Origin of the sequence: Cohnella candidum, assembly GCF_003713065.1 — a bacterium.
GTDB classification, from domain to species: domain Bacteria; phylum Bacillota; class Bacilli; order Paenibacillales; family Paenibacillaceae; genus Cohnella; species Cohnella candidum.
The window spans coordinates 341,475-399,145 of record NZ_CP033433.1 but is presented as its reverse complement, the minus strand read 5'-3'; the positions used below and the strand labels follow the sequence as shown (position 1 = coordinate 399,145).

Sequence of the window (57,671 nt, the reverse complement as noted above, 5' to 3'; positions counted from 1 at the left end):
GCGTAATCGCGCAGGTCCTTCCGTTTTTCGGATCAGATTGTTTTCTGCACGACCATCAGACCGTTCCAATAGGTCGGATGGCAGTTGCCGTTGGTTTGGACGTCTAACAGGATTTCATAGTTCCACGGCTGCCGCCGGACGAAATCGAGCACGGCTTGCCTTTTCTCCGGCCAATTGGTATCGGCGGCCAAAATCGTGCAGCCTTCGGCGAAAAACGGCTCCGCTTGCTTCAGGCCTTCCATCTGCCCATCGTAATCCGGCAGCCCGTCGAACATATAGCAGCCGATCGGAACGTCATGTACTCGGCTGAAATAGTCTTTCGGGTCCATGTCGTAGAAACGATGGTGATCGCTTTTCACGCTGTTGAAATACAGGAGAAACGGATCCGGGGAGTGCCCGAAACGGGTAAAGTCGTCGACTCCGATGCAAACGCGGCCGGGCTGGCCGGACATGCCCGCAAGCAGGTGGAACGGATGCAGCAGGTAAGAGTTATAGTTTCCGGCATGGACGTAGGCAAGTCCCGTTTTCATCCGGGAAACCGCGTAATTGACGATCGCCCCGTTGAGGAAAGAAGATAACCGGGGAACGTGCCAGACGGACAAAACCCGGTCCCGCAACGGCTGCTCCTCAGCCGGCAAAATCGCGTTATCCATTTCCATGAGAATATTTTGCGGATATTGATTGACGTAGGGATACGGCAAGGTCACGACTGGCTGAGAGGATTCCGGAAGGATATGACGGAAACGGATTCCGCTCAGGAACTCTCGAAGCTCCATCGAAGCCTGAGCCTCCTTTCTATCAACGGATATGGTCCGGATTTAGGGGGAACCGGTTGAAAGGCAAAGTATAGACCTCCCCGCCGATCGGTCCGCCCCACTTGATTTGGTAATAGGTATGAAAATAGGCGAACGTGACGTTTTCGAACAAATACCGGCGGTAAGTGTCCGACTTGGAAGTATTCGACCCTCCGTTACAATGGGTAACGCCCAAGCTCGTGTAGACGATCTCATAGCCGGCCAGCTGAAGCCGCCGGTAGTAGTCGATGTCGGCGTGGTAATCGTAGAACACCGTGTCCCATTGGCCGACCTCTCGCACCGCTTCCATGTTGTAGGCGACGAGCACGTCGTAGTTGGTGAACGCGACGCCCCATTTTCGCCCTTCCGCTTTCATCGTTTCGAGCTCGGACAGAAACTGTTCGACGGTCCCCGGATGCACCTCCGCATCGCTGTGAAAGAACAGGATGACGTCGCAGCCCTTCTCTTTTCCCCATTTCTGCATGAGATTCATCATCTGCGGGTAACGAAGCGGAACCGGAGGTTCATAGACCGTCAAACGTTCGGAGAAAAACGGTTCCCTCCGGAAAAATTCGCTTTCCGAATTGTCGATGATCACCGCGTGTTTCCAGCAAGGCTTAACGCTATGCACGGCCCTATACAGAAGGTCGGGCCGATTCACATAGCCCGTCCCGATGATATATTTCAAGGTCATTTCTCTCCGGTCACCTCCGTTTGCTAATCTATTCACTTGCTTTCTCCCCCGACATCGGCATGCAACCATAGGAAGAGGGACAAACGCCATTTTGCTCCCCGGTGGATGTCCGTCCATGTGACGCATGAATCGGCAGCATAGCATGTTACCAGCGATTTACGTCCAAGCAGGCGTTGATCCGCCATGCAGAAGCCTGTAAGCGGAAGGAGAGATTCAGGATCAAAGCCGCGGAAACAGATAGCAAAAAGAAGGACCCGGTCAAGTCTCTCCAAAAGAGTACGGCGAAAACAGCGGCGAAGAAAGCGGCAACGAAGAAAACGCCAGCGAAGAAAGCGGCGGTTAAGAAGCCAGTGGCCAAGAAGCCGGCGGCAAAGAAAACGGCTGTGAAGAAGACAGCAGCTAAAAAACAAAGCCGAAAACGACAGCGCAGAGGACGCAGGTTGTATTCCGGAAAACCTGCAGGATTGATCGCATCGACGAAGGATTGGCTGGAAGCCTTGCACGGTAAGGACCGGGTCGGATCGTATTACCGGGAATTTCATCATGATGACGTCACGAAGCTGGCGGATAGTAAAGGAATCGACGGACAGGTCCCCGAGCACTTCCGGGCGGGTACCTTCCGGGGGCATCCCTCGTTTGCGGCCCTCCTTCGGAACGCCCGTGTCTGGGAGAAAAACGGGGCCGTGATCACGCCGGACAACAAGCTGCTCGGTGACGTTTCCCGGGATTACGATAAAGGCATGCTCCATGGCGAACGTCATCCGGCGTTCCATCGATGGCACCGGCCTCCTCTTAGGCGTATTCGGGAGCCCTCGGCGCTTCTCACCTATATCTGGAGTGGAAACTATTTCCACTGGCTGTTCGACGTGCTTCCCCGGGTCAGCCTGCTCCGGGACAGCGGGTGGAACATCCGGAAATACATCGTCCCCCGGGACAATCGGAAAATCCAAGCCGAAACGCTGAACATGATGGGAATCTCGAAGAAAATGCGCATCGAATCGGGTCATTCCTTCCATGCCAGGTTCGATAAGCTTATCGTTCCGTCCTTCGTCAAAAAAGAGCGGGAGCTCCCTTCCGAATACCCGCGATGGGCGGCCGAATTTCTGCGGAACGAATTTCTGCTGAAGCGCGCCGTGCCCCTATCATACGAATACGAACGGATATTCATCAGCCGAGCGAATGCCTGGCAACGGAAGCTGTTGAATGAAAGAGACGTCCTGGACGCGATCCGGGATTACGGCTTTCGCGTCGTCGAGCTGGAAAAGCTCACTTTCAAGGAACAAGTCCGGATATTCGCCTCCGCCAAGGTGATCCTGGCCTCCCACGGCGCCGGTCTTGCCAATCTCGTATTCAGCCGACCCGGCGCCAAGGTAATCGAGATGTTCCCTCCCTCTTACGTCCCCAACTACTTCTGGCATTTAAGCAACCAGATGGGGCTCGACCATTACTACCTGATCGGGGAACGGTCGGTGAAACCCCACCCGGGTGGGTGGGAAGGTTCCGACGATTTCGAAGTGGACGCCGGGAAATTGAAAGAGCTTCTGCGATTCGCGCAGATTTAGTCATCGGTTTCGGAAGGGGGAATACGCATGAAGAGGACCCGCTCGGCACCTCGGAGCAAAAGAACGCCGCAGCGGACGGCAGCGATGACCCGCAGGCGAACCGGAAACCGCCGTTCCAACGTTTCGAGCAAGAAAAAGAAGAGTGTTCCGGCGAGAAAACGCCGCCCGGCCGTAAGGAGCCGGAAGCCGCGTAGACTTCTGTTCTCGACCAAAAGATGGGTCGGTTTAAAACCTTCATCCCTTTCCAACGGAAACGCCTATCAGGAATTCGGACCGGCGGAAACCGTTCCCTATCTCGAGGCCAAGGGGATCGGAACGCCGGTTTCCGGCAGCTTTCAAGCCGGGACCGAACTGTCTCCGCCCGCCTTCACGGCGGTGATCAAGCACGCCCGGATCTGGGGGCCAAGCGGGGCTGTCATCACCCCGGACGGCACGGTTTTGTGCGACGTATCGTGGGAGTATCGTTGGCGTTTTCTCGCGCGCCAACGGCATTCGATCTTGAGAACATGGAAGCCCTATCCGCTCAAGAAAATCGAGGGAACGGTCGGACATTTGGCCCATATCAGCAGCAGCAACTATTTCCACTGGCTGTTCGACGTCCTGCCAAGAATCGACCTCATCCGGAAGAGCGGCCAGAGTGTCGACCTCTACTTATTCCGCAGCATGGAACGTACCGGATACCGAGATGAAATTTTGAACGCCATGGGCATACCGGCCGAGCAGCGGATTTACGCGACTCCCCGGTTTCACGTCGAAGCCGATACGCTCGTGATGCCCTCCCTGGTCAGCCGTTACCGATGGAAGGTGTACGCGCAGCCCGTGACCTACTCCAAGCGGGCGACCGAATTCGTGCGACGAGAGCTCATGGCCGCGCTCGGACCAGTCCAATCGGCGGAGAAGCCAAAACGGCTGTACATCAGCCGGGCGAATGCCGGACATCGAAGGCTGCTCAACGAACCGATGATTACGGAGATGCTGGCTTCCCAAGACTTCACCGTCATTCATCCGGAGAACATGACGGTCAAAGAGCAGATCCATACGTTCGCGTCCGCGGAAGCGGTGGTGGCCCCCCATGGGGCCGGCTTGGCAAACCTCGCTTTTTGTTCCCCCGGAACGAAGGTCATCGAGATGTTTTCCCCCGCTTATACGCCGGGCTATTATTGGATGCTGAGCAGCCACTTCGACCTGGACTACCGTTATTTGATCGGAGAAACGATCGGCAAAGTCCACCCCTGGAGAGGCGGCATGGATATCATCGTGGATCCCGGTCGATTGAGCCTGCTGCTGAAATTGGCGGGAATCGGCGACTAGGGGAAACGAAAACGGAGCCTTCGCTTGCACGGCGGAATTCGCCGGCTTGCGGAGGCTCCCTTTTGTTTTATGCGTCCTTGCGGTTACGGTACGCTTCGATCGTCCGCCGCAACCCTTCGGCCAATTCGACTTCCGGTTCCCATTCCAGCAGTTCGCGCGCTTTGCGGATCGAAGGACGGCGGCGGGTCGGATCGTCCTGGGGCAGCGGATGGAACGTGATACGGCTCGGCGAATTCGTCAGTTCCTTGACGAGATTCGCCACCTGGAGGATCGTATATTCCTTTTCGTTTCCGATATTGATGATCTGGCCGTTTGCGGCTTCTCTGTCCATCATCCGCCGCAGGCCGTTTACCGTGTCGGTGATAAAACAAAACGACCGGGTTTGGGATCCGTCGCCGTAGATCGTCATGTCCCGGCCTCCCAGCGCCTGCGTGACCAAATTGGAGATGACCCTTCCGTCGTCCTGGCGCAACCCGTCGGAGTACGTATTGAAAATTCGGGCGACCTTGACGGCCAGGCCGAACTGCTTCCAATATTCGTAGCAATACACTTCACCCAGCCGTTTCGCCTCGTCATAGCATGCTCTCGGTCCCCACGTATTGACGTTCCCCCGGTATTCCTCGTCCTGAGGGTGTACCAGCGGGTCGCCATAAGCTTCGCTGGTGCTTGCGTACACCATTTTGGCTCCGTTCCGGAGTGCCAACTGCAGCAGATTGCGGGTACCGGACGTATTGACGGCGATCGTGCCGAACGGATCCGCCTGATAAAATTTCGGCGAAGCGGCAGAGGCGAAATGAAAGATTTCCCGTACCCTCTCTAATTCCGGCCGCTCCAAAAATGATTCCTTCGATACGTCCGATTCGAGAAAAGCAAATCGCGGGCTGTCTGCCAAATCGGACAAATTGTCCAGCCTGCCCGTGGATAGGTTGTCGATCCCGATGACCTCATATCCCTCGGAAACCAAAGCTCTCGCCAGATTGGATCCGATAAATCCGGCGGCTCCCGTGATGAGGATCTTATTCACTGAAGTTCCCTCCTGTCGATGCCTGGTCAGTCGTGAAGTTCGGAAACCACTTTTTTCAGGAAGGCGCCGAACGGCTCCTTGAGCGTCCTTTCTCTTAATCCTTCCAACACTGCCGCTTGCAAGTAACCCAGCCGGTTCCCCACGTCATGCAGCCCGAATTTGCTCACGTGAGCGTAGAATGCTTGGCCGTTCGCCAACTGCTGAAGCGCGTCGGTCAATTGGATTTCGCCGCCCGCTCCGGCAGACAGGCTGCCCAAAATCGGAAAAATGTCCGGCTCCAGGATGTAGCGTCCCATAATGGCAAAGTTGGAAGGGGGATTTTCCCGGGGCTTTTCCACCAACCGATTGACGAGCATCAAACGGTCGTTCTCGAAAGAACCGTCCACGATGCCGTAGTTTCCGACTTCGGACCAATCGACCGGCTCCACGGCGATGACGGAGCATTGTTTCTCCCGGTAGACGTCGGTCAGCGGTTTGATGCCCCCCGAGGTGTCCGCACGGACCGTGTCGCCGAGCAGGACGGCAAACGGTTCTTCGCCGACGAATTCGCGTGCGCACAAAACGGCATGGCCAAGACCGAGCGGCTGCTTCTGCACCGTGAAATGGATGTTCGCAAGCCGGGCCAATTGCTCGACCGTTTGCAGAAGACTATCTTTGTTTTGGCTTCGCAGAGCGGCTTCCAATTCGGGATTGCTGCCGAAATGTTCGCCGATCGCTCCTTTCCTCTCTCCCGTCACGATCAGAATATCTTCGATGCCGGCTTCAGCGGCCTCTTCGACAATGTATTGAATTACCGGTTTGTCCACGATCGGAAACATCTCTTTGGGGATCGCTTTGGTCGCCGGAAGAAAGCGAGTTCCCCATCCTGCCGCCGGTATGACGGCTTTCGTAACCTTCTTCACGTCGATTCTCCTTTCCCTGGCAACTGAACGCTGGCGCCGATACTTACAGCATATGAAGCGAGAGGTACCCTTGTCCTAGTCGAATCCCCAACTGTTCTATTTGGCGCTCGTTTTGGGTTGATATATATGGCTTCCGCACGAAAGGGAGCATAAGATACTCAATCAAATACAAGCTTGCAAAGGCTGGGGATAAGATGAACGTTGTCTGCGTCGGCGCGGGATATGTCGGCACCGTAACGGCCGCCGCCTTCGCCGTATTGGGACATTCCGTTACCCTCATCGATATTGATCGGAACAAGCTGGAAGCGATCCGCCGGGGCGTAAGCCCGATCTACGAGCCTTACTTGTCCGAAATCATAGGACGCTGTGCCGATCGCTCACTCTTCGCCGATTCGGATTACGGTAAAGTCGCGGAAGCGGAAGCCGTGTTCATTTGCGTGGGGACGCCGTCCAAAGCCGATTCCACCGCGGATCTGGTTTACGTGCGCGGAGCCGCTGAGCAGATCGGGAAGCATCTGGATCCGAAGCGGTATACCGTCATCGTGAACAAATCGACCGTGCCCGTCGGCACCTCGGACCTCGTCGCCTCCATCCTGGAGGACGCTTCCGGACTTACGCACGGCGTGAACTTCGACGTTGTCAGCAACCCCGAGTTTCTGCGGGAAGGATACGCCGTGGAGGACGTCTTCTATCCGGACCGCATCGTGATCGGAACCGGCAGCGATCGAGCCGAGAACGTGATGAAAGCCTTGTACGCCCCGCTTCTGACGAGAGCGTCGTACGCCGAACTGGGGGATCTCCTCCCGTATTTGAAAACGGATGATAAGAAACCGCCGGTATGGCTTCGCACGACCCCGCAAAGCTCCGAACTGATCAAGTATGCTTCGAACGCCTTCCTGGCCGTGAAAATCAGCTATATCAACGAAATGGCCCGCCTCTGCGACGCGCTGGGGGCGAGCGTGAAAGAGGTCGCGGCGGGAATGGGGCTGGACAGCCGGATCGGCGGGAAGTTCCTTCAAGTATCCAGCGGTTGGAGCGGCAGCTGTTTTCCGAAGGATACGGCCGAACTGCTGGCCACGAGCCGCAAATACGGCTGCGAGCAGCAGGTCGTGGCGGCAGCCGTGGAGGCCAACTTCGACATGCACCTGTACTGCGTTCAGAAGCTGCAAGCCAGGCTGAAAACGATGCAAGGAAAACGGATCGGCGTGCTCGGACTCACGTTTAAGCCGAATACCGACGATGTGAGAAAGACGCAGGCTTCGGTTATCCTGCGAAAGCTGAGCGATATGGGATGCCATGTTAAAGCCCACGACCCTCAAGGCATGGAGTTGTTCGCGAAGCTGCATCCCGACCTTGCGATCGAATACTGCGACACTCCGGAATCAACGACTTCGGGGGCCGATGCGATCCTGCTGCTGACCGATTGGAGCCTCTACCTGGAGATGGACTGGGAAAACGCGGGTGGAGCCATGCGCAGACGCTACATCCTCGACACCCGGAACGCATTGGATGCCGGACGGATGCGCGAATGGGGATGGACGTACGAGGGATTAGGGATTTAATCTTCTTATACCAGCGGTAAACCTTCCCCGGACAGCCGCGTCCGGGGAAGGTTTGTTGTTGTAGAACGGATCTATTCACTGCACACGGTGAACTCGAACGTATTGCTCTACCGAATCCTTCAAACGAACGGTCGCTTGCGAGGTTTTGACCACTCCGTTGCTGAAGGCGGCTTTGAAAGTGAACGTATAGTAACCTTGCGGCAGCCGGTCCAGAGGGAACCCGGCATCGCTGGAACGGAGAAGCCCTCGCCAACGGACATGGCTTGAATCCGCTGCCGTAAGGGACATTCCGAGTTCCGGAGTTGCCGAAGCTTCCACCGATACGGCGTGTGTGTCCGCACCTCCCGTATCGGTGACCGCCGCTTCCAGAACGAATGCTTCCCCCGCCCAAAACCAGTCACGGGGTCTCGGACTGTCCGGAAACTTGTCGTTGTATCGCAGCCTGTTCTCCTCCCACGCATCCGTATGGAGTACGGCGCCTTGAACGCTTAGCTCGCGGACGATCAAAGTTTTCGTGACGGACGCTTCCGCTTCCGAAGGGTCTTGCACCTTCAGCGTAATTCGGTACGCGCCCGGACGATCGGCGGTTTGCGTTCCCGGCAGGGTCAGATCTTTCGAACTCCCGGACAATGAATATCCATTCGGCCCGCTAATCGTCCACGCATAGGTTAACGGGTCTCCGTCGGGATCCGAGGACCGATTCGTCAAGAAGACCGTATCTCCTTCGTAGACGGGGTTTGGCGACCACTCGAAATCCGCCGTCGGCGCGCGGTTAATGACGGTTACGGTTCGGATTGCCTGCGAACACTGGCCCTTGGAATCGCACACGGACTGCCGGATCTCCATGACGCCGATGGAATTGAACACTTTGTTCCATGTTCCCCTGCTCGTGCTTTGCAGCGTCTCCGCCCCGCCCGTGGTCAAATTCCGAATGTAATATTCGTGAGGGAGGTTGGCCGCCGGTCCGTCCTCTTTATCGGACGCCGTCGACGTGACGGTCAATGCGTCCGCGCGGGATATCGTCGTTTTGCTCAGCGTAAAGCCGGCAATCGGCGGATCGTCCGGGGCAACCGGCGCGGTGACCATGATCGTCTGCTCGTTCCAATCGCTCCATGCGCCGTAGTCGTCTTTAACGGACAGCCCAACCGTGTAGGTACCGGCTTCAGCGGGCGTCACCAGCTTCTCATTTTTGGTCGTGCCGCTTGGCGTCGTGTAGTAATATTTGCGTTCCATGATGCCGCGCGTCGTCCGGTAGTCGATCCCGGTCGGATCGGTCGAATACACGGCCGAGCTTAGCCAGCGGTCCGGATCGTAGCTGGTGTCGGTCCACTTTACCGTCCTGTCCGCATTAAAGCTGAGACTGAACGCCGCAATCGGTCTTCGATGCACAATGATAGATTGGACATAAGTATTCGAAAATGCCCGGTATCCGTCAAAAACCATACTCGGGTATGGATAACCGGAATTCGGATCGTCCGGTACTTTGTAGCTGACCTTATAGAGCCCCACTTTATCCAGACTTGCCGGAGGAGCAGCGAGCGTCATCCCGTCATAGCCGGAAAGGCCTGATTTGCCGTCACCCGCGTTCAAAAATTTATTCGGATCCACATGATCGAATTTCCATTCTCTAAGCGGCTGAATCTCAGGATCGTTTTCCGTATCGATGAAGCTTGTGCTGTATTGGATGCCGGCCGTCACCAATGCAATATTGTTCATTTTCGAGTTGGCCGCCGCGATCTCTTGAATCGAAAATGCCTTGAATTCCGTCAGCGCCGCATTCGTAAAGGGTCCGAAGGTACCTGCATCTGCAAACGTCGAATCGTTGACTTGAATGAGAGGCACGCCATTAATGTAAACCTTCAAGTTGTCGAACAAGGCGTTAACCGTAATCGTATAGTACGTACCTGCCGTCATGGCGTACGCCGTCTCGCCGAGAACCGTTCTTGCGCCGTTTACCACTTTTACCAGCTTCGTTTTCGTGCTGGAGGATTCGACGCGATACATGTTCTTGCCGCTGCCCCTGGCCGCTCTAAAGGCAAAGCCCGCTCTTTGGTCGGAATCGGAATGAATGTTGAACTTTACCTTGTAGGTTAATTTAAAATTTGCAAGATCAGGTATGGTGTTCGAATAAAAGGATCCGTAAACATCATAGTTTTTGGCAACGTCAGCTGCCGCCCCGGAAACGATAAAATATTTGGCGCTTCCGTAATACGGGTCGACTCTGAGGGAGCCGTCAGGCAACGCACTGAGCCTCAAACTAGGAGTAAAGGAAGACGAACTGATCTGGGAAAAATAAGGCGCAAAGTTCAGCCAGCTCAGCGTCCCCGTCTCCATATCGACTGCACGAAGATAGGAATCGCCCCAAACGCTTCCATAGGCGAACCCGTTCGTCGTGAGAAGCATGGAGTTGTTTCCGATGTAAGCCGACCACAGAACGGTGGCCGGACTCGTGAAACTGCGTCCTCTTAGCGTACCGGACTCATTCGTCACGATGATATTTTTATATCTTGCAATGACGAGTTCCTCGGTTCCGATCGGGGTTGAGCTCAGCACGCTCCCCGACGCTTCGTCGCGAACGATGAGTCTATAGACACGATCGCTGAAGGATTGCTTCCGGAACGTGTAGGCAATCTTTGTGCCATCCTCGCTTCCGACGACGCGCCCTCCCCAAAAGTAGCCGTCCCTCTTGTATCCGTCGTTCCAGTTATTTTGGCCCCCGTCATCATAGACGGCCATCAGGTCTCCCGTATTCCCATTCAATTTGGCCAGGTTCACGCCGTAGAAAGTCATCGACCCGCCGGGAGATCCGCTGTGCCAGCCCCAGGCTTCGTAATACAAATTCCCCTTGGAATCATAGCCGATGGGCCAATCAATCGTCTGGTCGGGGTCCGTGGCATTCTCGGGAATGTCCGCAGGTACGGTGTCCTTCTTCCCGGCTAACGTAAAAGGATTAGCATAGCTGAAATTGTTTACGTAGTCGTTCATATAGAACCATCGTTCCGGGTAATTCGCCGCCGAATAGACTTCTTTCAAATCCAAATTAAAACGAATCGGCATCTTATCCTGTATCAGGTTGTTGCCTACGATAAAACATGAGCTCGACACGCAGCCCCAGTAATGTTTGCCGTTATAGATTTTTTTGACGGGAGCTTCACCTAAGGCAAAACCCTTAAAGGTAAATTCGTAGTCGTAATTATCCCCGCCCGTAATGATCAGCACGCCCATTTCCGGGTCCGTTTGTGCCAATTGAACTTGGGACATTCTTCGCACTTCTACACCGTTACGTTTAACGATCAGGTTGGAAGCCCAATAGGCCGATTCTTGAACGAGGTAGTAGTCTTGGTACAGATTGAGCCCTAGACCCGTATCCGTTGCCGTCGTAACGGCGGCAGAGTTTAAGTAGACTCCTTTCCAATCCGAGATTAAAGGGACGCCTTCATTTTGATAAGACATGTTGAACAGGTTAACGGACGATAAAGAGCCTTCCGCCGAGTCCACGACCCACGGTTTGCCTCCGATCGTCGTACTCCATGCCGAGGTCATGAGATCCGAGGGGTTCACGTTATATGTCGTTCCAGGAGTAGGCGGGGTGCTGATGTCCCCTTGCATGCTAAAAGTTACAGTCGGATTGTCATTGATCACGTTCAAAAAGAAGTTTTTCTCCGCTTGTTTCCCCCAATCCTCGGTGACCGTTACCGTAAATTGAAAACGTCCGACCAAGGCCGGCGTGATGGAAAACTGCCTGTTCGCGTCAGGCGTGACGGCTGTGGAAGATTCCGAGAAAATTCCGTCGTTGTTGCGGTCGTATCGGTATACAATGGTTCGGGCGACGATTTGGTCACCATCCGGGCTGTACGAATCTTCCTTGAACTGAACGCTTTGTCCCCGGACGGTGGTGGGCGTGAATTGCAGCGACGGGACCGGAGGCTCGTCCGGCTTTACCGTGATCGTATGCGTCGCGGGTTGCAGCGATTTCAGACCGGAGCTGTCGAACACTTCCAAGGTGACGACTTCGGTTCCAGGCGCCGGGTAAGACGCCCGTTTGTTGGTCCAGATGTCGCGACTGTGATCGATAGAGAGTCCCAGCGGGCTGTAGCTTTGGTCGGCATGGAGTGCAGGCGTAACGGGCCGCCCCTCTACTACCGATGTCGGGCCTGTAATGATCGGCACCGGGTTTGGCGGAACAACTTCAACGCAAGCGGTACGGACGGAGTCCGCTCCGAAAACGTCCCGCATCGTCGCTTTCCCGCAGAAATATCCGGGAGTATCCATCCGGATTTGATGGTAGCCGTTCGTGTACGCCGAATATTTCAAGGGAATGTCTTTCGCCCAGGCATTGGAAGCGGAAAAGTCAAAGCCGATGAAGGTGAAGACATCGCCGTCCGGATCGTACGCCGCCGGGCTGTCGAGGTAGACGAGGTCCAGGTAGGTGCCTACCGGTACCCTGGTCTTCACGCCCGCTTTGTTCCATTGTCCGGGAATCGTCCATCCGGCCTCGAACACGGGAGGACTGTTGCCTGACGGACCGTTGATGTTCAGGGTTTTGGAAGCTATCCAGCCGGTATCGCCGCAGCTGGCGACGATTTTGAGTGATATGGTGTGGCTGCCCACTCCGATGTTATAGGGGTATGTGGAATAGTTGAAGGACAATGAACTGGTGGTTCCTACTAAGTTGCCGCTCGTCCAGGTCATACTGGCACGTTCGATTTGAAATTGATGGTATTTATAGGTGCAACCGGTGGAGAAGGAAAAGTTCTTGGGCTTGAAAGAAATGCTGTCTCGCCAGTTGATCGTGGTGGAGGGTAGGATGTCGAAGTCACCGTTGATGGATATAGGGGCTGGAGCATCGCCTTCGTAGGTAACGACGAGTTTGGCAGGTTCGTATTCATAGGTTTTGGAGGATACTTTTACGATCCAAGCAGCATGGTAAACCGTTACCTTTGCTCCAAATGATGCTAAATCATCCGATACCCCAAGAAAACTAAAATCCTGCTCATATGTTACTGTAAATTTTGTAGCACTTATCATGTCAACATGTTCAAGTGTCGTTAGATCAAAGGTTGGACCATCCAAGGTACCATCGTCTCTGGGGCCTTTAATAATAACAAAAGGATCGGTCGATTTGGCCGTTGCCGAAATCACCCCTGGTGAGTCATCGACGGCACTGTTAGGAATAACAGTTCCGTTTAACTTGTATTCATGGTTCGTAGTTCCACTTAATTTAAGGTTTTTTTCAATGCAACCCGGAGCTTTCGGCATTCCAAAAGAATCAAGTGAATTGCTGCCACTGGGGTTCGGACAAGTCCCATCATAGCCACTGTAGTACCACTTGTTTCCGTTAGGACCATCCTTGCCATATCGATACCATGCATAATAACCTTTTGCCGTATTATTTTGATCCGAAACTACGTCTTTTGCCGTGCCTGATAAACTTACCGTTCCCGACCAAGAAGAAAGACTAGCATGGTTTACAAGAGTTTGTTTTACTACACCATTTTGTACGACATCTATTTGACTGATTTTGGATCCAATTGGTGCAGAAATGGTCTTAGAAGCACTTGTTAAAGTGGATTTCTTAAAATATAGCTTCTCACCTATTTGGGATGTTCCAGGAAACGATAATAAAACATCTTGCTGAGTCGCTGCCAATGCTCTTTTAATTAAAATGGATTGGGGCAGAACGCCACCAAACAAGCCCATAAATAAAGTCAATATCAGGAGAACGGTTACCTTTCGCATAATATTCTCTCCCATGTGTCAGCGATCAAACGAAAAGCACCGAGCAATAGAGCTTTCCCTCTATTCGCGCGGTGCTTCCGACACAAATTGATTATTAAGTTGTTGTCGTATATTTACATACATTCAGAAAGAAGCCCTTTACGGCCTTCAGATATGTGAATGACCACGATTACGGTATAAAATATATATTCCCTGGACCGGCAACATCTACGATTACGTTTGTTTGTCCTTCAACACCCATATAAGAAGGTGTGAAAATTTGCAATACCAAACTATCGTATTTCACCTCAGTTTTTTTTGGTATAACACCAGCCGGAAAGTCGCTAATCCCTTTAATAAACACTCGTGCAGGTTGATTTAAGTGTCCTTCACGAAAGCCTTTCTTTTGATTAATAGTAGGTATTGCCCCGGTGACTCCGAAAGACGGCATAGAATTCGAATATAATTTTGTATCTTTATTGAATTCAAGCCGCCCATCGAAGTATAAAACATAACTATTTGTTTGAAGTTTTAGAGGAAAGCCCTCAGCTACCCCATTCTCGATAAGTCCGTTCCCATACCATTGAAGCTTGTTGATATCTCCAAGCAAGTACCGGTTCGGATCTTTCGGATCTGCCATATCAATCGCTACAACTCGATTAATCCTTCCTTTATATTTTCCGTCTTTGGGTTCGAGTGTCATGTTGCTGACGTCCCATTTGTAGATAGGATCGACTCCTTGTTTTACCTCGTAGGGATATTGGGTCCTAAAAAACTCGGGCATCACCGTAAACACGTTTGTGCGATGCCACGCGAGTTCCGCGCTGGACATGGCATACTTGTCCACCGGCAGCTTCTTCCCCTCGCTGACCCCCAGAATCCGCTCGATGATTGCCACGGCCTGCGCACGCGTGGAAGTCCCCTTGAGGTCCAGCTTCCCTGCTCCCGTCCCCGCCAAGATTCCGGATTGCGTCCCGATGAAAACCAACCAATTGTCGTCCCCGGCATTCGGCTTCGTGTCAATGCCCGCAACCGACGCGCGCACGGCCAATTTGACCATCTCGAGTCGGGACAGCGAGGAGTCGTACTGCGCGTAGAAGTCGCTTGTTTTGTGGATGCCGGATTCGACCAAAGCCGCGACGTACGGTTGGTACCACGGACTGCCCTGCTCCACATGCGGCAGCTTCAGTGCATCAGCCAGCATGCGCATGAATTGGGCACGGCTCACCTTCTCTTCCGGCTTAAAGGTGCCGTCCGGAAAACCGCTCACATATCCTTTAGCTACGGCCTGCTCGATTTGCGCTTTGGCCCAATAGCCGCTTTTCACGTCTTTAAATCCCGCCGCAGCACCCTGTTCGCCAACGGCATATGACGGTATCGCCAGCACTGTAACAACAAGCATAATCGCCATCAAAGCAATCCAATATTTCTTCATCTCGTGCACTCCCCGTTTCCGCAAATATCATGCAAAATGACCGGCGCGGGAGGAGCCAGCTTCCTTCCCTCGCCCGATGCGACGCTGCCGGCTTGTCCCGCCCATGCCGCCAAAAAAGCCATCACGATCAGCACGATCCCGTGCCACTGCCTCATTATTCGATCCGCCCTTCCCTACGAAATTTACGTTCTGTTAAAAATAAAAAAGAGAAAGCACCTCCGTCGTCGTTGTTCGCTCGCGGGTGCTTCCTCGCATTTTCCTATTCGGTTGGTATTCCCATTATATGAAAACTTGACATTTTTCGTCAACGCCTGATTTTCCATCTACTCACAATGCGGCTTTACTCTTGTTTCTCGTAAGCGAGACGATGTCCTTCTTCAAACCCTTCGGCGAAGCCGGCATCGAATCCCAACACGTATTGAGGGTCGAATCCTGATTCTTCCTCATGCTCGGTATCGTCGTTTTTCTTGCTGCTCGCATGGCGGCTGCGGGTCTGCTTCTTCGTTATTTTCGCCGTTTTTCTTGCCGCCGACCCGCGTTTTCGAACCGGATGAATGGCCAACCCGCAACGCCTCCCGACTCCGTTTTCGTATCGGGTGTATCCCGGCTCCGATCCAAGGCGGAACCGGAATTCCCCGCTTCGGCCGCTGCCAACTGAACCCGGTGACGGATCGCAGCAGAGCGGCTTGCATGCCTTCGATCGCCCTCGCATGCTCTCTTATAAGGACCGGAGACACCCCTGCTTCGGCGACTACCCCCGCCGTATTTTCCAACAAAACCGCCAGCGCCGTTTGGCTTCTGGCAATGGACTCCAATATTTGAAGCTTGATTTCCCATTCGAGATCCATCCGGTTCACCTGCCCGAATCCTCCGCCTCATTTTCCGAAGATCCCCCTGCGTCCTGTCCGTCAACTTGATCGGGATGAAGGATCAACTTCATGTTGCGGCTTAACCCGTTGCATAATTTCGCCAAACCTTCGATCACTTCGATCTGCTGTTCGTGAATCAGCATGCAAACCGAAAGGCGGTCCGTATTCGTCTCGAAAATGGGTTCCTTCAAATGATACTGCAGCCAGCCGCGCACTTTTTCGGACTCCGCCGCTTTGGCGCCAAGCACGAGGGAGATGTTTCTCTGAATGTCGGCAAGGGATTGCAATGTCGTGGCGAAAGCGCGCTCTATGATGACTCCCGGATCCTGCTCCTTGCGTCCCATCTATTCCTCGTCAACCCCCTCACTCGCCGCTTTGACGACATTGAAGAGGCTGACGGCCAAGGAATCTTCCAGTTCCGCCAACCCGTTCAGATAAGCGATTACGCTTTTGGTAACCTGCGAAGCGCCGTTCAGCACCTCTTCGGTGCCGCCCAACCCCGCATGGGCATCCGGAATTCCGCACACGAGTTCGGACGCGCGGACGGTTGCCTGCTTATTGGCTTCGAGAATTCTCGCCAATTGCGCGTAGGATTGCGACAGATGATGGATCGTTTCGGTCATCGATTTGTGCAACCCGCTCCTCCTCCAATCGCCCGCACGCTATATCTTATTCTTTTGCCTTGAGTGTGCCACACGTTACAAACGCTGCTTCAATAAGGGCAGAGAGACGATGGGGAGACCGGCGATACGGTCGGCGAGATCAGCTTTATGGACGAATTGGACGGGCTTGAGGTGCAGGTTCCATGAATGCATGGCGGGCGTGCTGACCACCCTGCGCACCGTGCTTCCCTCCAGGTAATACACGGTACCGTCCGACAGCTGCGCCACTCCTCCCCAACCGTCCGGATCATCCAAACCGCGCCATCTGACCTCCACTTCCCGGGCATGAATGGTATCCCCAACCGGCCAGCGCCGCAAATCGACCTGCGACAGCCGGACGGACGGAAACGACAACGAACCGCGGACGAGATGACGATGTCCTCCTTCGATCCAATAAACGGAGTCCCCGACTCCCTGAACGACGACCCGCTGCGGATAAAACAAAGTTCCGGCAGGTAGACCTTCCCGCTCCTCCTGAGCCTGTATGGCGGCTCTTTGCAGCCATCCGATCGCGTCGCTCCATTTGGTCGTGAAGCAGCTTTGGTCTTGAGGATCCTGCCCGGTTAACGCATTCTCGGACTCGGCCCGGTTTTCGCTTCCGGCATGGCGGACAAAAGTATCCCTCGCGATGACCAGGCGTTTGCCGGCCAAACGTACACGGATGCTGTAGTCCAGGTCATGGAGCTTTCCGGACTCGAAGCCTTCGTCGAAATACCCGATTTCTTCGAACAGTTCCCTGCGAAACAGCAAACAGAAGCTCTGGAGCGAATCGGAGTCCCGCCATTGGGTCGGCCGGCTCCGATTGTGCTCGCGCGCGAAAGCCTCCTTCTCCTCCGCCTTGAGGTTAGATATCCGAATTCGCTGCGCTCCGCCGACCGTGTCCGAGAGCGGCCCGACCATGCCGATGCGGGCATCGCTGTTCAGGCAAACCAGGAGATTCTGAAGCCAATTTCCCGTAACCCAGGTGTCGGGCTTAAGCAGAACGATCGTCCTGCCTTTCGCCATCATGAGTCCGATATTCACCGCGCCGGAAAATCCCCGGTTCTCCTCCAACACGCAGAATCGGATCCGCCCGCGGAGCGATTTCAAATACTCCGCCGTTCCGTCGGCAGAGGCGTTATCCACCACCAAGATCTCGTAAGCGGATTCCGTATGCTTCTCGACGCTTTCCAGGCATTTTTTAAGATGTGCCAGTTGGTTATGCGTCGGGATCACGATGCTGGTCCCCTCGAAAAGGATTCCGTAATGCTGCCCGCCGGCGCGGACCCCTTGACGGAAGCCTTCCTCGAAGCCTTGCCGGTAAGCGGCCCGGCCTTGGGCTTTCAGGGACGATTCGGATATGGCCGGCAAATCCATCACCTCGCATGCGGATTCGCGGCTTTCCGCCCATTCCCTTTAAGGCAGAAAACCCTTCAACTTTTTGCCCGCCGATTCCAAGGCTTCGAAGGTTCCCGCGTCCGTCCACCATCCGTGCACTTTCGCGAAGGCCAATTTCCCTTGTATGGCATAGGCATTGTTGACATCGGTAATTTCCATTTCCCCCCGCTGGGAAGGGCTGATGTTCTCGATCAAGTCGAAAACGCCGCTGTCATAAAAATATAGCCCGGTCACGCAAAAATCGGTTTGCGGACGTTCCGGCTTTTCCTCGATCCGAACGATTTTACCGTCCGTCTCGGACAATATGGGAACCCCGTATCTGCGCGGATCATCCACCTTTTTGAGCAAGACCATCGCTCCTTCGGGCTGGCGCTCGAATCGCTCCCGGAAGTGTCCCAGGTTTTCCTCGAACAAGTTATCCCCCAGCAGCACGGCGAATTTCTCGCCGGAGGCGATGACCGGGCGGGCCAATTCGAGCGCTTGCGCGATGCCCCCCGCCTCCTCCTGCACCCTGTACGTCAAGGAAACGCCCCAATCGCGCCCGCTGCCGAGCACGTCGGCAAAACCGGCAAGCGCCGTGCGCCCCGTCACGATGACAATGTCACGAATTCCGGCGTCCCGTAAGGCGGTCACCCCGTAGCAGATCATCGGGTAGGTACCCACCGGCAGCAAATGCTTGTTCGTCCAGTAGGTGAGAGGTTTCAGCCTGGAACCCGTGCCCCCTGCCAAAATGACAGCTTTCAACGCGCAACCTCCTTCATCATCCTTCCGGTAAATCATTGTATGTTTGCCGTGTCCTATCGCAACGGCATATGTACGGTTCCGCAAACGGCAAAAAAAGTACCGGACCCGCAACCGCGGAATCCGGTACTCCGTTATCTGCCCACCGCCAGCCATTGAATCGTTCCGTGCGGTTCCGGTCCCAGACGCGTGCGCACGATCTGTACCACGGCTTCGTCCGTCCGTTTGGTCCGCAGGAAACAACTGCAGGACGGATGGTCCGACATGGCGAACAGAACGTAGGAATCGTCGGAGAAAGGCCGATCGAAGACCACCGTGACTTCGATCGCCTCGCTCGCGCCCTGGAAGGCATACGGAAGGCTGCCATACGTAAGCGTCACGCCAGGCTGCTGCGCGGCTACCGGAAGGAACGCCAGGTGCTGGGGCGTTACGCTTCCCTGCGCGAGTTTGGCGCCGTCGACGCTGTCGTCCACGAGATGCCGTCCCGCGATGCTGCTATCCATCAATTCGAGCGAGATCGGCGCGCTGGCGTAGGATACGGCTTCGGCGGCGGCATGTTCCGCCCGGGCCAGCAGTTCTCTCACTTCCGGCGACAACTTCTCCTCGGTCACCGAACCTTCGGCGAGCTTCGATTCGGTGACGGAACCGTCCTCCAGCTTCGTCTCGGTCACCGAACCTTCGGCGAGCTTCGATTCGGTGACGGAACCGTCTGCCAGCTTCGCCTCGGTTACGGCGCCGTCGATCAGCTTCGCGGTGCTGACGCTCCCGTAAGCCAGTTTGCCTTCCGTGACCGAACGGTACGCCAGTTTGGCTTCGCTGATGCTGGCGTCCGCCAGCTTCGCCTCGGTTACGCTGCCGTCGGCGATCTTCGCTTCGCTAATGCTGCCTTCCGCCAGGTGCGCGTTGCCGATCGAGCCTTCCGCGATATGCGCCGCTCCGACAATGCCGGCCACGAGCTGCTCCGGTCCGATCGCGCCTGGAGCGAGTTTGCTTGCGGTTACCGACAGATCGGCCAGTTGGTCGGTGCCCACGACGCCTGCAGCCAATTTATCCGCCGTTACGGCTCCCGAGCCGAGATGGCGGGATTCGATCGCCGCATCCGCAATTTTGCTTCCGTCCGCGGCTTGGTCTTTCAGTTGCGCCGTCCCGACCGAATGCAGCGCCAATTTGCCTTCCGTGACGGAGCCGTCCGTCAGCCGGTCTTCCCCGACCGGCCGTACGGCGTCCGCGAGTGCGTTCCGCACGAACTCGCTTAACTTCTCCGCCGTCACGCTGCCGTCCTCCAGGTGCGCTTCGCTTATCGAGCCGATCGCCAGGTGGCGGGATTCGACTGCGGCATCCGCGATTTTGCTGCCGTCCACGGCTTGATCCTTCAGCTGTTCGGCGCCTACCGCATGAAGGGCGAGTTTGATATCCGTCACGGCGCCGTCCGTCAGCCTCTCTTCCCCGATCGGCCGAATGGCGTCCGCGATCGTGCTCCGCAGAAACTCGCTCAACTTCTCCGCCGTAACGCTGTTGTCCGCCAGATGCGCTTCGCTTATCAAGCCGATCGCCAGGTGGCGGGATTCGATCGCCGCGTCCGCGATTTTGCTGCCGTCCACGGCTTGATCCTTCAACTGCGCCGCGCCTATCGCTTCTAGGGCGAGTTTGCCTTCCGTGACCGCGCCGTCGGTCAGCCGTTCTTCCCCGATCGGCCGCAGAGCGTCCGCGATCGCGGCTCGCACGGCTTCATTCAGCTTCTCCGAGGTAACGCTGCCGTCCGCCAAATGCGCTTCGTTTACGGAGCCAAAACCCAAGTGACGGGATTCGATCGCCGCATCCGCGATTTTGCTTCCGTCCACCGCTTGATTCTTCAGCTGAGCGGAGCCTACCGCATGAAGGGCGAGTTTGCTTTCCGTGACCGAGCCGTCGGTCAGCCGGTCATCGCCGATCGGCCGCAAGACGTTCTCGATCGCTTGCCGCAGCTCTTCCTCCAGCTTCTCCGCCGTCACGATGCCGTCCGCCAAGTGCGGCCCTTTCACGACGCCTAAACCGAGTTGATCGGAGCCGACCGCTCCCCCCGCGATCTTCTCACCATCCACCGATCGATCTTTGAGCTGTTCGGCGCCGACCGAATGCAGCGCCAGTTTTTCTTCCGTGATCGAGCCGTTGGTCAACCGTTCGGCTCCGACAGGCTGCAGGGCGAACTCAATCGCAAGCCGCAAGGCTTCTTCCAGCTTATCCGCCGTGATGCTTCCGTCCGCCAAGTGCGGTCCTTTCACCGCGCCGAATCCGAGCTGGTTGGAGCCGACCGCTCCCCCCGCGATCTTCTCTCCGTCGACGGCCTGATCTTTCAATTGGTCCGTCCCAACCGAATGGATCGCGAGCTTGCTCTCCGTGACCGATCCGTCGGCCAACCGGTCCGCGACGATCGGCAGCAACGCGTTTTCGATCGCTTGCCGCAAAGCATCCTCCAGCTTCGCCGCCGATACGCTGCCGTCGACCAAATGCGTCGTCCCCACGACATCGGAGCCGAGCTGCCTGAAGCCCACCGCGCCATCCGCGATTTTCGCCCCGTCGACCGCTTGATCTTGCAATTGCGCCCGACCAACCGAACCGATTGCGAGCTTGCTCTCCGTGACCGATCCGTCGATCAGCCGGCCGGACCCGATCGGTTCCAGCGCGCTTTCGATGGCTTGCCGCAAACCGTCGTCCAGCTTCGCCGCCGTCACGCTGGCATCCGCCAAATGCATCTCCCTTACGGCGCCGAAAGCCAAATGCCCCGGCCCGATCGCCCGATCCCCGATCTTATTCCCGCCGACCGACTGATCCTTCAACTGATCGGCGCCAACCGATCCGGCGGCCAGTTTGCGCTCCGTCACCGAATCGTCGACCAACCGTCCGGAACCGATCGGCTCCAGCGCACTTTCGATCGCTTGCCGCAAAGCATCGTCCAGCTTTGCCGCCGTGACGCTGGCATCGGCCAGGTGGGACTCTCTCACGGCTCCGAAAGCCAATTGCCCCGAATCGACTGCGCCGACCGCGATGATTTCCCCGTCCACGGATTGATCTTTCAGTTGCGCGCGGCCGACCGAACCGGCCGCCAGCTTGCTCTGCGTGACCGCGCCGTCGATCAGCCGATCGGACCCGATCGGCTCCAGCGAGCTCTCGATCGCCTGCCGCAAAGCATCGTCCAGCTTCGCAGCCGTCACGATGGCTTCGGCCAGATGCGTCTCCCTCACCGCGCCGAAAGCCAGATGCCCCGCACCGACCGCCCCATCCGCGATGATCTCGCCGTCCACGGATTGATCCTTCAACTGCGCACGGCCGACCGATGCGATTCCGAGCTTTCTCTCCGTCACCGAGCCGTCCACGAGCCGTTCCGTTCCGATCGGCTTCAGCGCGCTATCGATGGACGCCCGAATCGATTCGTCCAGTTTCGCCGCCGAGACGCTCCCGTCGGCCAGGTGGGCTTCCGACACCGCGCCGAACGCCAACTGCTCGGAACCGACCGCTCCGCCCGCAATTTTATCGCCATCCACCGCTTGATCCCGCAATTGCGCGTTTCCGACGGAAGCCCCCGCAAGTTTGGCTCCGGTCACCGCCCCATCCTCGAGCCGCGATTCCGTAATAGGCGCCGCGGCGAAATCGAGCCGGTCCCTAAGCGCTGCTTCCAGCTTCGCTTCCGTCACGCTTCCGTCCGCCAGATGGCCTTCCGACACCGCCCCGAGTGCCAGTTGGTCGGGACCGACCGCGCTCTCTGCGATTTTGTCCCGGTCAACGGCCTGATCCTTGATCTGGGCGAATCCGACCGCATCGAACGCCAGCTTCTCCTCCGTTACCGACCTGTCGGCAAGCCGGTCTTCCGTTACCGCCCCCGCCGAAGCTTCGATCGTTTGGAGAAGCGAGGTTTCCAGCTTCGCCGCGGTAATCGCGCCGTCCGCCACGTGTTCCGTAGATACCGAACCCGCCGAGAGATGTTCCGCGCCGACTGCGCCATCCGCGATTTTCCCGCCGTCGACGGCCTGGTCCTGCAATTGGCCGCTGCCGACCGAATTGGCGGCCAGTTTGGACGACGTCACCGCGCCGTTGGCGATTTTGCCCGATTCAACGGCACCGTCACGGAGATGGAGGGCACCGACCGAATCGGTCTCCAGCCGTTCGTAGCCGACCGGACGGTCCATTTTCTTGGTCCATTCGTAGAGATCAGCCGACAGGTGGGACATCGTCACGGTGCCTTTACGAAGATGGTATCCGTGCACGGATTCCGGCTTTAGATGTTTGCCGCCGATGCTTTCGAGAGCGAAATGCTCGCTTCTCACGCTTCCCGGCTCGAGTTTGTCAGGCGTCACCGCGCCGTCGGCGAGCTTTGCCGAAGTGACCGCGCCTTTGCGCAGCTTCGCTTCGCCGATGCTGTCGTCGGCCAGATGGTCGGCGCCCACCGCGCCTTCGTCAAGATGCGAGGATTGGATGGACTTGGGCTTCAAATGATCCGGCCCCACCGCTTCTACCGCGATATGGTCGCTCTCGACAGCGCCTTCCGCCAAGTGCTGGCTCTCAACCGATTGGTTCGCGATGTGGGGCGAACGAATCGATCCTTCGTGGACGTGGATGCCGCGGACGCTTTTCTCCGCCAAATGGAAATCCTGCACCGACTGAGGCGACAAATGCCGGCTTTCGACCGCCTCCGCGGACAGCTGTTCTCCTCTGACCGAGCCCGTGGCCAAAGCCGAAGTGGTGACCGCACCCTCGGCCAGCGCTTTAGCGCTCACGCTGCCGTCCGCCAACTGGGCCGATCCGACCGATTGGGCTTTCAGATGCTCGGTTCCGACGGCGCCGGCCGCGATCGCCTTCGCCGTAACGGCACCGCCTGCCAGAGCCGAGGCGCGGACCGCGCCTTCTTCCAGTTTCGCAGAGGTGATACTGCCGTCCGCCAATTTGGACGATGTGACCGCAAAATCGGCCAGTTTGTCGGTCGACACGCTTTCCGGCGACAATTTGAGGGAAGTGATCACATGATCCGCCAGATGGTGGGTGAGAACCGACCGCACGCCGAGATGCCTTTCCCCGATCGCTCCCGAAGCGATCGCTTTATCCGTCACCGATTCCGGCTGCAGCGCTTGGGCGCTCACCGAACCGGCCGCCAGATGGTTCGACTCGACCGCGCCCGGCTTCAGGTGCCGGCTTTCCACGGATTTCTGGGCAAGCGCGCCTCCCGACACGGATTCGGCTCCGAAATGGAACGGTCGCAGCGCCCCGGCCGACAATTTCTCGGACGTGACGCTCTCGGCTGCCAGATGGTCCGTTTTCACGGAATCCGCCGCCAGATGACGGGCGCCGACCGATCCGTCCGCGATCTTCTCGCCAATCACGGCCTGTTTGGCCAAATGGGGAGTCCCGACGGATGCCTCCGACAAATGAGGGCCTTTCACGGAGCCTCGGGACAATTGGAGAGAACCGATGGATCCGTCCTGCAAATGGGCGCTGCCGACCGAGCCATCCGCCAAATGTTTGCCATCCAGCGACTTCGGCGATACGTGCCTGGACTCTATGGCGCCGTCCGCGAGCTTGTCGGCCGAAACGCTTCCCCGGGCCAAGTGCCGGGCCAGCACCGCGTCGTCGGCGATTTTGCCGGATACGATGCTCTGGTCCGCGATTTTGGTTGAGGTTACCGCATGGTCAACGAGCTTCATCGTCGTCACGGACTGCTCGCCCAGCTTGGAAGCCGTCACCGCATCGTCCGCCAGATGGCGGGGTTCGACGGCTTTTTCGGCGAGATGCCGGCCTTGCACCGACTCGGGACGCAGATGCTCCGGTACGACGGATCCGGAGGCCAGCTTGCTTGCCGTGACGGAACGGTCGGCCAGCTCGCGGCTTCCGACGGCTCCTTCGGCGAGCTGATCCGGCCCGATGGCTCGAGGGGCCAAATGTTTTCCCTGTATGATGCCGACCGCAACGTGATCGGCCAGGATCAAACCATCGGCCAGGTGCCTCGACTCGATGGCGCCTTTGGCGAGAATGTCGCCGGTGATCGAAGCATCCCGCAGCTTGGAGGTCGTCACGGCACCGTCCGCCAGCTTGGAGGTGTCGACGCTCTCGTTGGCCAAATGCTCGCTGCGGATCGTGGCGCTGCGGATTTTATCCCCGGTGATCGCCTGGTCCTGCAGCAATTCGCTGGTGATGACGGATAAGCTCAAGTGTTTCGGCTGGATCGAGCCTTCCGCGATTTTGTCCGCGCTGATCGTTCGGTCCGCCAGCTTCTCGGACGAAATGCTTCCGTCCTTCAGCTTCTCGGAAGTGATCGAACGGTCGCGGATCTTCTGTCCGGAAATGGAGTTTTTGGTCAGGTGCTCGCCTGTGACGGACTCGGGAGCCAGCTTCGTAGAAGTAACGGAGCCGTCCGCCAGCTTGATCGCCGTGACCGAGAAATCCGCGATGGCGTCGGTGCGGACCGAGCCGGAGCCCAGCTGCCGGGTGCCGATCGTATAAGGCGCGATTTTATCGCCGGTGACCGAACCGTCCGCCAGGTCGTCGGTGTACACGATAGGCGCCGGTTTGGCGGGCAGCCGTTTTTCCTCCAGCTTGGCGTGCCTCTCCTCTGCGTTAAACAGCTCATGGTCTTCGTCCGGATCCGGCTCCATGGAGAACGGAACCTCTTCCCACGCCTCCTCCACCGCATGAACCTCGGCGGATGATTCCGTTTCGACCCGGGCGGCCTCGTCGGCCGATACGGATTCGAGTTTCTGCGTCCGGCCTTCCTCATCCGAGACTGGCGCCGTCTGTTTCGTCCGACGGACGGATTTGGGCTCCGATTCCGACTTCGGCGCGGCCGGCGGCGTCGCCGATCTCCAGACACCGGCGCCCGATTTGGCGCCGGCTTTGCCGGCAACCCGTTTCTTTTTCGCATCCGCAGGCTTCGCGGCTGCGGATTTCCCCGGCGGATCCGAGACTGCCGCTTCCGCGGCCGCGCCGGTCACCGCTACCGATTTTTCATCGGCCTTGTTTATATCGTCCAGCCATTCAAGCTCGAGTTTGTTCGGATTATCGACGTAGAATAGCGGTTTGCGGCTTTTGGGCGGCCCTTTCGGTTTGTCCTTTCTCATGTCCCTCTCCTTCCCCGTAATCGAGTCTGGAGTATCATATGCATTCACCTATGGGCACGTCACGAGGATGGGCGCTTCTCTTGCGCTTTGTCCGGTCTTGTGGCACACTAAGCAGATGCAAAATATGACGGGAATAAAGGAGTGGCCGGCCTCATGAATCGCCGACTGCTGCGTGCGATGACGGAGCTCAGCTCCCGCAAATTCGTTTCGAGGATGACCGGCGCTTTCGCCAAATCGGCGTTCAGCCGCCGCTTCATCCGCCGTTTCGCCGAAACGTACCGCATCTCCGTGGAAGAAGCGGAGAAGAAGCTGGAGGACTACCGCTCGCTGAACGAATTTTTCACGCGGAGGCTGAAGCCGGGCAGCCGGACGGTCGATTCGGCCGCCGATGCGCTGGTCAGCCCGGTTGACGCCTTGATCACCGGCTGCGGCCCGATCCGCGACGGACTTCTTCTTCAAATCAAAGGGCAGGACTATACGCTGGATGAGCTGCTGAACGGCTCACCGCGCATCCCGCAATACCGAAACGGTTATTACTGGGTGCTCTATTTGAGTCCGACCGACTACCACCGCATCCATTCTCCTTGCGAAGGTGAGATCGTGGAAACGGAGCACGTGCCCGGCCGGGTCTATCCGGTGAACGATTTCGGCCTGACGTTCATGCGCAGGGTACTCTCCCGCAACGAAAGATTGGTCACGTACGTGCGGCACGGCGAAGGCGAGGTGGCCGTCGTAAAGGTCGGCGCCCTCAATGTGAGCAGCATCCGCTACGTGGAACCGCTGCCCAAAACGCTGGAACGCGGCGGCGAGCTCGCCTACTTCGAATTCGGCTCCACGGTCGTCTTGCTCACCGAGGACGGCACGCTCGATCCGCGTACGGATTTGCGCACCGGAGACAAGGTTCGCATGGGCGAACGCCTCGGCACGCTGATTCCGAAATCGTAACCCATAGTCGGGTCGCGCAACATGGTGACATGAATAGCGGGAAAAGTTCCCACTATTTTTGACCCCATCGGAGTAAATTCAAAAATAGTAGGAAAAGCTCCCACTAAATTTTGAGATTGCCTGGGGTTTCGCGTTTTTCCAAGTGAATAGTGGGAGTTTTTCCTAATAAAGCGTGAATATCTCGAATTCCTCGAAAAACAATACCAGGTTTTCCCGCTATTTTTACTCGCAGATGAAATACAGAAAAGCAGAAAAGGCCCGTAATCCTCTGGAGGATTGCGGGCCTTTGCCGTGGGTCAACGGATTTCCGACGGGCTTTTGCCCGTGTACTGCTTGAATTGCCGGCTGAAAAAGAAAATGTCCCGATAACCGAGGGCGTCGGCGACTTCCGTGACGTTCATTCCCGCGTGGACCAGCAGATGCTGCGCCCGCTCGATCCGGGTCCGGATCATGTACGTCTGCACGGACATGCCGATCATCTCCTTGAACTTGATGGAGAAGTACCGCGGCGACAATCCCGCCCTTGCCGCCAGGTCGTCCACCCGATGGGCGGTACCGGGATGCTGGCGGATGTAGTTGGCCACCTCGTGGATGCTCTCCGTCAGCTGGTTGCTGGCCTTGCGCTCCACCGGCTCTTCCCGGTCATGGCGCAGCAGGTGGATCATCAGCTGTTTCAGGATCAGCCGGGCTTCCTCCGCCGCCGCGAAGGTCTCCACGAGGAACAGTCGTACGTAACGGGACAGGAGAAACTCGAAATCGATCGGATCCTTGAGAACCCGGTAATGCTCCGGAACTTCGGTCACGGGCTCCGAGACGTCAAAATGGATATAGGTTAAGACAAGGGGCTTCTGGGGGTTATGCGTCGCCGTCGGATGGTCGCCCGGCCGAAACAGGAAGCAGCTTCCTGCGCCCACCGGATAGACCTTCCCATTCAGCGTGACTTCCCCTTCCCCGCTCCAGACGTAAAACAAATCGTAATTCGCCATCGGTTTTTCGCGTTTCTGCCACTTCCAGCCCGGTTCACAGGAGATCTTGGCGAACGAGGGCAGCAGCACGAACGAAGACGGCGCGGCGTTGAGCATCGGAGACTTCCTCCTCGACAAATTCCAACTTGCCTTTTCTATTGTACAGCATTGTGTTCCGGCCATAAATATTGGAAGCCGCAAAAAATCACGCACCACGCCCCCAAAACGGCTTGGCCCTCCGAATCTGTATATTAGGCGAGTTACTTACCATATCAGTCAAACTGGGGGAAAGCCGCAAATGAAAAAATCGTTTATCCGAAAATCCGTCTTTGGCTTAACGGCCGCCGTCATGTTTTTCCACTCTTCCGCTTTCATCCATGCAGCTGAATCGAGTTCCCAGCCTGCAGCGGTCATCACGCCGGCCGTTACCGGTCAAAACAGCGTGACGCTCGATGCCAAACAAACGGAACTGAAAAATTTAATTGAAGAGATTTTACGCCTCGGCGCCGAAGCCTCTTCTACGAATGTTTCGGAGGATGCCGCATCGGACGACGAGGACGCTAAGGCATCGAAAGGCTGGCACGCCATCTTCAAAATCATTCTGGTTCTCTACACGCATGACGCCGAGCCGGCCGTCACCGGGGACGATCAACCCGCCAAGACGGAGGACGCTGCCAAACCGGTTAAATTCGAACCTGCGGCGGAAGTCAGTCAAACGACGGCACAACCTGCCGCAACTACTCCCGCAGTGGAAGCATCGGTCGAGAAAGCACCCGCCGTCAAAGCTCCCGCTGCGGCCCAAGTTGAAATCTCGATCAAACAGAATAAAAACAAAGTCATGATCAAAGCCAAAGTGAAAGAAGACAAAAAGAGCAAAAACAATGCGGCTTATAAGGCGAAAAAGAAAAATGACGGCAATGACGATGAAGACGAAAACGACGACGACGACGATCACGGCCATGACGATAAAGACCATGAGAAGGATCACGACCATGGCGACCACGGCCATGACGAAGATGAGGGCGACGACGATTAAGGACGACGGCCGATGACCGGAAACCGGTTATCGGCTTTTTTGCGCTTCAGCGCGATCAAGGAATGACGCTCCGGGTCCGTTCGTGTATAATACCAATGACCAATCGTTTACCGAGAAATGATTACGTGGAAGGATGAAAACATGAATCCCCTCGCACAGCAGCTCAACGAGACGATCGCCAAGGAGCAGCCCCGCGTTTTCGAAATGGTTTCGAAACTCGGCAAAGCCGTTTATTTCCCGAAGGTCGGCATCCTCAGCCAATCCGCGGACGCGAAGCAGAAAGCAGGCGTCTATAACGCCACGATCGGCATTGCCACCGAGAACGGGAAGCCGATGCATCTGCAAGTGATCCAGGAGACGCTGTCCGCATACGACCCGAAGGACATATATGAATACGCGCCGCCTGCGGGCAAGCCCGAACTGCGTACCGTCTGGCGCGACAAGATGCTGGAGGAGAACCCGTCCCTGGCCGGCAAAACGTTCAGCCTGCCCGTCGTCACGAACGCTTTGACCCATGGCCTCAGCATCGTGGCGGACTTGTTCGTCGACGAGGGAGATGCCGTTATCCTTCCGGACAAAAATTGGGAAAATTACGAGCTTACGTTCGGCGTGCGCCGCGGCGCCGTCATGGTCGAATATCCGCTGTATGACGCCGACGATAAATTCAACGCCGCAGGCCTTCGCGACGCGCTGCTGTCCCAGAAAGGCCGCGGCAAAGCGATCGTGCTGCTGAACTTCCCCAACAACCCGACTGGCTACACGCCCGGCGCGGAAGAAGGCAGCGCGATCGTCGAAGCGATCCGCGAAGCGGCGGAAGCCGGCATCAACGTCGTCACGGTGACGGACGACGCGTACTTCGCGCTGTTTTTCGAAAATTCCCTGCACGAGTCCCTGTTCGGCCGGCTGTGCGGCCTGCATGAGCGGGTGCTGCCGATCAAAATCGACGGAGCCACGAAGGAAGAGTACGTGTGGGGCTTCCGCGTCGGCTTCATCACCTACGGCGGCCAATCCGAAGCTTGCCTGGCGGCATTGGAGCAGAAGACGCTGGGCATCATCCGGGCGACCATCTCGAGCGGACCCCATCCTTCGCAGACGTTCGTGCTGAAAGCCTTGAAATCTCCGGATTTCGCCGAACAGAAAGCGCAGAAATACGCGATCATGAAAGGCCGCGCCAACCGCGTGAAGCAGCTGCTGGACGGCGGCAAGTACGGCGGTGATCTGCAATACTACCCGTTCAACTCCGGCTACTTCATGTGCCTGAAGCTCGACGTCGACGCCGAAGCCGTGCGGCAGCGCCTTCTGAACGAATACGGAGTCGGCACGATCGCCCTCGGCGGGACCGACCTGCGCGTTGCGTTCTCGTGTATCGAAGAGCCGCAGCTTGAGGATCTGTTCCACCGGATCCATTCGGCCGTGCAGGACGTTAGAAACGGTAAGTAAAACGGTAAACTTTATAAAACGCCGCCTGCGCGTCATTGGACGCGGCAGGCGGCGTTTTTTGCGTTCGCGCGATGCGAACCCTGATTGGGCCCGTGCATAGTATGGCTTGAAGGGAGTGGATGACCATGGAGAACCAGATGGACCCTGGATTGTGCCGGCGTTTCGCCGACCTGCTCGGCGGACATCCCGAACCGAGAGGTACCGGCTGCTCGGTGGGCATTCCCCGCAGCCTTCCGGTCAAGGTATTAGGCCGCCCCGCCCCGTCGACGGCGATGCTGGAGTTCGCGTACGAAGCCCCCGACGCCGACGGCTTGGCCTTATGTTTGGGCGAAGTCGCCCTTCTTCAGGAAGAGGTCAACCCGTTCATTTCGGTATTGGCCCGATACCGGATCCCGGTAACCGCGCTCCATAACCATTGGCTTTATGACCAGCCGAAGCTCTATTATCTGCACTTCGCCGCGATCGACCGTCCGCTCGACTTCGCGCTCAAGGTTCGGGAAGCCTCGTATCACCTGCGGTGAGGAGGGGTGAAGTGCAGCGCGGTCAGCTTCCGATCAACCAAACCCCGTTCCGCTGCATCAGCTTCCCGTCGAGGTACAGTTCCCCGCCGTCCTTCAGGCTTTTGACCATGTCCCAATGGATGGCGGATACGTTGCCTCCCGGGCCGCCCGCCTCATAGGCCCGTCCGACGGCCAAATGCACGGAACCTCCGATTTTCTCGTCGAACAGGATGTTCTTCGTCGGACCGGCGATGCCGAAATTCACGCCGATGCCGAGCTCGCCCAAAGAACGGGACCCCTCGTCCGTATTGAGCGCCTGCTCCAGCGCGTCGCCGCCTTTCTCCGCCGAATAATCGACGATGCGACCTTCGCGGAACGTCAGGCGAATGCCGGACACTTCCTTCCCCTGATACAACGTCGGCCACTCGTAATAAATATGGCCCTCCGTCAATCCCAGGTTGGGCGTATAGTAGAATTCCCCGTCCGGCACGTTGCGGCGGCCATGGCACAGTACGGCCTTACGCCCTTCAATGTTCACCGTGAGGTCGGTTTCCTTGCCGACGATCCTCACTTCGGCCCCCGCGTCGAACAGATCCGCGATGCCGCGCATCTCGCGCTCCATTTTCCCGTAGTCGGCAATGACCGCCCCGTAGACGAAATCCTCGTACTCTTCGAGTGACATGTCCGCTTCCTGGGCATGCGACATCGTCGGGAACATCGTCAGCACCCAGCGAACCTTGCCGGACATCAAGTACTGGGACAGCGGCGCCCTTGCCCGGCTGCGGGCGGACTGTTTCGCGCCCTCGATGCCGGTCAGTTCCTTCGGATTGTCTCCTCCTAAAATCCGGAGGTAGCAATCGGCATGATGATAAAGCCAATCCAGATGTTCGGTATAAGCCAGTTGCTGCTCGTTCGATTCCTCGAAATAGATGCGCTCCAGCTCCGGCAGATTCACCTGCGTGATCGGGATGCCTCCCGCCTGCAGCACCTTCCGGTACGTCTCCCGGATGAGCGGCTCGGCCGCCGCATAGCCCGCGATCAGCACTTTATCGCCCGGCTGCACCCGAAGCGAATGATGTATCAGGATGTCCGCCAATTGGACAACTCTCGGATCCGCCATTTCGTGATGTCTCCTTTATTCAGTCGTCTTCGTCTTCCCGCGGCTTGGCGAGCCTTCTGGGGATCACCCAAACGCTCCATAGAATGCCCGCGGCCAGCAAGGCGATTCCGGTCGTTTCCCTGTACGCCCCTTGTGGAACCGCCGCGGCCAGCCAGAGCAGAACGGTTCCCGCCGTTCCGGCCGCACGCGCCGTCTTCGCCGCCGCGAAGCGCCGTTCGTCCCGCTCCAGCGGAAGCGACTCAGCCGAGAGCGCGAGCTTGAAGCCGGCCAGCTCGGTCAACTGCACGCCGCCAACGAAAGCTGCGAGGGCGAAAGCCACCCAACTGACCGCACCGTGGTCAGCTGCGAGGATAACCAGGAACGCCGCGGCGTGCCATCTGGCCCATGCGCCGAACGTCTCCCCGCGGATAAACGTTTTGCCGTAGAGATACGGCCAGGCGCGCCCGCGATTCCATGCCATCCGCTCGGGAATCCAGGCGGCCCACCGCCGCTTCGCCGGCCGGGAATCCTGGGAAGGCACGTCCACGAACCAACTGAGAAACCGGTACCACCGCCTTCTCGCCGCCGCTTCTTCCCGGATGAGCCGCTCCCACGGCAGCTTCTGTTGCCGCGTCATTCTCCAAACCAAGCCAAGGAGCAGCAGAAGCCCGGCAGTCAAGCCTGCCGCCGGCAGCGGCGCTCCGTTCAGCAACGCCCAGACGGACGCCAGCGTCGCGGCGTACCGGGCGGCTCGGAGCAGCATCCGGGCGCCCTGGCCGATCGTCTGCCTTTCACGCCAAGCCCCATAGGCATTCCAGGCCCCGACCGCCGCGAATATCAGTCCCAGCAACGCAAGAGATCTTCCGGACGCTTCCGATTCGGTGGCCGGCGCCCTGACGTATAAAGGAACGAAGATACAATAGACGGCCAACGGCCGGAATACCCCGGTCCGGACGGCGTTCATGAAAGCCGGACGTATGTAGGAGTGAAGGACGGTCATTTCCATCGGCAGCAGGAACACCGGGTCCGCCGGCATCAGATACGTTCGCATCGGCGACCATACGGCCGCTAAAGCGAGCGCCGCGGCCCCGATAATCCCGGCGGGCAAGTTCGGCGGCATGTCGCGCAGCAGATTCGCATAGCCGATGACGGCCGCGAACAGGATCGCGGACGCCGCCAGCCCGAATCCGCTTTGCAAGACGTACCGGAAATACGGAACAACCTCAGAACGGAAAGCGGCCGCCCTTTTCCCTCTCAGCGAAAGCAAAAACCGCCGCTGCTCCTCGCTTCCGTCAGGCACCCGGGGCTCCCCCTTCCGCGTCCGCCTGCCGCACCAGCGCCTCGAACGCGTCGTCCAGCGAATCGTCGGGACCGGCGAAACCCGCCTGCCGTTTCACTTCCGACGGCGTTCCCTGGGCGATGATTCTTCCCCTGTGCAGCACGACCAGCCGGTCCGCCCGCCGCTCCAGCGCGGGCAAGATATGGGAGCTGAGCAGAATCGCGCAACCGCTGGAGCGCGCTTCCTCAAGCGCGGACAGCAGCCCCCGAATCGCCAGCGGATCAAGGCCCAGCAAGGGCTCGTCGATGATCAGCAGAGCCGGCGAAACCAGCAGCGCGTTCATCAGCATCGTTTTCTGCTTCATGCCTTTGGAGAGCGTATCGGGCAAGTTATCAAGCGCATCCGTCATGCGGAATGCTTGTGCAAGCTCGGCAGAACGGCGTTCCGCCTGCTCCTTGTCGAGCCCGTATGCCATCGCCGTAAAACGCAAATGTTCCCTCACCGTCAGATGGGGAAACAGAATCGGCTGTTCCGGCACATATGCACAGGATTGCCGATATTTCGCCCGGTCTTCTTCCAATCCGACCCCCGCGATTTTCACTTCCCCCGCCTGCGGCGTCATCAAGCCGAGAACATGCCGGATGGCCGTGCTCTTGCCCGCTCCGTTCAAGCCGATCAGCCCGACGATCTCGCCGGCGCGGACCTCGAACGTGATACCGTGCAGCACCGGCCTTTTCGCGCTGTAGCCGCCCGTCAAGGCGGACACCCGCAAGGCTTCGGCCGCCATCTCGTTACGAACCACGAAATTCTCTCCTCTCGCAGCTATCCTTCCTATTATAACTTGCCGGAGGAACGACGCACAAAAAACGCGCCCGGCCGACGGGCCGAGCGCGCTTCTGGGGGAAAGGCCGATCACGTAACGATTAGCCCGTAATTTGGATTTCTTTGACGAGCGTATTCTCGCCTTTGACGATGACCACGAGGCTAGCGGCCAAAACGCCGTTTCCTCCCGTGATTTTCACGCTGGGATCCACGTTATAGACGATCGTGGACGTCGTTCCGTTCACGTCGCGGGTCAGAGACAGCGTGGCAATCTTGCCGGAAGCATCGAACGTGAAAGAGCTGATTTTGCCGGCGTCCGTAAATTGAACCGCGGCTTGTGCCGTTTTCGTCACTTCGATGAATACGGCTTTGCCTTCATAAGTGCGCACGAGAACTTCGTCGCCCGCCAGGATGGCGGATGCCGGAGATTTGATTCCGTTGCGGAATACGAATACGTTCGCGTCAAGCGGCACGGTGACCGAAGTGTTGTCCGCTTTCTTCACCGTGATCGAAGTCGAACCGTAGACGTTCGCGGTAACCGTACCCGTGATCGCTTGGGCTTGGTTGTTCTGGTTGCCTTGGTCCGGCAATTGAACGCCCAGGCGGTCGAGGATGGAAGCGAGCTCGGCGCGGGTGATCGGCTTGTTCGGCTGGAACGTATTGTCCGTATAACCGGAAACGAGTCCTTTTTCGATCGCGACGGCGACATAGCCGACGGAACCGGCCGGAATGGCATCGGCGTCCCTGAATGACAGCTCGGTGCCCATTTTCGCGCTCGCTTCCGCTTCCAGCTTCATGCTCTTCACGAGCAGAACCGATGCCCACAAGCGGGTAGCCGGTTTCTCAGCCTGGATGACGGAGTCGTTCTCGTTGAACAGGTCGTTCTTGAGCGCGACGGCGACATAACCGACGGCTTGCGGATATTTCTTCTTCAGTTGGTCGAAATCCTTGAAGTTCAGCTTGGCGTTCATGTTTTCCGGCTTCTGGGCTTCGGATTCGAGACCGAGCAGGCGGACGGCCGCCACGATCGTCTCGACGCGCGTGATTTTATTGCTCGGCTTGAAGCTGCCGTCGTCGTAGCCTTTGAATACGCCTTGGGAAACGAGGCGGATGATGTGGGCGTAAGCCCATTTGTAGTTATCCTCGCTCAGGTCTTTGAAGTTAAAGTTATATCGGATTTCGATCTTGCCTTTGTTCGAATTGCCGTGATCGTCGTTGTCCTCGTGTTTCGATTTCGCGGAAGCGACCAATCCCGTTGCGCTGCCGGCCAGCATGCTGAGCGCAAGCGTAGCGACTGCCGTTTTCTTCCATGCCTGTACCTTGTGTTGCATAAGATTTACCACTCCTTTGTCCGATTTCACGGTGTTGTACCGTACGTTAAAAGGATTCGGGAGCGGTTTTTGATTTGGGTGGGTACCGGCATTTTTTGAGTCCATTGTCCTAAAATGGAAGGTCTATGGACGGTCGGTTCCGGGACTCGACTCCCGCTTTTCCTTCAGCCAGCGCGGAGCCCCTTTGTTTTTGCGGTCGCGTTCGCGATTTTCCTTGCTTTTCGCTTTAGCGGAAGGAGCCGGAGGCGCTGACTTCGCAGCCCTCGGTTTGGCTGGCTGGCTCGGCGAGGCCGGCTTGCGCGGCGATTCGGCGGGTGCCTTGGTTACTTCCGCTTCTTGCCGGGTGTTGAACTTTCGGCGCCCGGACTCGGCCTCCTCCGGGGAAACGATTCGGCCCTCGTACAGCGTCTTCTGGGCCATGTCGAGCTTCAGCTGCTTGGAGAGCTTATCGATGATGAACCGCTCCTGCGGCGATACCAGCGTAATAGAGATGCCTTCTTTGCCCATTCGGCCGGTCCGTCCGGCCCGGTGCACGTAATGATCAGCGTCGAGCGCCGGTTCGAATTGGATGACGAGCGGCAGCCCCGGCACGTCCAGCCCGCGGGCAGCCAAGTCCGTCGCGATCAGCAAGGCGGTCCGTCCGCCGCGGAAACGCCGCAGCGCTTCGCCCCGTTCTTTGCCGGAGGTGTCCCCGTACAGAGCGTCGACCATGAAGCCTTCGTATTTCAGCTTGGCCGACAGCTCGGCGATCCTCTCGATATCGTTCAAGAACAGCAGAACGGGCCTTACCTTCGTATTCCGCATGAGCCGCCGGACGAGGTCGATTTTCTCGCGTTTCTCGCAGACGAAGTACCAATGCGAGATCGTATCCGGCAATCCGCTTCCCGCTTCCGGTCCCTGGACCGCATGCTCGGACTCCCACGGCTGATTCAGCCATAGCTTCTCTGCTTCCTTCATCGCGTCCGAACGCGTGGCGGAGACGAATACCGTCTGGCGTTCCTTGGAGCATTGCTTGATCAGCTTCTCCACGTCGTCCCGGCCGCCCAGCGAAAACACGCGGTCGGTTTCGTCCACGACGATGTGCTTCACGGCCGGCAAGGTCAGCTTCCGGAGGGATGCGACCTCGCGCACCCGTCCGGGCGTTCCGACGACAAGCGCCGGTTTCGCCTTCATGCGCTCCAATTGCCGGGACAATGCGGCGCCTCCGATCAAAGCCACCGTTTTAATGCCGAGCGCGGCTCCGTAATTTTCGGCTTCCCGCACGATCTGCATGGCCAGCTCCTGCGTAGGAGCCAGGACGATCGCTTGCGTCTCGCGCTTCGAGCCGTCCAGCCGCTGCAGAATCGGAAGAAGGTAGGCCAGCGTTTTGCCGGTGCCTGTCGGGGACACGAGCACGCCGTCCTTGCCTTCCAGGATTGCGGGAATCGATTGGATCTGGACCGGCGTCGGCGCGGCGATGCCGGCGTCGGCCAACCGCTCGGACAGCTGCGGGTTCAGCCCCAATCCTTCGAATGTATGCCCAGTTTGCGAGGTCAACGCGAATTCCCCCGTTTCATTTTTTATTCAACAGTTTTGCGGCGATGGCATCCGTCCATCTCGGAAACAAACGGCGAATCCGGACGCCGGCGGCGGCGATCCGAGGCAAGTCCTTCTCCGGAAGCCGGTGCTCCATTACCTTGACGATCGCCTTCGCGACCTTCTCCGGCGGCATGACCATCCAGCCGACGTTGCGAAGATAGGAGCCGTCCGGGTCGGCGCGGTCAAAGAAAGGCGTATCGATCGGCCCCGGATTGACGGAAGACACGAGGATGCCCGTTCCGCTCAATTCGAGCCGCAGCGACTCCGTGAAGCCCACGACCGCGTGTTTGGTGGCCGTATAGGCAGTCGATTTGGCCGTACCGATTTTGCCCGCGAGAGAGGCGACATTGACAATGTGTCCCTGCCCCGCCTTCTGCATGTATGGAAGAACCGCTTTCGTGCAGCGGACGGTCCCCAGGTAGTTCACGTCCATCATGTCGCGGAAATGCTCGATGGGCGCCTCACCGAACGGGACGAATTCCCCGTACCCGGCATTGTTCAGCAAAATGTCCAATCTCCCGAAACGTTCATGCACGCGGGCGACCGTTTCCTCCACTTGAGCCGTATCGGTCACGTCCATCGGATAGATGGCGTGGGTTCCCCGAATCCCGCGTGCCAGCTCCTCCATCTTGCCGACCGAGCGGGCGGTCAGCACGGGAATGGCTCCCTTGTCCGCCAGCAGCTTGGCCGTCAAGGCCCCGATGCCGCTGGAAGCTCCCGTAATCAGAACCACCCTGTCCTTCAAGGATATTGACATCCGTACATCCTCCTAAAGAAAAACGCCCCTTCGGGGGCGTGATTTCCGTTCTTCTATTTTAAGCGATCAAAACTTGGATTTCCATTTCTCCGATGCCGTCCATAATCAGAGGAACCGTTAAAGCGCGTTTGGCGTTAAAATGGCTGAAATCGACCATGCGGGGAGGAGTGATATCGACGTGGACGCCTTGGTTGTACAGCATCGTGCTCGCGTTGCCGCTGATCATGTTGCCCAATTCCGATATGGCGCTTCGGCCGATTTCGTCGATTTCCGTCATCACGAAACCGCCCATCATCGCCGAGATCATGCGCAGGGCAACGGTCTCGCTGAGCCCGAAAACGATGTCGCCGGTCATTTGTCCCGTCAGCCCAATCTGGATCCACACATGATTGTCCGCGAACTTGATGTCCTTCAAAGCCAGCTGGCCGGTGCTGGGACGAACCTGGACCATTTGTTCGATGACCATGCGGGCGGACTCCAAAAATGGATTGATATACTCTGCCTTCACGCGTCTGCGAGCCCCTTTCACCGACAAAGATCGCCTTACTGGTCGAAACCGCTTTCCCTCATTATACTGAAAATAGTGGTACAAGTATACAATCATTTTGGCAAAATGAGGGTCTTGAGTTCCATGCGCCTGCGCAGAAAGTCCCGGCATCCTGTATTTTTGCTACGAAAATAAAGCTGAAAGGTGAAATAATATGCCGAATATTTGGGCGCATATCCAATTCGGGCGGGAATTCGCCGCCGAGCAGTCGATGGCTCCTATCGACGAACCGGGGTGGCGCCGTGCCTTCCAACTGGGTTGCCAAGGACCCGACTTCCTGTTCTATCATCATTTTCTACCCTGGCAGGCACAGACGCCGCTGAATCGCCTCGGCAGCCAGATGCACGGCGTGCGCTGCGGCCCGTTCCTGCTTTCGTTGTTCGACCGCATGACCGGCCGGTTGGAAAGCGACCCGGCGTTCGCCTTCTCCCTCGGTTTTCTGCTCCACCATATTCTCGACCGCCATTTGCATCCGTTCGTATTCAGCCGGTCGGGCTTTCGCAAGTGGCACCACCAGCGCTTCGAGACGGCGATGGACGCGGTCGTCATGCGGCGCAGGGCCGGCATCCACACCTGCACCGTGCCGGTTGCTCCCGAGATCGACACGGACGGAAAGCTGCCGGGCGGCTTCGCGGCGGAATTCCTGGACGTCGTGCGCGAACACTACCCCGTCTTGGCGGAACAAATCGCGTCTGAGCAGTTAGACGCAGCGGTGGCGGACATGATCAAAGCCCAGCGGCTGTTCTTCGATCCGACGGGTTGGAAAGGCAAGCTGCTGTTCGGGCAAATCGCGCCCTTCTCCCCTCCGCGCGACTTGCCGGACTGGGACGTGCTGAACGACGCGCGCTGGCCTTGGGTCGATCCGTGCGACCGCACGGTTTTCCGCACGGCGAGCTCCGACGACTTGTGGGAGCAGGCGCTGCAGGATGCCCGCGACACCGGCGGCGCGGTGCTGGCCTGGCTGAGGGCCGCCAGGGGCGGTGCTGCCGCCGACGGGTTGCGGGCCGTTTTCGCCGAGCGGCTGGGCGACGTCTCCTACGAGACGGGAAGGCCCTGCGGCGCCGCGGCGATCACCTTCGCGGACTCGGTCGTGCCGGTGTAAATTCAAGTGCTCCATTTAACACGCAATTTGCGTATTACGGGAGGCCAACCCGCACATTCCCTCCATTTAACACGCGTATTGCGTATTAATGATGACAATCCGGCCACGGCGCCCACTTTAACACGGATTTTGCGTATTACGGAGATCCCGTTTTCGGCGGTCAAGCGGAATGGAGAGTTTGTCGATGCCATTCGCCGAATTAGTGTCCAAGCGCAATAACTCCCGGCTTAAACGCCGACAACCCCCGATTTCTCGCAGAACTAGTGTTCAAAAGCAATAAAACGCCGTCTCCGTGGCCTCATGCAGCCCAGTTAGTGTCCGAAAGCAATAACTCGGGAAGGGACTTCGCACCAAACTAAAAAAGGGATCCCGACCAGCCGCCAATCCGCGCGGCCAAGGGATCCCTTTTCCATTCCACTTATATCGACGCCGTCCGTCCCGAATCCGTCGACCAGCCGTCGAAAGCCCGCTCCGCCTCCCGCTCCCCTTTCGCGATGTTGACGAACGTGAGCAGCACCATCGCGGCGACGAAGAAGAAGGCGACCGCCAGAATGGCGTAACGGCTGGAATCGGTGAACACCTTCACCAAGCCGAACACCAGCGGTCCGCCGAACGAGAAAAACCGGCTCGTAAACGTCAGGAATCCGTTGAACTCCGCCGTCCGGGCCGGAGGGATCAGCCGGCTGTACGCCGCCCGCGCGGTCGCCTGCGAACCGCCCTGCACCAAGCCGACCAAGCCCGCGAGCAAATAGAAATGAAGCGCGTTTTTCATGAAAAAACCGAGAATGACGATCGCGACGTACAATGCCATGGAGCCGTAAAGCATGTTCTTGCTGCCCAGCCTGCTCGCCATGTTCCCGAACAACACCGTCGCGGGAAACCCGACGAATTGCGTAATAAGCAGCGCCGCGATCAAATCGGAATCCTTGATCCCGATCGTCGTACCGTAACTGGTTGCCATGACGATAACCGTGTTGACCCCGTCGAAGAAAAACCAATACGCAATCATGAACTTCCACAGCTCCGGATAATGCCGGATTTGCCGGAACGTTTCCCCGAGCCGGAGAATCCCCGCGCGGACTTGGCTGCCCAGCGTGCCGTCGGGCCGAACGGAAGCTTCCTTCACGTTGCGGAACAAGGGGATCGAGAATAGAATCCACCACACGCCGACCATGGCGAACGAAATTTGCGAACCCGCCGAGCCTTCCGGCAACCCGAAAGTGCCCGGCGACATGATCAGCAGCAGATTGACGGCGAGCAGCACTCCGCCGCCCAGGTATCCCATCGCGAAACCCCTGGCGCTGACCCGCTCCCGATTGGCGGGCGAAGCCACGTCGTTCAGCAGCGCATCGTAGAATGTTCCGCCGGCGCCGAAGCCGATCATGCCCAGAATGACGAGCAGCGAAGCAAAGAGAACGTCGCCTTTCCCGGGAATCGCCAGGCATAGGCTCGCCGCCGCTCCGATAAACGTAAACACCCGAAGGAACGCTTTCTTGTTGCCTGAGTGGTCGGCCATGGCGCCAAGCAGCGGAGCCAGCAGCGCGATGATGACGGCGGACGCGGTCTGGGTGAACGCCCATCCGGCGTCGGTGCCCCCGATCGCTTTCTGATAGTAAATCGGCATCACCGCAGCCATTACTGTCGTTGCGAAGGCCGAGTTGGCCCAGTCGTACATGATCCATGAACGTACGGATTTCCGATCGTCCCACATGCGCGGATTCGTCCCTTCGGTCTGGTCTGCTCTGTCCTGTCCTGTGGGAAACATTCGACGAGCCTCGGCCTTTTCCTTTCCGGGGTCGATAAGATCGCCGAAAAAACCGGCAAGCCCGAGGAAACGAAGAAGCCTTGCCTCCGGCGCGAGCCGGTGGGCAAGGCTTCTCACACATCAAGTCGTTTTCTTCGGATTCATGAGCTCCAGCAATCGATCCGGCGTCCAGCAGGCGTCCTTGAGCGCGCCCGATTCGGCGTCGGCCAGCACGTCTTTCAGCCAGTCGCGTTCCGCCTCGCTGAACCGGAGGATTCCACGCAACAGGTGTATGGACCCTCTTGGAAGCGCCTCTTCCTTCAACTGGATGACCGCCTTCATCCGCTCGATCCTCGCTTCGCAGGCGGCAATCTGCCGGGAAGCCGCCTCGGCGACCTTCTCCGGATCGCCGTGCCGCACGAATGGCAGGGTGGGGAACAGCGGATGGTAAGGAAACTGTTTTTCCTCCATCTGCCCGTACAGCATGCCGAGAAACTCGTTTTTCCCTTTGTCGGTAATCCGGTAGATCGTTTTGTCGGGACGATTCTCTCCCGGTACGGGCACGATTTCCGAAGCTTCGATCAGTCCGTCGTCCCGGAGTTGGTCCACCGCGTAATAAAGGGATCCGTCCCGGATCCGGAACGTGACATGCCAATTCCGGTCCTTGATGGTTTGCCTGATTTCATATGGATGTCTGTCCTGTTCCATCAACAATCCCAATATCAGCAGCTTTACCGACATCCGGAATCAACCTCCGTGCATGGACGTCTCCGGCTTGCCCGCATGCTCGCCTTGCGGAGGGCCGCCCGGCTGACCGGCTTGCATAGGAGCCGCGAGCCGCGCCCGTCCCATCATCAACACGAAGACGAACGCGATGATCGGCAGGATGACGGACCATTGGAACACGTAAATGATCGAATCCGCCAGCTTCGACAGAAGCAGGTTCACCGCTTCCGCGGACAATCCGATTTTCGCTTGCACGACGGGATCGAGCAGCGCCTGGCCGCCTTTGATTTGCGCCGCGAATTGGGGGTTCATGTTCGGCAGCGCCTGGATGGCCGATTGGAAATCGTGCTTCTGGAGCGTACCGAATACCGTTACGCCGATCGCGGAACCGATCGTCCGGAAGAAGGCGATCAGGGAAGAAGCGGATCCTTTGTATTGCGGCGGCACCGCGTTCAGCGTCGAAATGTTCAGCAAGGAGAAGGATACGCCCATGCCGAGCCCGACGACGACCATGTAAAGGGAGATGATACCGCGGCTCGTGGACGTATCCAAGGCGAAGCCGAGCAGCGCGAGTCCGGCGGTGAGTGTAATGGCGGAGAGAATCATGACGTTGCGGAACACGAATTTGCCCGCGACTCTGCCGCCGATCTGCGAACTGAGCACGACGCCCAGCATCATCGGGATCAAGACGGTACTCGTCTGCGTGGCCGTCTTATGAAAGACGCCCTGGATGAAAATCGGGATGTACGTGGCGCCGGCCATCATCGCCCCGCCGTACAGCATGCTGGTCATCATGCTGCTCGTGAACAGCCGGTTTTTGAACAAGCCCAGCTTCACGATCGGATCTTTGGCGTAAACTTCGGCAACGAGGAACAAGATCAGCAGGACGCCGGATCCGACGAACAGCGATACCGTCTTCCAAGAGCTCCAAGCCCAGCCGTCGGTACCGCCCAGTTCCAGGCCGAACATCAGGCACAGGATCGCTCCCGTCAGCAAGACCGCGCCGAGCCAATCGATGTTTTGCTTGCGCGTGTTTTTGGATTCGTGGTACGCCCGCAGAATGAACAGGAAAGACAGCACGCCGATCGGCACGTTAATGTAGAAAATCCACCGCCAGCTGAGATTGTCCGAGATCGAGCCGCCCAGGATCGGACCGAACACGCTCGAAATGCCGAACACCGCGCCGAACAAGCCCATCATTTTGCCGCGCTTCTCCATCGGGAACAGGTCAAAGATGATCGTGAACACGATCGGCATCAGCGCGCCGCCGCCGACCCCTTGGATCGCCCGGTAGATGATGAGTTGGTCCATGTTCGTCGCCGTGCCGCACAGAATGGAACCGACCACGAACAATACAAGTCCCAACAGGAAAAACCTTTTGCGTCCGTACATGTCGGACAGTTTGCCCAATATCGGCGTCGAGACGACCATCGCGATCATATAAGCCGAATACACCCAAATAAAGCTATCCAAGCCGCCGAGCTTCTTGATGATCGTCGCCATTGCGGTCGATACGATCGTCTGGTCAAGCGAGGCCATGAACAAGCCTAAAAGCAGCCCCGCGACGACCAGCTTGACATTGCTTTTTTTCGTGTCCAAGCGGAACATCCTTCTTTCTTAAATACTCAAATTTGAATACCCAATCGCCATTATACTCAAATTTGAGTAAACCACAACCTTTTTTTGCTACCTTGCCGGAAAAAGCCTATAATAACAACGAGAAAAGGTTTTAATCTTTATTCCTTGAACTGATAAATAATTTCAATGCGGGAGGCGATCATTTGAACATCAGCCAGCTGGAGACGCTGCTTACGATATCCCGGACGCTTAGCTTCCGTAAAGCCGGCGAACAGCTCAATTTGACGCAGCCCGCGGTTTCCGCCCAGATCAAAAGCCTCGAGGACGAATTCAAGGCCGTGCTGGTCGACCGCAACCACCCCGTCACGCTCACGGATCGGGGTAAAGTATTTCTGGAGCACGCGGAGCGCATTCTGGGTATCGTAGAAGAGCTGAAACAAAAGCTGTCGGATCTGAACCAAATTCCGCAAGGCCATATCGTGCTCGGAACGACGACCTCGATCGCGATTCAGATTTTGCCTCGGGTGTTGTCGTATTTCCAAAACCAGTTTCCGCTCATCAAAACGTCCATCCAATCCATGTCCTCTTCGCAGGTGTTGGCGAGCGTGGAGAACGGCAGCGTGGACGTCGGGATCGGCTATTTGTCCGACAAGAGTCCGCAAGTCGAAACGTCCGTGCTGTATTACGACACGTTCGAGCTGGTCGTATCCCCTCGCCACCCCCTGGCCGACGCGAAAAACGTCACCATCGGGTCGTTGAAGGACATTCCGCTGATTCTTCTTTCCCCGGACACGCTCGGCCGGCGGTTCGTGGACCGGATTTTCCGCGAGCATCAAATCCAGCCGAACATCGTCATGGAGCTGAACAGCAGCGAGGAAGTCAAACGGATGGCCGAGATGGGCCTGGGCGCGGGCATCGTTTCTAAATTGTCCATCGCGGGCGAGCTCAAACGGGGCACGTTAAAAATGATACCCGTGAGCGAGCTGGAAGCCAGCCATCCGGTCGGAGTCATCACGAAGTCCGGACGGTACGTGAACAGCGCGATGCGCCAGTTTTTGAGCGATTTGAAAGGGATGCCGGAAGACCAATTCATCGGCAGCGAGTGAACGAGTGAGGAGGAACCGAAAATGAAATTCGACTTGCACACCCACCACGAACGGTGCGGACACGCGATCGGGACGATCGAGGATTATATACTTGCGGGCATTCAGGCGGGACTGACGGCGATCGGCATCTCCGACCATTCGCCCTATTTCGCGAGGGAAGAGGATCATCCGCAGCCCGGCATCGCGATGGCCAAGAGCGAATTCGCCCGGTACGTGGACGAAGTGCTGCGGCTGAAAGAGAAGTACGCCGGCAAAATCGAAGTGCTGCTCGGCGTCGAATCGGACTTCTTCCCGAACGAAATCGCCCACTACCGCGCGGTATACGAGAAGTATCCGTTCGATTACATCATCGGTTCCGTCCACCAGACGCGCGGGGTCAGCATTTTCAACCGAAACCGGTGGAAGAAGCTGTCGGAGGGCGAAAAAGTCGAGGACAAGAAAGACTATTACCGAATGATCCGCGACTCCGCCAACGAAGGCCTGTTCCAAATCCTCGGGCACATCGACGCCATGAAAGGCTATTTCCCCGCGTTCTCGGACATCCGGGGAGCGGAAGCCGAGATCGACGACGTGCTGCGGGCCGTCGCGGACAACGACATCGCGCTCGAGATCAATACAAGCGGCAGTACCAAGGACTGCGGCGGCTGGTATCCCGCAGACGCGATCCTGGAACGGGCGCTGCATTTCGGCGCGGACGTCACCTTCGGCTCGGACGCGCACAAACCGGGCCGCGTCGGCGACGAATGGGAGCTGGTGGCCGCCCGGCTGAAGGAAATCGGCTTCAAGCGCTGGGTGTTTTACCGGCAGAAAGAGAAAGTCGTCGTTCCTCTGTAAACCGCCGAACGACGCCATAACGGAACCGGCCCCGGTTCCGTTATTTTTTGAGGCAAAAAAAAGGAACCCGCCAAACGGTGGCAGGTTCTAATATTATGAAAAAAGGGGGTCTTGGTTATTATTGTAGCCGACCTCTGCGACAAGCACGTTTCAGCTATGTTTCAATTGTGTAACAAAGCGGGTAACACATTTCGGCCCTTTTCGATACGGAATATGATAAGATGAGAACAATTTATGGAAAGGGGGCGGCACGATGGCTCAAAACCTCGAGCAAGCGTACGACTTTCACCATTTGGAACACGTGAAGGAACAGACCAAATCCGGCAAAACCCTATGGATCGTCCTGTTGCTCACCCTGTTCTTCACCATCGTCGAAATCGTCGGCGGCATCCTCTCCCACTCCCTCGCCCTCTTGTCGGATTCTGCCCACATGATTTCCGACGTCGTGGCGCTCGGCCTTAGCATGGCGGCGATTTACCTGGCCCGGCGGAAGCCCAACTCCAGGTTCACGTTCGGGTACCTGCGTTTCGAAATCATCGCTTCCTTCCTGAACGGACTCGCGCTGTGCGTCATCGCGCTCGGGATTTTCGTCGAAGGGATCAATCGGCTCATCCATCCGGTCGACGTGGAGTTCGGCCTGATGCTCACGATCGCTTCCATCGGCTTCGTCGTGAACCTCGTCCTTACGATCATTCTGAGCCGCAGCCACAAGGAAGAGGAAAACCTGAACGTGCAGAGCGCCCTCTGGCATTTTATCGGCGACCTGCTCAGCTCGGCAGGCGTCATCGTGGCCGCGATCATCATCTATTATACCGGATGGCTCTTTTTCGACCCGCTCATCTCCATGGTCATCGGGGGAATCATTTTCATCGGCGGCGCCAAAATCCTGAAGGAATCCACGGGGATTCTGATGGAATCGGTGCCCGAAAAGTTCGACCTCGAGGAGATCCGGGGCGAATTGCGCAAGGTGGAAGGCGTCGAGGACGTCCACGAAATGCATCTGTGGGCCGTCTCCACCGACCATTACTCGCTGACGGCGCACATGTTCATCCGCGAAGACATTCAGCCCTTCTGCATCATTCTCGCAGCGAACGAAATGCTCAAGGAGAAATACGGCATTACCCACTCCACGCTCCAGATGGAGCATGCCGGCATCCATCCGCACGGGGAATACGGCAGGCAGTTCCTGCTTCACCGGGAAGAACGCCACACGTAACGCAAGCGGCGGTTATTAAGCAAAATACCGGCTTATCCGCGGAATCTCCGCCGACAAGCCGGTATTTTTTTATTTTAAGACAACCACAGCGCGTCGAGGGACAAGTCGCCCGGTCCGGTCAACGCCACCGCAACGGCGATCGCCAGCAGCACAAGGTTGTACTCGTAACCGTTTTGCGTCACCCAAAGCCCGTTTTTCCCGTGCACCTTCACGATGGCCATCACCATGGTCAGCACGATCAGCGCAGCCCCGGCCGGCGTCAGGAATCCCAAGGCGAACAGCAGTCCGCCGGCCAATTCCGCCAGGCCCGCCATCAGCGCCATTGCGCGTCCCGGCTTCAGGCCGATCGATTCGAAAAATCCACCCGTGCCGGCTATCCCGTACCCGCCGAACCAGCCTGCCAACTTTTGCATCGCGTGTCCCGCGAACAACAATCCGACAATAACCCTTATGATCAACAATCCCCACTCCATGTTGTTGCACCTCTTCTTTTTATATTATGTTGCCCTGGTGATATAATATTGTATGTTACTTACTTTTGTCAAGCATTTTACTTTAGTGAAGTTACTGCTTACTTTTCCGGAAGTACTATGTTAAAATGTAAGATAACCGAAGTTAATGTCAGTCGGAGCAGAACCACCACGCAAAGGGGGGAAGCCGTATGGATTACTCCAAAATGTGCCCGAAATACGAATTGGCCGCCGATTTGCTCTGCAAACGCTGGACCGGCCTCATCATCCGGGTATTGATGGGAGGTCCCAAACGGTTCAAGGATATCAAGGAACAAATCCCCGACATGAGCGACAAGATGTTGACCGACCGCATGAAGGAGCTGGAGTCCGTCGGTGTCCTGACGCGAACCGTGTATCCCGAGATGCCGGTACGTATCGAATACGAACTGACCGACAAAGGCCGCGACATGAAGGAAGTCATCGAGTCCATTCAGGTTTGGGGCGACAAGTGGATGTAAGCCGCATAGATGACAAAAGGGCCGTTCCCGAGGGAACGGCCCTTTTGATTTTCTGTTCGTTTACAGCACGAAGCTCAAGGCGAGGGTGATCACGAAAGCCGACAGGGACAAAATCGTCTCCAGAACCGTCCATGACTTCAGCGTCTGCGGCACGGACATGTTCAGGAACTCCTTGACCAGCCAGAACCCTGCGTCGTTGACGTGCGAGGCTATGAGCGAGCCTGCGCCCGTGGCCAGTACGACCAACTCGACGTTGGCTCCCGGCGTCACGGCGAGAACCGGCGTTACGATACCCGCGGCCGTCGTCATCGCGACGCTTGAAGAGCCGGTGGCCAGACGGATTAACGCGGCAACGAGGAACGCGAACACGATGAGGTTCAAATGGGCGTTCGTTGCGATCGCGGCAATGGCCTTGCCGACGCCGCTGTCGATCAGAACGCCTTTGAACGCGCCGCCGCCGCCGATGATGAGGATGATCGATGCGGTCGGTGCCAGACATTCCATCGTGAACTTGTTGACTTGCTCTTTGCTGAAGCCCCTTGCGAATCCGAGCGAGAAGATCGCGAAAATGGCTGCAATCAGCAAGGCGATGATTTCATTGCCGATAAACTTGCAGAACATCGTAAAGCCGCTCGTGCCTTCAGGGTCGATAATGCTTGCGGCGGAACCGATGAGCATCAGAATGACCGGCATCAGAATCGTCAGAAGCGTAATGCCGAAGCCCGGAGGACGCTTGACGTCTTTGGTGGCGAATTGCTCCATCAGGTCGGCGGGCGGTTCGACTTCAATCCGTTTGCTGATGAATTTGGCAAATAAGGGACCTGCGAGAATGGCGCTCGGAATGCCCACCAGCAGCGACAACAGAATCGTCTTCCCGATGTCCGCGTGATACGCCTCGATGGCGATCATCGGCGCCGGATGAGGCGGAATCAGGCCGTGCGCGACGGAAAGACCGGTAATCAACGGGATACCGATGGCCAGCATCGGTTTTCGCGTTTTCTTCACAAGCGTATACAAAATCGGGATCAGCAGGATCACGCCGACTTCGAAGAAGACCGGAATCCCGATAATGATGGCGACGAACAAGATCGAGTAGGCAATGCGCCGCTCGCCGAATTTGTCGATGATCGTGTTGGCGATTTGCTCGGCTCCGCCGGACTCGGCCAACATTTTGCCGAGTATCGTGCCGAGCCCGATAACGATGGCGATCGTGCCCAACGTGTTGCCGAATCCGGTCTGAACGGACTTGGCCACGTCGGCGGGCTGCATCCCGACGATCAGTCCCAGGAAGACCGCCGTCATCAACAGAACGACGAACGGATTCCACTTGAATTTGGCGATAAAGACGATGAGCAGTACGATGGCGACGAGCGCCCAGACGAGAAGCGTGACATTATGGCTAAGCCCGAACAAGCTAGTCATATACACCTATCCTTTGCTTTGATCAATGTAAGTTTTGCGCGTGAACCTTATCGGCCCAGCCAGCCGCCGTCTACGGCGAGCAAGTGGCCGTGAATATAGTTGGACGCGTCCGAAGCCAGGAAGACGACCGTCCCTTTGAAATCTTCCGGATTGCCCCAGCGCCCGGCCGGAATCCGGTCGAGGATTTGCTTGCTTCTGACCGGGTCCTCCATCAATGCCGTGTTCATGTCCGTGGCGATGTAGCCGGGAACGATCGCATTGACGTTCACGTCGTGCTTGGCCCACTCATTCGAGAGCGCCTTGGTCAGCTGCGCCACCCCGCCCTTGGCCGCCGCATACGCGGGAACCGTCAAACCTCCTTGATAGGAGAGCAGCGAGGCGGTGTTAATAATCTTCCCTTTTCCTCTCGGAACCATGTAACGCCCCGCTTGTTGGCACAGGATCCAAACCGTTTTCAGGTTCACCTGGATGACCTCGTCCCAATCCGCTTCCGGAAAATCGACGGAAGGAGAGCGCCGCTGGATGCCCGCGTTGTTCACCAGAATATCGATGGCGCCAAACTCGGAGACGACGGACGGAACCGCGGCTTTCACCTGCTCCATGTCGTTCATGTCGCAAGGAATGATGACGCACTTCCTGCCGAGACGTTCGATCTCTTCTTTGACCTCCGTCTGCGTGACGGAGCGCTGGAGCAGAGCGACGTCCGCACCGGCTTCGGCCAGGGCCAAAGCCATCTCGCGGCCGATGCCGCGAGTGGCTCCCGAAATGGCGGCGACTTTGCCGTCCAGACGAAACGATTGAAGTACCATAGCTGTCAGCCTCCTCGGTGAATTAAGGACGAAACAGGACTTTCAGAGACTCTTCCGGATTGTGCATGAATTCGAAGCCTTCGGCGATCTGCTCAAGCGGAAGCTCATGGGAGATGAGGCTCGATACGTCGAGGCTGCCGCTTTCCATCATCGTGATCGCTTTGGCGAAGTCGCCGGAAGTGTAGCAGCGCGTCGTCGTCATCGAAATTTCGCGGAAATGCATGGCCGCCAAGTCGACGGCCGGCGCTTGCTTGTAAACGCTGACCACGACGATTTGCCCCTGAATTTTGACCGTTTCGATCATCTGCTTGGCCGTGATTTGGTTGCCGGCGACTTCGAAGACGACGTCCGCTCCGATGCCGCCGGTAAGCCGCCGCGCTTCTTCCGTGACGTTCACGGTCTTCGCGTCCAGGACAGTAAACCCGAGCTCCGCCGCTTTCCCCAAGCGATACGGGCTAATGTCGGAGATGATGATCTGTCCCGCTCCCGCTTGCTTCGCGACCATTCCGATCAGCAGGCCGATCGGACCTGCGCCCAAAATGACGACGTTGTCGCCGACCTTCAGGTTGGAACGGCGTACCGTATGAACGGCGACGGCGACGGGCTCCGTCAGCGCGGCGTGCGCATCCGACAATGCTGCCGGAATTCGGTGCAGGCGGTTCAGCGGAACGGCGACATATTCGGCAAAGCCTCCGTTTTTGTCGATCCCGATCAGTTTCAGCGTCCGGCAGACGTGATATTCGCCGGCCCGGCAGGCTTCGCATTCTCCGCAGCTAAGCGTCGGCTCGATGACGACCCGGTCGCCCGCCGAGAAGGATTCGGACCCGCCATTGATCTCTTCGATCACGCCGCTGAATTCATGGCCCATCGCCAAAGGAGCTTTCGCCCGCGGATGTTTGCCCGCATAGATCATCATGTCCGTACCGCAAATGCCGGCGTAGGAGACTTTAATCAGCGCTTCGCCCGGCTGCGGGGTCGGCTTGGCGATTTGATCCATCTTCACTTGTTCGGCTTCGATAAACAAGCCGGCGCGCATTGTCGTCGTCATTTTCGTTCCTCCTAAGTAAGTGCTGTAGTGTGTGAATCCATGTTGACATGTCGACAACCTAGGCGAAAAACAAGGAGCCTTCCGCAGCAGATTCGGCTCCAATCCCCAGAGGGTTTGTTATAAAGGTTTCAGGCTCGATTGAACGGTTTCGCGCGTATCGGCGAAATGCTCTCGGATCACCTTTTCGATGTAATCCCCGTCGTTGCTCTCCAAGGCGGAAATTAATAAGCGGTGCTTCTCGATCAGCTGCGGCACTTCATGCTTGCGATCCGCAAAGCGCTTTTCCGTTGCGACGAGGAGCGCCGTAAGCACAAGGCTGCGGATACTGTTCCACAGATGGAAGATTCGGGTGTGGTCCGCTTCTCCGATGATCGTCTCGTGAAAGGTCAAGTCCTGATAAGCGAATTCGACGGCGTCGTTATGCCTTTCGGCCATCTCCATTTTGTCGACGATTCTGTGAAGCGTCTCCGTCACTTTCCGATTGTCGGCTTGGGCCAGACATTGCAAGGTGTAATTCTCGATCAGGAAACGAATGTCGTACAGTTCCTTGACGTCCTTGGAAGTGAGGCCCAATACGAAGGCGCCTTTGCGGTCCAACCGAATCAGGCCCTCGATAGACAACGCTTTCAGCCCGTCCCTAACCGGCGCCCTGCTCGTTCCGAATTCCGAAGCCAATTGATTTTCGGATAACGTCGTACCGGGCTTGATTTGACCCCGAACGATGCGAAGCCGAATTTCGGAAGCGATCTTCTCTCCGAGCGATGGGTCTCGCAACCAAGAGGAAGGGAAATCCATTTCACTCATATCCTCCCTATGTTGTCGACATGTCAGCAGGCCGTGAACTCAATATACCTCATTCACTACTTCATGTAAACGGTTTTATGCTTGGAATTTTTGGTGAAATCGGTTTAGGCATATAGCGTTGGTTCAGGAAGTTTCTCGGACTCGAACGTCTCTACGGCGGAACCGGCTGGAACTTCCTCTAACGCAGGTGCAGCAACAGGACCGGCCGCGGCGGAAATCCACGCAGCGTACAGACGGCCCAGCGCGCGCAGCACGATCGGCATGAGGAGCACGAAGACGGCGCCGATCCCTCCGGCCAGCCAGGAGCGCTCGATTCCCGACCATGTCGGTACCAGCCGGTCCCATACGACCGGGTCCGAAAACAACTCGAACGAAAACAGTCTCGTGCTGATCAGATAAGCCAGTGGAGACAGCATGACGGCCCAAGCCGTAACGGGAAGCACGATGCCGAGCGTGAAGCCGGCGATCCCGATCGGGAGCTGAAACAGTCCGTACAGGATTCCTCGGTAAGAGCGGCCGCGACCGAGAACGGCTAGCAGTGATCGCCAGCCTCCCCAAGTACGGGGCGCCGGCGCTTCAGCCTCGCGCAAGTCACCGGCTTCGCTCCAAGCCGTCGTCTTCCTGCGCTCGGCCTGCAGCATGCTTCCGCACAATACGAGCGTCTCCGCCAGCAGCGGGATCCCTACCAGGAATACGGACAAAGGCAGGCTTACGGACAAACCCGCGACGACGGTGACGAAGGCCGCGATTCCTTTGGGTAACGACATGAGGAGCATTTTCCACGCCTGCAGGGCGCTCGGTTTTTTCTTTTTCATATTGTTCGACCACGCTTTCGCTTTATCATGAATCCATTGTAGCGGTTCATCCCTGCATCGTTGAATCGGCTTGCGAATGGGATCAAGCTCGACTTAAGTCGGGTTTGGGAAGTTTCCCGGATGTCTGTCCGCGATCTTCCGACAATTTTCTTCCCGGTGCGCTATAATGGACTTATCCCTGTTTTGGAGGAATACAAATGAACGTGAAATCGACCCGCGTCAAGTGGCTGGCCGTATTGGTCGGCGCCGCGTTGGCAGGCGGATGGGTCGTCCATGCCGCCGGGGCCGGACAAGCCTCGACTTCCAAGTCGGCGGACGTCGTTGCGGCGAAACCCGATGCTCCTTCGGCGAAACCGCCTTCGGATCCGAAGGCCGGCAACGAATCGGACATGCCCGCATGGGCTTTGGAAAACCTGCCGGAGAAAACGATTCGGAAAAACGCCGACGGGCTGGCCGTCATTACGAACGCTTCGAGTTTGTACGTGCTGGTCAACAAAAAGCGCAATCTGCCTTCGACTTATATCCCGCAAGATTTGGTCACCCCGAACGTGGGGTTCTCGTTCTCCGGGGATTCCCCGAAGAAGAAGATGCGCAAGGAAGCGGCAGCGGCGCTCGAAAAGCTGTTTGCAGGCGCCAAAAAAGCGGGCATCACGCTAAAGGCGGTGTCCGGATATCGTTCCTACGTGACTCAGAAAGCCCTTTTCGATAATTACGCGAAAAAGGACGGCATCGCGGCGGCAAACCGTTACAGCGCCCACCCGGGACAGAGCGAACACCAGACGGGACTCGCGATGGACGTCTCCGCTCCGAGCGTCAAGTACCAGCTGGACGAAAAGCTCGGGGAAACGAAGGAAGGCCAATGGCTGGCCTCCCATGCCGCCGAATACGGCTTCGTCATTCGGTATCCCAAAGGCAAAGAAAGTATCACCGGTTATTCTTACGAACCGTGGCATGTCCGGTACGTCGGACAAGAAGCGGCCACGGTAATCGCCCGCAATAAGTTGACGCTGGAGCAATACTTCGACGCGCTTGAGGTTTCCGCGAACAAGTAACATGTCGGCCGTCCCGGACTCATAGACATGAAGCAGGATGAGTTCCGGGAGGTCCGGTCATGAACCCCCTTTATCAGCTATCCCCTTGGGAAGAACACCGTTTTTGGATCGAAGTGCTTCAGGATCACGCCTACTTCGTATTCGAAGCGCTTTCGCCAGCCGACACGAAGCCGATTGCTGCGGCCGCCGCCTACATCCAGGAATTCGGGGCGAAGCTGGAGGAACTGCAGCGGCTCAACCCCCAGCTCGGACCCGCGGAACCGGACATGATCCGCTTCGCGAGATCGGTACAACCGCTCTCCAACGGCTACTATCGGTTCGAAGGCCAGCTGCAAGCCCTTCGTCTGCAAAATCGGATTACCCTCGACCTGTCACCCACTTACCTCAATGGAACCCTCAGCGAAAACGCCGAGTACGACCGCCTTCTTGCCTCTTACGCCGCCGGAGTTCAGCCCGAACCTTTGCCGCAAACGGATTTGGTCGATCTATGGCTGGAAGACCAGCTCGGCCACGCGAGCCTTCTGCTTAATTACATCGACGTAGCGGAGGTCGGCTGGATCGAGAGAATCCGCGAATACGTGCAAACCTTTGCCGCCTTGATGGTGAAACAGCGGCAAATCAAAAGATACTTGCGTTTCGTCGAGCCGGGATTCCCCGTCGAGAAACAGTTCGCCGTCGAAATTATCACAGCCGTGAACGGGTTCGCGGAATTGGTCCGCCAGGTGGTCGCCTTGTATCTCACAGATCGCGTAAGCAATAAATTCACGCTGCGTTTCGTCGAGCACCATTTTCCGGAAACCTGTTACTTCCTGAGGAAAATGACGCTTTACGCCCCCGAAGTCCCCGTTGCTCCCTGCAGTTTGACCAAACCCCATTTCACTCCTTTAAACGTGAAAAACCCGGGAATCCGGGAAGTCTAGAGCGCAAAACGGCAATACTGCTATGGACGAACGACCGGCTTTTCCCATCCTTCGTGCGAGGTGGCGCCCCATGAGTCCGATAGCCAGAACCGTTTACTTGTACGGATTGTATTTGATCGTCGCCGGCCTTGTTTTTCTGTTGCTCCCGGGATGGTTCGGCCCCCTGTTCGGGGTCGGGCCGGAAGACCGCGGATGGCTGCGGCTCATCGGTTTGCTGATCGCCGACCTCGGCCTCTTCTACTCCTTTATCGGCCGTTACGACCATGAGCCGCTGTGCCGTCTGACCGTCTTTGCCCGTGTCGGCGTTGCGATCGTCTCCGCGTTGCTCGTGTTTTCCGGCAGCGTGCCGAAACCGTTCCTGCTGCTCGGGTTGATCGACCTCGCCGGAGCGATCTGGACGCAGCTCCAACCCGCAAAGAGGCGGTCGACTTGGAGGTAAAGCGAATGGCGCAAAAAAAACCGGCTCTCCGTGCGGGGAGCCGGTTTTTTGCGTTCATTCCTAGGGATGGATTTCGATCCGGTAAGCCTGCCGGACGTAATCCGGATAGTTGTATATGCGGAAGGTCAGAGGCTGAGGGTACTTTACTTTGTCCAAGTAATAGTAAACGTGCTGCGGGCCGTCTCCCTCCTTGGAGCCCGACACGACCTCTTTCAAATCGGCCATCCGGTGAGTAATTCCTTTGCCGTCGGTAAACTCGCCTTCCAGGAGGGTGTACAGCATGTTATCGTCCGGATTTACACCGTTCAATTCGAAATCCAGCCGCACGTATTGATCCGTGTCTCCGATCATGTGAAGCGTCAGCTTCTTGTCCGGAGCGGTGAGCAGCCGCCTCCGTTCGGTGTCGATTTGAATCATCATTTCGTCTTTGTCGAGGGCCCGAAACCAGCTTCCCTCCACCGTCAACGATTTCGGCTGGTTGAAATAGGGACTTTCGAAATGCACGACGAGACGATCCTTATCGGTTCCTGCGCTGCCCGATATGTTTTTCCACACCGTACCTTTGTCATCCACGAGGCGAATATCCCCGGGGCCGAAAATCTGCTTGGTATTGTTTGAATCGAACTCCAGATACAGGGTAACCCGAAGCGGACTCAGCACCGCTTTCGTGAACGTCACGGCCTGGCCTTCGGCCCGGATCGTTTGGCCGATCGGGATTTCCTTGCGAAGTCCCGCGGACTTGGCGGTATCGATCGGAATGGTCATTTTGAACTCGGTGATGCCGGTTTTAGGGGGATGTTTCACGGGAACTCCTTCGGAACCCGCAACGGAGCTCTTCGGGGCTCCGTCGATTCCGTCGGATAGTTTGACTCTTTGTAATTTCATCCCAATTATCACCTTGTCCGGCAGCCGCTGACCATCGGCCAAAGCCACGTCAAACGTTCCCCGATATACGCCGGATTCCCGAACGTCTTGCTCCTGCTCTTGCGGATAAGAATATCCGATCCCGGCAGGAAGCGGGGTCCCGCCCACGTCTGAAACATTAATCGTGTCGACCCGCACTGTTTCGTGTTTAGCGGGGACCGCAACTTCGTAAAAAACGACCATGCGGGACTCATCCGCGATGATGCCCTGTACCGTCAACTTCATGCCGTCATGCTCGTCGGAGACGCCTAGCGGCTGCAAGAAATCGTTATCCACGGCAAGCTGTATCCCTTTGTCTTGAGAGCTGGCGATCAGGTCCACGAATTTCTCGAAACCCGGGATTTCCCGGACGAAAGCGGCGAAAACCGGGGACACGCGGATCGTAAACAGACAGGCGACCAACAACAGACACGCGGCAGCCGCGCCCCCTGCCCTTCTCTTGACTGCCGTGCGGCGGCGGGATTTCTCCGACTGGCCCCTGCGGAGTCCTTCCGCGATAGCGGCTTCGATCTTCTCCGTCAAATCCGACTCGTGCACGGTTTCATTAGGCATATCCCCGCTCTCCCTCCTTCCGGAAAATCTCCCTGAGCTCGTTCAGCGCTTTGTTCAGCCACGTTTTCACGGTGCCTTCCGGTTTCTCCAGCAGCCGAGTTATCCTCGTAGTATTTCAGGATAATGACGTGACGCAGGCGCGGAGTCAGCTTGTCGATCGCCATCTGCAGGCGCAGCTTCTCGTCCAGCGCCAGGTCGGCGGCCAGCGTCTCGGGAAGTTGGAACAGGGGAAGCATTTTACGTTTGCGTTTCTGCTCGTCCATACAGTAATGGATGAGAATGCGGATGAACCAGGTATGGAAGTACCGGGGCTCCTTAAGCTTGCCCAGCTTGAGGAACGCGCGGCAGGTCGTCTCCTGGATCGCCTCCAAGGCGTCCGCCTCATTCTTCAAGTAGGCGAAGGCTATCGAATACAGCTTTGTCCGCTCCATGCTCACGAGCTGATGGAACGCCTCCGGATCGCCGCGTTGCGCCGCCCGTACCCACTCCTCGGTCGACATGCTTTCCCCCCTCTTCTCTGCATTAGACTGCCGAACCGGCCAAACGGTTTTGGGAAAATGAAAAAACGGCCCCGACCGCCCGAGAGGGGAGGACCGAAGCCGCCGCTTTCACACCATCAAGATTTGCTTCCGCGCACGAGCGCCACATAGCAGAGCACGGACAGCCATACGGCGCTCGCCATCACGATGCCCATCGGCACGGCCGTCTGCGTCCCGGCGATGCCCACCAGCGGAGCGACAATGCCGCCGAAAATGAACGACAGCACGCCGAGCAGCGCCGCTGCGCTTCCCGCGGACCGGCCATAGCGCTGCATCGCCAGCGAGAATCCTGTCGTCGTCACGAGCCCGACGCTGGCGACTGCGACGAAGATGCACGGCAGAATGAAAGGAAGCCCCGCCCCCGACAGAACGCTCGCCAGCAGACCTGTGCCGCCCAAGGCGGCCAGACAGATGCCGGTCACGAACAGCTGCCGCTCGGGGATTCTCCCCGCCATCCGCCCCGTGAATTGGCCGACGGCGACGATGCCGATGGCGTTCACGGCGAAGAACAGGCTGAACATTTGGGGAGAAGCCCCGTATATGTTCTGCAAAACGAATGGCGAGCCGGAAATGTACGCGAACATCGACGCCATCACGAACCCCTGCGCAAGCGCGAAGCCGACGAACTTCCGGTCGCGGAGCAGCATGCCGAAATCGGACAGCGATTTGCCGAGCCCTCCGCTTGAACGTCGCTCCGGCGGCAACGACTCGCCCAAACCGAACCAAACCGAGAAAAACATAACGGCGCCGATGACCGCGAGCAAGACGAAAATCCCTCTCCAGGACATGATCTGAAGCAGCTGCCCGCCCACGATCGGAGCGAGGATCGGCGCCGTTCCGTTCACGAGCATGAGCGTCGCGGAGAAACGAGTCAATGCGACACCGGAATACATATCCCGCGATATTGCGCGGGAAATAACGATTCCCGCCGCTCCCGATACGCCCTGCAGGAACCGGAAGACGATCAGCGCCCCGATCGACGGCAGCCAAGCGCAGAGCAGCGAGGAAACGACATAGACGGCGAGACCGACCAACAGTG

The 57,671-nt window shown here is 57.5% G+C and carries 48 protein-coding genes (1 of these 48 only partly in view); 15 read left to right on the top strand and 33 right to left on the bottom strand.

Going from position 1 to position 57,671, the window contains the following annotated elements; genetic code table 11:
• Window positions 1–32 precede the first annotated feature (32 nt).
• Entirely contained in the window at window positions 33–776 is a 744-nt protein-coding gene (locus EAV92_RS01895) for a hypothetical protein (RefSeq protein ID WP_123039509.1), read from the bottom strand.
• A gap of 22 nt (window positions 777–798) precedes the next feature.
• Window positions 799–1,488, bottom strand: a complete 690-nt coding sequence (locus EAV92_RS01890) for a glycosyltransferase family 2 protein (protein WP_338134391.1) — start codon at window positions 1,486–1,488, stop codon at window positions 799–801.
• 440 nt (window positions 1,489–1,928) lie between these two features.
• Here EAV92_RS01890 and EAV92_RS01880 point away from each other — a divergent pair, with 440 nt between their 5' ends.
• A complete protein-coding gene (locus EAV92_RS01880) occupies window positions 1,929–3,050 on the top strand; it encodes a glycosyltransferase family 61 protein (protein WP_123039507.1) in 1,122 nt (373 codons plus the stop codon).
• A 27-nt stretch (window positions 3,051–3,077) separates the two neighbouring features.
• A complete protein-coding gene (locus EAV92_RS01875; RefSeq protein ID WP_123039506.1) occupies window positions 3,078–4,361 on the top strand; it encodes a glycosyltransferase family 61 protein in 1,284 nt (427 codons plus the stop codon).
• A 67-nt stretch (window positions 4,362–4,428) separates the two neighbouring features.
• Here the strand turns inward: EAV92_RS01875 and EAV92_RS01870 are convergent, their stop codons facing one another.
• Together EAV92_RS01870 and galU are read right to left on the bottom strand one after the other, a co-directional pair.
• The gene (locus EAV92_RS01870; RefSeq protein WP_123039505.1) at window positions 4,429–5,385 is read right to left on the bottom strand and encodes an NAD-dependent epimerase/dehydratase family protein; all 957 of its coding nucleotides are present in this window, start codon (window positions 5,383–5,385) and stop codon (window positions 4,429–4,431) included.
• Window positions 5,386–5,411: 26 nt separating this feature from the next.
• Window positions 5,412–6,287, bottom strand: a complete 876-nt coding sequence (galU, locus tag EAV92_RS01865) for a UTP--glucose-1-phosphate uridylyltransferase GalU (protein WP_123039504.1) — start codon at window positions 6,285–6,287, stop codon at window positions 5,412–5,414.
• 194 nt (window positions 6,288–6,481) lie between these two features.
• Between galU and EAV92_RS01860 the strand changes: the two genes are divergently transcribed.
• Window positions 6,482–7,849 (top strand): UDP-glucose dehydrogenase family protein, encoded by a 1,368-nt coding sequence (locus EAV92_RS01860; RefSeq protein WP_123039503.1) that lies wholly within the window; start codon window positions 6,482–6,484, stop codon window positions 7,847–7,849.
• A 75-nt stretch (window positions 7,850–7,924) separates the two neighbouring features.
• On the opposite strand, the gene EAV92_RS01855 is transcribed toward EAV92_RS01860, so the two are convergent.
• The 9 genes from EAV92_RS01855 to EAV92_RS01820 form a co-directional block, all read right to left on the bottom strand.
• Window positions 7,925–12,499 (bottom strand): PKD domain-containing protein, encoded by a 4,575-nt coding sequence (locus EAV92_RS01855; RefSeq protein WP_123039502.1) that lies wholly within the window; start codon window positions 12,497–12,499, stop codon window positions 7,925–7,927.
• Window positions 12,500–13,757: 1,258 nt separating this feature from the next.
• Entirely contained in the window at window positions 13,758–15,002 is a 1,245-nt protein-coding gene (locus EAV92_RS01850) for an S-layer homology domain-containing protein (protein WP_123039501.1), read from the bottom strand.
• Window positions 14,999–15,157 carry a hypothetical protein gene (locus tag EAV92_RS24370; RefSeq protein ID WP_164472602.1) on the bottom strand — a complete coding sequence of 53 codons (159 nt, stop codon included), beginning with the start codon at window positions 15,155–15,157 and terminating at the stop codon, window positions 14,999–15,001. The genes EAV92_RS01850 and EAV92_RS24370 overlap by 4 nt, the downstream gene beginning before the upstream one ends.
• 185 nt (window positions 15,158–15,342) lie before the next feature.
• Window positions 15,343–15,564, bottom strand: a complete 222-nt coding sequence (locus tag EAV92_RS24365) for a hypothetical protein (RefSeq protein WP_164472601.1) — start codon at window positions 15,562–15,564, stop codon at window positions 15,343–15,345.
• 291 nt (window positions 15,565–15,855) lie between these two features.
• The gene (locus tag EAV92_RS01840; protein WP_123039499.1) at window positions 15,856–16,215 is read right to left on the bottom strand and encodes an alpha-helical endospore appendage domain-containing protein; all 360 of its coding nucleotides are present in this window, start codon (window positions 16,213–16,215) and stop codon (window positions 15,856–15,858) included.
• Window positions 16,216–16,506 (bottom strand): nucleoside-diphosphate sugar epimerase, encoded by a 291-nt coding sequence (locus EAV92_RS01835; RefSeq protein WP_123039498.1) that lies wholly within the window; start codon window positions 16,504–16,506, stop codon window positions 16,216–16,218.
• Between the two features lie 63 nt (window positions 16,507–16,569).
• Window positions 16,570–17,883, bottom strand: coding sequence for a glycosyltransferase family 2 protein (locus EAV92_RS01830; protein WP_164472600.1), 1,314 nt, complete (start codon window positions 17,881–17,883; stop codon window positions 16,570–16,572).
• 45 nt (window positions 17,884–17,928) lie between these two features.
• The gene (locus tag EAV92_RS01825; RefSeq protein ID WP_123039496.1) at window positions 17,929–18,654 is read right to left on the bottom strand and encodes a sugar phosphate nucleotidyltransferase; all 726 of its coding nucleotides are present in this window, start codon (window positions 18,652–18,654) and stop codon (window positions 17,929–17,931) included.
• Between the two features lie 131 nt (window positions 18,655–18,785).
• Window positions 18,786–25,733 (bottom strand): WIAG-tail domain, encoded by a 6,948-nt coding sequence (locus EAV92_RS01820; RefSeq protein WP_123039495.1) that lies wholly within the window; start codon window positions 25,731–25,733, stop codon window positions 18,786–18,788.
• Window positions 25,734–25,886: 153 nt separating this feature from the next.
• On the opposite strand from EAV92_RS01820, the gene asd reads away from it, so the two are divergent.
• Window positions 25,887–26,678: an archaetidylserine decarboxylase gene (gene asd / locus EAV92_RS01815; protein WP_123039494.1), complete on the top strand. Its 792-nt coding sequence runs from the start codon at window positions 25,887–25,889 to the stop codon at window positions 26,676–26,678.
• A gap of 296 nt (window positions 26,679–26,974) precedes the next feature.
• On the opposite strand, the gene EAV92_RS01810 is transcribed toward asd, so the two are convergent.
• Window positions 26,975–27,760: a helix-turn-helix domain-containing protein gene (locus EAV92_RS01810; RefSeq protein ID WP_123039493.1), complete on the bottom strand. Its 786-nt coding sequence runs from the start codon at window positions 27,758–27,760 to the stop codon at window positions 26,975–26,977.
• Here EAV92_RS01810 and EAV92_RS01805 point away from each other — a divergent pair.
• The 3 genes from EAV92_RS01805 to EAV92_RS01795 all read left to right on the top strand — a co-directional run bounded on the left by EAV92_RS01805 (window position 27,753) and on the right by EAV92_RS01795 (window position 30,640).
• Window positions 27,753–28,679 (top strand): hypothetical protein, encoded by a 927-nt coding sequence (locus tag EAV92_RS01805; protein WP_164472599.1) that lies wholly within the window; start codon window positions 27,753–27,755, stop codon window positions 28,677–28,679. The two genes, EAV92_RS01810 and EAV92_RS01805, sit on opposite strands and share 8 nt — an antisense overlap.
• Before the next feature lie 141 nt (window positions 28,680–28,820).
• Window positions 28,821–30,119: an aminotransferase class I/II-fold pyridoxal phosphate-dependent enzyme gene (locus EAV92_RS01800; RefSeq protein WP_123039491.1), complete on the top strand. Its 1,299-nt coding sequence runs from the start codon at window positions 28,821–28,823 to the stop codon at window positions 30,117–30,119.
• A gap of 125 nt (window positions 30,120–30,244) precedes the next feature.
• Window positions 30,245–30,640 (top strand): DUF1259 domain-containing protein, encoded by a 396-nt coding sequence (locus EAV92_RS01795; protein WP_123039490.1) that lies wholly within the window; start codon window positions 30,245–30,247, stop codon window positions 30,638–30,640.
• A 22-nt stretch (window positions 30,641–30,662) separates the two neighbouring features.
• On the opposite strand, the gene EAV92_RS01790 is transcribed toward EAV92_RS01795, so the two are convergent.
• From EAV92_RS01790 to EAV92_RS01760, 7 genes are all read right to left on the bottom strand, one after another.
• Window positions 30,663–31,739, bottom strand: coding sequence for an aminopeptidase (locus tag EAV92_RS01790; protein WP_123039489.1), 1,077 nt, complete (start codon window positions 31,737–31,739; stop codon window positions 30,663–30,665).
• Between the two features lie 19 nt (window positions 31,740–31,758).
• Window positions 31,759–33,018: an ABC transporter permease gene (locus EAV92_RS01785; protein ID WP_164472598.1), complete on the bottom strand. Its 1,260-nt coding sequence runs from the start codon at window positions 33,016–33,018 to the stop codon at window positions 31,759–31,761.
• Window positions 33,011–33,799 carry an ABC transporter ATP-binding protein gene (locus EAV92_RS01780; RefSeq protein WP_338134390.1) on the bottom strand — a complete coding sequence of 263 codons (789 nt, stop codon included), beginning with the start codon at window positions 33,797–33,799 and terminating at the stop codon, window positions 33,011–33,013. Before EAV92_RS01780 ends, EAV92_RS01785 begins: the two co-directional genes overlap by 8 nt.
• Before the next feature lie 121 nt (window positions 33,800–33,920).
• The gene (locus EAV92_RS01775; protein WP_164472597.1) at window positions 33,921–35,150 is read right to left on the bottom strand and encodes an S-layer homology domain-containing protein; all 1,230 of its coding nucleotides are present in this window, start codon (window positions 35,148–35,150) and stop codon (window positions 33,921–33,923) included.
• A gap of 123 nt (window positions 35,151–35,273) precedes the next feature.
• On the bottom strand, window positions 35,274–36,686 hold the full coding sequence (locus tag EAV92_RS01770; RefSeq protein ID WP_123039486.1) for a DEAD/DEAH box helicase: 1,413 nt from the start codon (window positions 36,684–36,686) through the stop codon (window positions 35,274–35,276).
• Window positions 36,687–36,702: 16 nt separating this feature from the next.
• Window positions 36,703–37,479, bottom strand: a complete 777-nt coding sequence (locus EAV92_RS01765; RefSeq protein WP_123043512.1) for an SDR family NAD(P)-dependent oxidoreductase — start codon at window positions 37,477–37,479, stop codon at window positions 36,703–36,705.
• Window positions 37,480–37,543: 64 nt separating this feature from the next.
• Window positions 37,544–37,993 (bottom strand): chemotaxis protein CheX, encoded by a 450-nt coding sequence (locus EAV92_RS01760; protein WP_123039485.1) that lies wholly within the window; start codon window positions 37,991–37,993, stop codon window positions 37,544–37,546.
• Between the two features lie 193 nt (window positions 37,994–38,186).
• Here EAV92_RS01760 and EAV92_RS01755 point away from each other — a divergent pair, with 193 nt between their 5' ends.
• Complete coding sequence (locus tag EAV92_RS01755; protein ID WP_123039484.1) at window positions 38,187–39,134, top strand: zinc dependent phospholipase C family protein; 948 nt, start codon at window positions 38,187–38,189, stop codon at window positions 39,132–39,134.
• Window positions 39,135–39,552: 418 nt separating this feature from the next.
• Here the strand turns inward: EAV92_RS01755 and EAV92_RS01750 are convergent, their stop codons facing one another.
• The 3 genes from EAV92_RS01750 to EAV92_RS01740 form a co-directional block, all read right to left on the bottom strand.
• Entirely contained in the window at window positions 39,553–40,899 is a 1,347-nt protein-coding gene (locus EAV92_RS01750) for an MFS transporter (RefSeq protein ID WP_123043511.1), read from the bottom strand.
• A 120-nt stretch (window positions 40,900–41,019) separates the two neighbouring features.
• On the bottom strand, window positions 41,020–41,619 hold the full coding sequence (locus tag EAV92_RS01745; protein ID WP_123039483.1) for a PadR family transcriptional regulator: 600 nt from the start codon (window positions 41,617–41,619) through the stop codon (window positions 41,020–41,022).
• A 6-nt stretch (window positions 41,620–41,625) separates the two neighbouring features.
• Entirely contained in the window at window positions 41,626–43,212 is a 1,587-nt protein-coding gene (locus tag EAV92_RS01740; protein ID WP_420888797.1) for an MDR family MFS transporter, read from the bottom strand.
• A 173-nt stretch (window positions 43,213–43,385) separates the two neighbouring features.
• Between EAV92_RS01740 and EAV92_RS01735 the strand changes: the two genes are divergently transcribed.
• The 3 genes from EAV92_RS01735 (at window position 43,386) to EAV92_RS01725 (ending at window position 46,338) form a co-directional block, all read left to right on the top strand.
• Complete coding sequence (locus EAV92_RS01735; protein ID WP_123039481.1) at window positions 43,386–44,288, top strand: LysR family transcriptional regulator; 903 nt, start codon at window positions 43,386–43,388, stop codon at window positions 44,286–44,288.
• A gap of 21 nt (window positions 44,289–44,309) precedes the next feature.
• Window positions 44,310–45,122, top strand: coding sequence for a histidinol-phosphatase (locus tag EAV92_RS01730; protein WP_123039480.1), 813 nt, complete (start codon window positions 44,310–44,312; stop codon window positions 45,120–45,122).
• A gap of 253 nt (window positions 45,123–45,375) precedes the next feature.
• Window positions 45,376–46,338: a cation diffusion facilitator family transporter gene (locus tag EAV92_RS01725; protein WP_123039479.1), complete on the top strand. Its 963-nt coding sequence runs from the start codon at window positions 45,376–45,378 to the stop codon at window positions 46,336–46,338.
• A 74-nt stretch (window positions 46,339–46,412) separates the two neighbouring features.
• On the opposite strand, the gene EAV92_RS01720 is transcribed toward EAV92_RS01725, so the two are convergent.
• Window positions 46,413–46,811, bottom strand: a complete 399-nt coding sequence (locus EAV92_RS01720) for a DoxX family protein (RefSeq protein ID WP_123039478.1) — start codon at window positions 46,809–46,811, stop codon at window positions 46,413–46,415.
• Window positions 46,812–46,999: 188 nt separating this feature from the next.
• On the opposite strand from EAV92_RS01720, the gene EAV92_RS01715 reads away from it, so the two are divergent.
• On the top strand, window positions 47,000–47,308 hold the full coding sequence (locus tag EAV92_RS01715; RefSeq protein WP_123039477.1) for a winged helix-turn-helix transcriptional regulator: 309 nt from the start codon (window positions 47,000–47,002) through the stop codon (window positions 47,306–47,308).
• Between the two features lie 60 nt (window positions 47,309–47,368).
• On the opposite strand, the gene EAV92_RS01710 is transcribed toward EAV92_RS01715, so the two are convergent.
• The 5 genes from EAV92_RS01710 to EAV92_RS01690 all read right to left on the bottom strand — a co-directional run bounded on the left by EAV92_RS01710 (window position 47,369) and on the right by EAV92_RS01690 (window position 52,206).
• Window positions 47,369–48,730, bottom strand: a complete 1,362-nt coding sequence (locus tag EAV92_RS01710; RefSeq protein ID WP_123039476.1) for a GntT/GntP/DsdX family permease — start codon at window positions 48,728–48,730, stop codon at window positions 47,369–47,371.
• Between the two features lie 47 nt (window positions 48,731–48,777).
• On the bottom strand, window positions 48,778–49,539 hold the full coding sequence (locus EAV92_RS01705) for an SDR family oxidoreductase (RefSeq protein ID WP_123039475.1): 762 nt from the start codon (window positions 49,537–49,539) through the stop codon (window positions 48,778–48,780).
• A gap of 22 nt (window positions 49,540–49,561) precedes the next feature.
• Window positions 49,562–50,587 carry a zinc-dependent alcohol dehydrogenase gene (locus EAV92_RS01700; protein WP_241158405.1) on the bottom strand — a complete coding sequence of 342 codons (1,026 nt, stop codon included), beginning with the start codon at window positions 50,585–50,587 and terminating at the stop codon, window positions 49,562–49,564.
• A gap of 117 nt (window positions 50,588–50,704) precedes the next feature.
• Window positions 50,705–51,382, bottom strand: a complete 678-nt coding sequence (locus EAV92_RS01695; RefSeq protein ID WP_123039474.1) for a GntR family transcriptional regulator — start codon at window positions 51,380–51,382, stop codon at window positions 50,705–50,707.
• A gap of 113 nt (window positions 51,383–51,495) precedes the next feature.
• The gene (locus EAV92_RS01690; protein ID WP_123039473.1) at window positions 51,496–52,206 is read right to left on the bottom strand and encodes a sensor domain-containing protein; all 711 of its coding nucleotides are present in this window, start codon (window positions 52,204–52,206) and stop codon (window positions 51,496–51,498) included.
• A 197-nt stretch (window positions 52,207–52,403) separates the two neighbouring features.
• On the opposite strand from EAV92_RS01690, the gene EAV92_RS01685 reads away from it, so the two are divergent.
• The 3 genes from EAV92_RS01685 (at window position 52,404) to EAV92_RS01675 (ending at window position 54,617) form a co-directional block, all read left to right on the top strand.
• A complete protein-coding gene (locus EAV92_RS01685) occupies window positions 52,404–53,258 on the top strand; it encodes a M15 family metallopeptidase (RefSeq protein WP_123039472.1) in 855 nt (284 codons plus the stop codon).
• Between the two features lie 59 nt (window positions 53,259–53,317).
• Entirely contained in the window at window positions 53,318–54,178 is an 861-nt protein-coding gene (locus EAV92_RS01680) for a DUF2935 domain-containing protein (RefSeq protein WP_123039471.1), read from the top strand.
• A 70-nt stretch (window positions 54,179–54,248) separates the two neighbouring features.
• The gene (locus tag EAV92_RS01675; protein WP_123039470.1) at window positions 54,249–54,617 is read left to right on the top strand and encodes a hypothetical protein; all 369 of its coding nucleotides are present in this window, start codon (window positions 54,249–54,251) and stop codon (window positions 54,615–54,617) included.
• 60 nt (window positions 54,618–54,677) lie between these two features.
• Here the strand turns inward: EAV92_RS01675 and EAV92_RS01670 are convergent, their stop codons facing one another.
• From EAV92_RS01670 to EAV92_RS01660, 3 genes are all read right to left on the bottom strand, one after another.
• Window positions 54,678–56,093, bottom strand: coding sequence for a DUF4179 domain-containing protein (locus EAV92_RS01670; protein WP_123039469.1), 1,416 nt, complete (start codon window positions 56,091–56,093; stop codon window positions 54,678–54,680).
• Entirely contained in the window at window positions 56,060–56,593 is a 534-nt protein-coding gene (locus EAV92_RS01665; protein WP_338134389.1) for a sigma-70 family RNA polymerase sigma factor, read from the bottom strand. The genes EAV92_RS01670 and EAV92_RS01665 overlap by 34 nt, the downstream gene beginning before the upstream one ends.
• 116 nt (window positions 56,594–56,709) lie before the next feature.
• A protein-coding gene (locus EAV92_RS01660) for a multidrug effflux MFS transporter (protein WP_123039468.1) crosses the window boundary here: on the bottom strand, window positions 56,710–57,671 show its 3' portion. Its footprint extends 250 nt past the window's final position; 962 of the gene's 1,212 nt are visible here — the last part of the coding sequence; the start codon falls outside the window, past its right edge; it ends in the stop codon at window positions 56,710–56,712.

Coding starts and splice junctions, on each gene's coding strand:
- EAV92_RS01700 (WP_241158405.1), bottom strand. CDS start 50,587: ATGACGACGACAATGCGCGCCGGCTTGTTTATCGAAGCCGAACAAGTG.
- EAV92_RS01720 (WP_123039478.1), bottom strand. CDS start 46,811: ATGGAGTGGGGATTGTTGATCATAAGGGTTATTGTCGGATTGTTGTTC.
- EAV92_RS01715 (WP_123039477.1), top strand. CDS start 47,000: ATGGATTACTCCAAAATGTGCCCGAAATACGAATTGGCCGCCGATTTG.
- EAV92_RS01820 (WP_123039495.1), bottom strand. CDS start 25,733: ATGAGAAAGGACAAACCGAAAGGGCCGCCCAAAAGCCGCAAACCGCTA.
- EAV92_RS01685 (WP_123039472.1), top strand. CDS start 52,404: ATGAACGTGAAATCGACCCGCGTCAAGTGGCTGGCCGTATTGGTCGGC.
- EAV92_RS01705 (WP_123039475.1), bottom strand. CDS start 49,539: ATGGTACTTCAATCGTTTCGTCTGGACGGCAAAGTCGCCGCCATTTCG.
- EAV92_RS01725 (WP_123039479.1), top strand. CDS start 45,376: ATGGCTCAAAACCTCGAGCAAGCGTACGACTTTCACCATTTGGAACAC.
- EAV92_RS01755 (WP_123039484.1), top strand. CDS start 38,187: ATGCCGAATATTTGGGCGCATATCCAATTCGGGCGGGAATTCGCCGCC.
- EAV92_RS01680 (WP_123039471.1), top strand. CDS start 53,318: ATGAACCCCCTTTATCAGCTATCCCCTTGGGAAGAACACCGTTTTTGG.
- EAV92_RS24370 (WP_164472602.1), bottom strand. CDS start 15,157: ATGAGGCAGTGGCACGGGATCGTGCTGATCGTGATGGCTTTTTTGGCG.
- EAV92_RS01745 (WP_123039483.1), bottom strand. CDS start 41,619: ATGTCGGTAAAGCTGCTGATATTGGGATTGTTGATGGAACAGGACAGA.
- EAV92_RS01810 (WP_123039493.1), bottom strand. CDS start 27,760: ATGCTCAACGCCGCGCCGTCTTCGTTCGTGCTGCTGCCCTCGTTCGCC.
- EAV92_RS01850 (WP_123039501.1), bottom strand. CDS start 15,002: ATGAAGAAATATTGGATTGCTTTGATGGCGATTATGCTTGTTGTTACA.
- EAV92_RS01690 (WP_123039473.1), bottom strand. CDS start 52,206: ATGAAAAAGAAAAAACCGAGCGCCCTGCAGGCGTGGAAAATGCTCCTC.
- EAV92_RS01895 (WP_123039509.1), bottom strand. CDS start 776: ATGGAGCTTCGAGAGTTCCTGAGCGGAATCCGTTTCCGTCATATCCTT.
- EAV92_RS01775 (WP_164472597.1), bottom strand. CDS start 35,150: ATGCAACACAAGGTACAGGCATGGAAGAAAACGGCAGTCGCTACGCTT.
- asd (WP_123039494.1), top strand. CDS start 25,887: ATGAATCGCCGACTGCTGCGTGCGATGACGGAGCTCAGCTCCCGCAAA.
- EAV92_RS01800 (WP_123039491.1), top strand. CDS start 28,821: ATGAATCCCCTCGCACAGCAGCTCAACGAGACGATCGCCAAGGAGCAG.
- EAV92_RS01710 (WP_123039476.1), bottom strand. CDS start 48,730: ATGACTAGCTTGTTCGGGCTTAGCCATAATGTCACGCTTCTCGTCTGG.
- EAV92_RS01740 (WP_420888797.1), bottom strand. CDS start 43,212: ATGTTCCGCTTGGACACGAAAAAAAGCAATGTCAAGCTGGTCGTCGCG.
- EAV92_RS01730 (WP_123039480.1), top strand. CDS start 44,310: ATGAAATTCGACTTGCACACCCACCACGAACGGTGCGGACACGCGATC.
- EAV92_RS01840 (WP_123039499.1), bottom strand. CDS start 16,215: ATGGGACGCAAGGAGCAGGATCCGGGAGTCATCATAGAGCGCGCTTTC.
- EAV92_RS01795 (WP_123039490.1), top strand. CDS start 30,245: ATGGAGAACCAGATGGACCCTGGATTGTGCCGGCGTTTCGCCGACCTG.
- EAV92_RS01675 (WP_123039470.1), top strand. CDS start 54,249: ATGAGTCCGATAGCCAGAACCGTTTACTTGTACGGATTGTATTTGATC.
- EAV92_RS01695 (WP_123039474.1), bottom strand. CDS start 51,382: ATGGATTTCCCTTCCTCTTGGTTGCGAGACCCATCGCTCGGAGAGAAG.
- EAV92_RS01875 (WP_123039506.1), top strand. CDS start 3,078: ATGAAGAGGACCCGCTCGGCACCTCGGAGCAAAAGAACGCCGCAGCGG.
- EAV92_RS01790 (WP_123039489.1), bottom strand. CDS start 31,739: ATGGCGGATCCGAGAGTTGTCCAATTGGCGGACATCCTGATACATCAT.
- EAV92_RS01670 (WP_123039469.1), bottom strand. CDS start 56,093: ATGCCTAATGAAACCGTGCACGAGTCGGATTTGACGGAGAAGATCGAA.
- EAV92_RS01890 (WP_338134391.1), bottom strand. CDS start 1,488: ATGACCTTGAAATATATCATCGGGACGGGCTATGTGAATCGGCCCGAC.
- EAV92_RS01750 (WP_123043511.1), bottom strand. CDS start 40,899: ATGTTTCCCACAGGACAGGACAGAGCAGACCAGACCGAAGGGACGAAT.
- EAV92_RS01860 (WP_123039503.1), top strand. CDS start 6,482: ATGAACGTTGTCTGCGTCGGCGCGGGATATGTCGGCACCGTAACGGCC.
- EAV92_RS01665 (WP_338134389.1), bottom strand. CDS start 56,593: ATGTCGACCGAGGAGTGGGTACGGGCGGCGCAACGCGGCGATCCGGAG.